Origin of the sequence: Mucilaginibacter sp. L196 (assembly GCF_009765905.1) — a bacterium.
Taxonomy (GTDB): domain Bacteria; phylum Bacteroidota; class Bacteroidia; order Sphingobacteriales; family Sphingobacteriaceae; genus Mucilaginibacter.
Genome location: NZ_LMUO01000006.1, coordinates 281,361 through 339,031, shown reverse-complemented (window position 1 = coordinate 339,031; position 57,671 = coordinate 281,361). Strand labels below are relative to the sequence as shown.

Here is a 57,671-nt window from a genome sequence, read left to right as displayed (position 1 = left end):
TGCCCACCTGAAGGAAACACCTATTGAGCGTGTAGTTCCTGAACCGGCTAACACTGCACACGAAGAGCATAAAGCGTAAATAAGAATATTAATCATTACATAAAACTTAAAAATCATGGGATTAGACGGACCAGTGCTGATATTAATAGCCGCGGTAGTATTACTGATGTTTGGGGGTAAAAAAATACCCGAACTGATGAAAGGCTTAGGAAAAGGCGTTAAAGAATTTAAAGACGCTACCAACGGCGAAGGCACTACAACAACCAACAACACTACTACAACTCCAACAAATACCGAAGATAAACCTAAGGTTTAATCTTCCGGTACCTCATACACTTGAAGATCTGGAATTGAATTTGATTTCAGATCTTCAATTAACTGTCTCTTCTCTGAGTAACAGTTATCGCTGGTGCGGTGAAAACACCGACCAGAAGCTAGAATTAACACAAGATATTACTTTCCGGTGTAAACTAATTTGCAGATTCTTCGCTATTGCTCAGAATGACAAGGGGCTTAATTGTCTCAAAAAAAAGTTTGTCATGCTGAGGTACGAAGCATCTGTACACGTAACCACTTTTTAGATTTTCTCTGTTGCTGAAGAGAAACTTACCAGCTGTGGTCGGTTTTCACCGCACCACTTAGCAATAAATTTTCATTGTATATGATCAAAAGTTATCTTTAAGGATTATCTAATACTCCATGCCAAATCTTAAAAACTCTCTTAAATCCCTGTTGTTAATTTTCAACCTGGTCCTTGTTGACTCAATACTAAACGCTCAGGAATTGGTTAAGACCAATAATCCGGCTGAATGGTCTCAAGATTATCAGCCTTTCAGAATTGCCGGCAATTTGTATTATGTAGGCACTTACGATTTGGCATGTTATCTTATCACAACACCAAATGGCAATATATTAATCAACACGGGCGCTCAGGATTCAGGTCCTATGATTCGGGCACATATCGAAGCTTTGGGATTCAAATTTTCTGATATTAAAATACTACTGGCCACGCATGCGCATTTCGACCATGTAGGCGCTATGGCCGATATACAGAAAATGACAGGTGCAAGGATAATGATCAACGAAGAAGATGCGCAGGTATTGGCAGATGGTGGTAATTCTGATTATGTAATGGGCGGCAAGGGCCCAATGTTTAAGCCGGTTAAAGCCGACTGTCTTTTCCACGAAAAGGATACTGTAAATTTTGGTGGAATGCAGATCATCGTGCTTCACCACCCCGGCCATACTAAAGGTGCCAATAGCTTCTTGTTCAATGTTAAAGATGAACATCGTGTGTACCGTGTATTAATAGCAAATATGCCCAGTATCCTTGATGAAACAAAATTATCGGGCATGCCCGGATACCCAAACGTGGGTAAAGATTATGCTTATACCTTGAACGCAATGAAAGATCTGAAATTTGACCTGTGGCTATCTTCTCATGCCAGTCAGTTCGGTCTGCATGAAAAGCATAAACCCGACGACCATTATCGTCCAGAACAATTTATTGATCAAAAAGGTTATGACGCTGAATTAGCTGACCTGCAAAAAGAATATTTAGAAAAGCTAACTGAAAAGTAATACAGCCTGCGGTCGGTGTTTTCACCGTACCACTAACGATATATTCAGCTGATGATAAAAGTTTTCACCACCCCAATTCACCAATCCTCAATTTTTCAAACCAATTACCGGATAAGTTTTTTATTTTAGCCCCATGGCTAAAAAGTATTCCTCTTTAATTGAAATAAAGGGCGGGTTGCAAAGTGGGGAAGTTACTGTTGAAAAACTGGTAAAACATTATTTAGAAAACATTAAGGCTAATGCCCATTTAAATGCTTTTAACGAGGTATTTGGTGAGGAAGCATTAAGTCGTGCAAAAAATATTGATGCCCGCATCCAATCTGGTAATGCAGGCAGACTTGCCGGTATGGTTATCGGTATAAAGGATAACATCTGTTATAAAGATCATAAGGTTTCGGCCTCATCAAAAATATTGGATGGTTTTACATCCATCTACTCATCAACTATAGTCGAACGTTTATTAGCCGAGGATGCCATTATCATCGGCCGTTGTAATTGCGATGAGTTTGCCATGGGCGCCAGTAACGAAAGTTCGTATTTCGGCCCGGTAAAGAACTATGCCGATAATACCAAGGTTTCGGGTGGTTCATCAGGCGGTTCAGCAGTGGCTGTGCAAGCGGATATGTGCCACGCAGCTATTGGTACCGATACGGGCGGTTCTGTGCGCCAGCCGGCTTCTTTTTGTGGTTTGATAGGCTTGAAACCTACCTATGGCCGTATTTCACGGTATGGCGTAATATCCTACGCTTCATCATTTGATCAGGTTGGGCCGATCACTAAATCTGTTGAAGATGCTGCCTTGCTATTAGAAATAATGGCAGGAGTTGATGAATACGATAGCACATTATCAACCAAAGAAGTACCTTCATTTAGTGCAGACTTAAAAGAACCGGGAAAGAAAAAGATCGCTTATTTACAGGAATCACTATCAAGTCCGGGTGTTGATGCGGAAGTGAAAAATGCTTTAACACAAGCCATAGATAAATTACGTGCCGAGGGCCATACCGTTAAACCTATCGCTTTTGAATATTTGGATTATTTGGTTCCGGCTTACTATATTTTAGCCACGGCCGAGGCTTCATCAAATTTGGCAAGATACGATGGCGTACATTATGGTTACCGCAGTCCAAAGGCTACAGATCTGCAATCAACCTACAAACTATCACGTTCTGAAGGTTTTGGTAAAGAGGTTAAGCGCCGTATTATGCTGGGTACATTTGTATTAAGTGCAGGTTATTACGATGCCTATTACGCGAAAGCTCAAAAAGCACGCAGACTCATTCGCGAAAAAACGCAGGATATTTTAAAAGAATACGATTTTATACTAACACCAACAGCTCCCGAACCGGCTTATAATATCGGCAAGGAAGAAACCGACCCTGTTGTAAGTTACCTGGCAGATATTTTTACCGTACAGGCATCATTATCAGGTTTACCGGCAATTTCTTTACCGGTAGGCAATAATAGCAAAGGTTTGCCGTTAGGTTTACAATTATTGGCCGGGCAGTTCGAAGAGCAGGAATTGTTAAATTTTTCTAAATATTTCGTTAAGCTATAAAAAATTGCAACCTTAGTAATGTTTAAGGCGTATCAATACTTTTAGTTAAACCCCTATTGATTGATAAAGATGAAGAGATTATTTATCCCGATTTTATGCTTAATATCTTTGCAGTTCGCAAACGCGTCAAGCATCTTTAAATCAGGTACTTTAAATAAATCTACCCAACTTTTTGGCGATACTACTTTCGCGCATGCTGCGGCTGATAACGCACAGCTTAATGCCGACCAAAGTGTAATTAAACAACGCCTGGATGCTATAAAAAAGGATGTTCCCTTAGATTATAACGAGTTCGTACAGAACTATATCGATATCTACTCGCAAAATCGCGAGGAAATGGGTCACGTTATTGGTCTATCAAAATATTACTTCCCTATTTATGAAAAGATATTTCGCGATGCCGGTATCCCGCCAGAAATTGAATATCTCTCCATAGTGGAATCAAAGCTTGATCCTAATGCTATTTCAAGAGTAGGTGCAACCGGTCCTTGGCAATTTATGGGTACTACCGCCAAAATGTATGGCCTTAATATGGATGGTTACATTGATGAGCGCCGCGACCCGGTACGTGCAAGCTATGCCGCTGCAGCTTATCTAAAAGATGCTTACGAAGAATTTGGCGATTGGTTGTTAGCCATCGCCTCATACAACTGCGGTAAAAGTAATGTTGAAAATGCCATGGCAAAAGCCGGTGGCGCTACCGACTTCTGGTCCATCCGCCAATACCTGCCTGCTGAAACCCGTAATTATGTGCCAGCCTACATCGCGGTAGCATATGTTATGAATTACTATAACAAGCATAATATTACCGCCCAGCCATGCAGTTTCTCATTAAATATTGATACTGTTGTGGTTGACAGGCAAATCTCGCTTAATAACATCTCCAGCATTTTAGGTGTTGATGCAAAGCTGCTTTCGCTGTTAAACCCGGCTTACCGTATGCAGGTTATCAACGCTTCTGCACATAGCACGCGCAGGCTCATCATCCCCCAAACGGATACAAAAAGATACGCCGCATTGTACGATGCCCTGAATAATTCAAGCGGCACTGTTAATAGTGCATCTTCGCAAAAAACTAATGTTCCCTTACATACAAGCTATAATGCTCCCGACGATAAGCCGGCCTACCACAAAGTTAAACGTGGCGAAACCCTGGCCGATATTGCCGATACTTATGGTATTGATGTAAGTGACCTTAAAACCTGGAACCATTTACATCACAATAAAGCTGTAGTAGGGCAAAGGCTTAAAATAAGCCACGGTTAGTTTTTGATATATTTTTAGCTGATTAGCTGAGTTATAAGCCAATAACATCAGCATAGATTATCTGGGTATCAAATTATCATTAACTGACGTATTTCGCCGGATGCAGTGAAAAAGAATCGTAATTTTGTTTCCTTGAATTTTAGAAGATGCATAACAAAACTAATCGTAAACAGGACGCTTTAAATTACCATTCTAAAGGACGGCCGGGAAAAATACAGGTAGTGCCAACCAAACCTACCGATACCCAGCGCGATCTTACTATGGCCTATTCGCCGGGTGTAGCCGAACCATGTTTACGCATTGCCGAAAATGTTGATGATGTTTATAAATACACCGCTAAAGGTAATTTAGTAGGGGTGATAAGTAACGGTACTGCCGTATTAGGCTTAGGTAATATTGGCCCCGAAGCCAGTAAACCGGTAATGGAAGGTAAAGGCCTTTTATTTAAGATTTATGCTGATATTGATGTTTTCGATTTAGAGATAAACGCCACAACGCCAGACGAATTTGTAGCTATCGTTAAGGCTCTAGAACCAACCTTCGGCGGTATCAACCTCGAAGATATATCGGCTCCAACTTGTTTTGAAATTGAACGCCGCCTGAAAGCCGAAATGAAGATCCCCGTAATGCACGATGATCAGCATGGTACGGCAATCATATCCGGCGCAGCCCTAATAAATGCCTGCGAGATACAAGGCAAAAAGCTCGATAAAATAAAAATGGTGGTTAACGGTGCTGGTGCGGCAGCCATATCATGTTCGCGCATGTACCTTTCATTAGGTGTTAAGCAGGAAAATATGGTGATGTACGACATCAATGGCCTCATAACCCCTGATCGCACCGACCTTGACGAAATAAGACTACAATTTGCCACCACCCGCAAGGATATAAAATCCCTTGCCGATGGCATGAAAAACGCCGACGTATTTGTTGGCCTTTCAGCAGGTAACGTGGTAACAGCGGATATGCTTAAAACCATGGCCAAAAACCCAATTGTTTTCGCCATGGCCAACCCTGAGCCGGAGATCGCTTATGATATTGCCCATGCTACCCGTAAGGACATCATTATGGCTACCGGCCGTTCTGATTTTCCTAACCAGGTGAACAATGTACTGGGTTTTCCATACATTTTCCGTGGTGCACTGGATGTTAGGGCGACTGCTATTAATGAAGAAATGAAGATCGCCGCGGTTAACGCAATCGCCAGCATCGCCAAAAAACCGGTGCCCGAGGCTGTTAATCTTGCCTATAATACTAAAAACATCAAGTTCGGCAGGGAATATATCATCCCAAAACCGATGGATCAGCGCCTTATTATCGAGGTTTCATCCGCGGTAGCCAAGGCGGCTATTGACTCAGGGGTAGCCCGTAAAGTTATTACCGATTGGGATGCTTATGTAGAAGAATTACGTGCCCGTGTTGGTGCTGATGACCGTATTATGCGTACGCTTACCAACAAGGCCAAGCAAAACCCGAAACGCATTGTTTTTGCCGAGGCAGATACTTACAAAATATTAAAAGCCGCCCAAATTATTAAAGAAGAGGGCATTGCTACACCAATTTTACTGGGCAACGAAGCTACCATCAAGCGCATTATGCGCGAAAATGACCTATACCTGGATGATGTGCAAATCATCGACACAAAAGACGGTTGCGCACCCAATACACAAAAATACGCCGATCACTTATATACTAAGCGTCAGCGTAAAGGTGTTAGCTTACACGAGTCGAAAAAATTAATGGCCGACCGTAACTATTACGGAGCATCAATGGTGCAGTTTGGCGAAGCTGATGCGTTAATCTCAGGTTTAACAAAGGATTATGTTACCACTATTAAACCCGCCCTGCAAATCATCGGTACCGAAGATGGTATAAACCGTGTAGCAGGTATGTACATGATGCTTACCCCAAAAGGGCCTGTATTTTTTGGCGATACTACAGTAAATGTAAACCCAACCGTACAGGAATTGGTAGATATTACCGTACTGATAGAGCGCTCGGTTAAGCAATTCAACATCACGCCACGGGTAGCTATGCTTTCCTACTCTAACTTTGGGTCGAATGGTGGGGTGATACCTGATAAAGTAAGGGAAACGGTTCAAATGCTGCATGATAAATATCCGGATATGATAGTTGATGGCGATATGCAGGCAAACTTTGCATTAAACCCAGCTCTGTTGAGAGATAATTTCCCGTTCTCAACCCTTACAGGCAAGCCCGCAAATACATTAATATTCCCTAATTTGGAGTCGGGTAACATCGCTTATAAACTTTTGCAGGAAATAGGTGGTGCCGAAGCTGTTGGTCCAATATTGTTAGGCTTGAAAAAGCCCGTACACGTACTGCAATTAGGCAGCTCCGTACGCGAAATTGTAAACATGATTACCATAGCCGTTGTTGATGCGCAGGAAAAAGAAGATGCTCAGAATAACACACTTAAAAAATAACATATAGATAAAACATGTACGCTTATATTGATGGTAAATTAGCTTTTAAAAGCCCTTCGTATGTGGTTATTGATGCCGGCGGAGTAGGTTATCATATCAATATATCGCTGCATACCTATTCGCAATTAGGCACTGCCGAACGTTGCAAGCTGTACACCTGGCTGCACGTAAAAGAGGATGGACATAGCCTTTATGGCTTCGCCGATGAAGGTGAGCGCCGTCTGTTTCTGCATCTGATTTCTATTTCAGGCATTGGCCCAAATACCGGGCGAATGATGCTTTCATCCATTACTCCAATCGAAATACAAAATGCCATTATCAGTGGTAATGTTGCCTTAATTCAACGTATAAAAGGCATCGGCCCAAAATCGGCACAACGTGTAATATTAGAGTTACAAGATAAATTACGCAAAGAAGGCCCGGATACCCTTACCGTTATGCCGGCAAACAAAACCGCTAAGGATGAGGCACTTTCGGCTTTGGTGATGCTGGGATTTGCACGTAATGCCGCTGAAAAGATTTTGGAACAAGAAATAAATAAAAATACTGAAGATTTAACTGTTGAACAGTTGATTAAATATGCGCTGAAAAACTTATAATTACTTTATAATTTGAACGATTTTTGACTAAGAGTCTTACGCTAAAACCTTATACATGTATCTTAATTATTTTCGCGTTATGCGGGGTGGGGCGGAGTTTTGCCCAGCAGCTTCCTGATCCTACAATAGTAACACCCCGTAAAGATTCGGTTAAAGTACAGGAACCTTATAATATTCAGGAATCCAATAACATGCGTTTGCGTCGGGGGGTTTTTGATGCCGATCCGCCAAACCTAGTACGTACCATTGTGTACGATGCCGCCACAAACCAGTATATCTTATATGAAAGCGTGGGCGATATGCTTTATCGCGCCCCACAGTACTTAACATATATGCAGTACCTGGCGATAAAACAACAGGAAACTGAACGGGATTATTTTAAAACCCTTGCCGATAAATATGCCTACCAATCACAACAACCCGGATTCATCCCCCAAATAAAAGTACGCAGCCAAACCTTCGAGCAAATATTCGGTGGCCCCAATATTGATATTAAAGCACAAGGGTCGGCCAATGCGGCATTTGAAGGTCAGCTCAATAAAAACGATAACCCTTTATTTAATTCACAGCAGCGCAACCAGTTTAACTTTAATTTCGATCAGCAGATACAATTAAATGTTACGGGTAATATTGGTACTAACCTTACCGTAGCAACTAATTATAACACCAATGCCCAGTTTCAGTTTGATAACCAGATAAAGCTTGACTACAAAGGCAAGCCGGACGATATTATTCAAGAGATACAGGCCGGTACGGTAAGCATGCCCCTAAATACCACGCTAATAACCGGTGTGCAGGCGTTATTTGGTGTAAAAACCAAGTTGAAATTTGGCAAGCTTAATGTTACCTCAATAATATCGCAACAGCGTTCGCAATCAAAAAGCATCACTATAACCAATGGCTCCGAGCAAGGTAACTTTAAGCTGACTACTGATGCATATGATGCTAATAAACACTACTTCCTGTCGCAATATTTTAGGAATAATTATGATAAGGCGCTGGCAAATAGCCCCATCATCAGTTCAAGTATAAACATTACCAAAATCGAAGTTTGGATCACTAACCGCAACAATTCTACCACTAACTCCAGGGATGTATTGGCTTTTATGGATTTGGGCGAGAACGCTCCATATAACAAGCGTTTAATTCAGGGTGGTGGCGCTTACTCCAGCTTACCTGCCGGTACGGATATCCCGGGCTTTACACAACAGTCAAACAGTTTGCTGAAAAACCTGCCAGTTGGTGCGCGTTTAACAAACTCAAACGACGTTGCCAGTTACTTTAATAATACCGGGGCTACCGATAACTATGCCAAACTAACCTACGCCCGCCAGTTAACCACCAAAGAGTATACACTGCATCCGCAATTGGGCTTTATATCACTTAACTACCCTTTAAATAATGATGAGGTGTTGGCTGTAGCTTATCAATATACTTATAACGGTGTTACTTACCAGGTTGGTGAGTTCTCCAGCGATCGCCCGGTGAATAACAATACGCCTAATGTATTGTATGTAAAGATGCTGAAGAACACCTTGCTGAAAACAAACCTGCCGATTTGGAATTTGATGATGAAAAACATCTATTCGCTGGGTGCATACCAAATTAGTCCTACTAATTTTAAATTATCTATATCGCGGTTAGATAACAGTTCAGGTATCTTAAAACCCATCATGTCCGATGGTAAAAATACCACGGGTAAACTTTGGCTGCAATTAACCGGGTTAGATAATCTCGATCAGCAAAATCAGAAAAAACCTGATGGTTATTTTGATTTTTTATCAGGTATAACCATCGATCCGCAAAATGGCTTGCTTATCTTTCCAGAGGTTGAACCCTTTGGTGCCGACCTCGCCGCCAAATTCGCCCCCGGCGAGCAAAGTCTCATAAGCACCTATGTTTATCAGCCATTGTATGATTCAACGCAAACGGTGGCGCAGCAATTCTATCCGCAATTAAACCGATATGTAATACAGGGTACATATACCTCGCAGGGTGGTTCCGAATATCAGCTTAACGCCACAAATATTCCGCAGGGATCGGTAGTGGTAACTGTTGGCGCGCAAAAGTTGGTTGAGGGTAACGATTATACGGTTGATTATAATGGCGGTACTATCCGTATACTTAATCAGTCTATTCTTTCATCGGGCCAGCCTATAACGGTTAACCTGGAGAATAATGAACTGTTCGGCGTTCAGCAAAAATCCCTTTACGGTTCAAGGTTTGATTACCAGGTGAGCCCAAAACTAGCCTTGGGAGCAACCATTATGCACTTAACCGAGCAGCCCATCTCGCAAAACGAAGCTGTTGGCTCAGAGTCCATCTCAAATACCATATGGGGCTTTGATGCAAACTATAGCTCTCCTTCGCGCATGCTGACCCGTTTGGTTGATGATATCCCTTTGATACATACCAAAGTGCCATCCTCAGTAAATTTTAGTGGTGAGTTTGCCCAGCTTTTACCCGGTACGCCAGCTGCATTAAATTATGCAGGTTCTAAAAACGGTACTGCTTATCTGGATGATTTCGAGAATAGCCAATCAGAGATCGACCTAAAAAGCGCGAATACATGGCAAATATCAAGCACGCCGCAGCTTTTCCCCGAATCGCAACGATTTGATGATCTGAGTTATGGGTTTAACCGTGCCCGTTTAGCATTTTATAATATCGACCCAACATTTTATACTTCAACCACTATCCCCGTTTCACGGGCCGAGTTGTCAAAACCTTATGTGCGCGAAGTATTGCAAACAGAGGTATATCCTGCTATACAATCAGTAACCGGCCAGCCGCAAATATTACCAACGCTTGATTTGGCTTTTTACCCAAATACCCGTGGTCCATATAACTATGCCACTACTGGTATAAATGTTGACGGTACGCTGCAAAACCCGGCCGCCCGCTGGGGGGGGATGATGCGGGCCATATCAACCAATGATTTTGAAGCCTTAAATGTTACCTATATTGAGTTTTGGGTATTAGATCCGTTTATTGGCAAGCCAAACTCAACCGGTGGTGATTTGTATTTTAACTTGGGTAGTATATCTGAAGATATATTAAAAGATGGTAGAAAGAGTATAGAAAATGGCCTGCCTGTAAACGGCGATCTGAGTACTGTTGATACCACCGCATGGGGGCGCGTAGCTAAACTACAGCCGGTAGTAAACGCGTTTGATAATGATCCGAATTCTCGTGCCCTACAGGATGTTGGTTTGGATGGATTGGGAGATGCCGACGAACGCACCAAATTTGCCCCCCAGGTACAGGCAATAAAAACCCAGGTTGATCAGGCTGCCGCTGCTGCTATTACTGCTGATCCATCATCGGATGATTATCAATATTACCAGGGGCCCGCGCTTGATCATGCAGGGGCAGGTATCTTGCAGCGTTACAGCAAATACAATGGTACCGATGGTAACTCCAAGACTGCCGCCCAATCCGAAGCGCAATTAGGCCTGCAAACCTCCGCGTCCACATCTCTGCCCGATGCGGAAGACATTGATCGTGACAATAACATGAGTACGGATGATGAATATTTTGAATACCACGTATCCATTCGTCCTAAAGATCTTGTTGTGGGCACCGGCTTTGTTAATGATAAAGTAACCTCAAGTGTTAAGCTTGCCAATGGTACTACTCAAACTTATACATGGTATCAATTCCGTGTCCCTATTACCAGTTATCAATCTGCGGTTGGTGGTATCCAGGATTTTAAATCCATCCGTTTCATGCGTCTGTATATGACCGGTTTCGCCGATACCTCGATACTACGTTTCGCCGAATTGCAATTGGTACGTGGCGATTGGCGCGCATATAACTCCGATAATAATCCGGCGAATGTACTAGCTGACCCAGCCATCGTAAATCCTGTTACAGATCATTCAACAATGGTTGTTGGTACGGTTAATATCGACGAAAACAGTAACCGCCAGCCTATCCCTTACGTGGTACCGCCGGGTATACAGCAACAAACTAATTACAGTAGCATAAATGCTAATACTAAACTAAATGAGCAGTCATTATCGCTAACAGTAGATAACCTTACTGATGGTTATTCGCAGGCGGCTTTTAAAACGTTTAATAATGATTTGCGCAACTACAAAAACCTGCAAATGTTTGTGCATGCCGAAGCATTGCCCGCTATTACCTTAAACAATGGCGACCTGCATACCTTCATTCGTTTGGGGCTTGATTACACCGAGAATTATTACGAATACGATATCCCTTTAACCGTTACACAGCCGGGTAGCTCGAACCCTAACAGTATATGGCCTGCCGCAAACCAGATCGATCTGGAGCTTGATCTGCTCACCAACGCCAAACTAGCTCGTGATGCCGCTAAATATAAAGGGCAGCCGTGGCCATTAACTGTACCATATACCGTTATGATAGGTGCTGCTAAAATAACCATTATGGGCCAGCCCGATCTAAGCCGTTTAACTACCGTAATGTTGGGTGTACGTAACCCCTTTAAAGGTAACAACCCGGCAGCCGATGATGGCCTCGCAAAATCGGGTATTGTTTGGTTTGATGAGCTGAGGCTTACTGATTTTAACCAGCGTTCCGGCTGGGCCGCTATTGCTAAAGCTGATATAAAACTGGCCGATTTTGCCGATATCAACGTATCCGGAGGCGAGCAAACTGCAGGCTTTGGAACGCTCGACTCAAAAATAGAAGACCGTTCGTTGGATAATAATTCAAATTACAGCGTATCGGCTAATGTGGAACTTGGTAAATTCTTCCCGGATAAAAGCGGGGTGCATATACCAACCTATATAAACGTATCATCGCAGGTAAGTAAACCTTTATATGATCCTGCTTCGCCCGATATTTTGTTGAGTCAAACACTTAAAACGGCCACCAGTACTAAGCAACGCGACTCTATTAAAAATGCTGCTGAAACTGTCACACAGCGTAAAAGCATCAACTTTACAAATGTGCATGTGGCTAAAACAAACCCGACGGCACCAAACAAGGTGTATAGTATTTCAAACTTTAATGCCAGCTATGCTTATACCGATTATGAGTATCATGATTTCAATACTTTGTCTGATTTTGAGAAGACGTACCACCTGGAGCTGGCCTATAACTATTCGAACAAGCCCAAATATTGGACTCCTTTCACTAAAATAGTTAAGAATAATTTATTGCAGGTATTTAAGGATATTAACCTAAGTCTTGCGCCATCACGGTTAAACTTCAGTATTGATTTTGATCGCTTTGATTCCGAAACCACCTTGCGTAATAACGATCCTGATAATATCATTGCCATACCGTCAACATTTAACAACACGTTTACCATTACCAAAGTCTTCGGCATCGGGTGGAACCTAACCAAATCACTCAGCCTTAATTTTGATGCTACCAATCTTGCAACCGTAGATGAGCCGCAGGGCCCCCTAACCGGTTTAAACAGGGATACACTATACAATAACCTTGCGCACCTTGGCCGTACCACTAACTACAACCACACGTTTGGCGCAACGTATGCTATCCCGTTCAACAAAATACCATATATGGACTGGATAAGCGCCAACACCAGTTACAGCGCGCATTTTAACTGGCTTGCTGAACCTGGTTTTTCGGTTGATGATCCGCAGTTTAACGTAGGTAACAGCATCCAAAACTCGCGCACCATATTGGTGACCCCAACCTTTAACTTTACAACGCTGTATAACAAGTTTGCCTTTTTACGTACTGCCAATAAAGACGACGGAGATAGTAAACTTACTAAAATTTTAAAAGGCTTATTAACTAGCTTAAAAACCCTGAATGTTACCTACACCAAAACTCAGGGTATTTTCCTGCCGGGATATCTGCCGCAATCAACCGTATTTGGTGAAGATCCTACTTATAACGCGCCGGGCATCGGGTTTTTATTAGGCAGCCAGGCTGACATCAGGGCACGCGCCGTAGCAAACGGTTGGATATCCAACGATACCCTGCAAAATCAACTATACGTAAAAACCTACAACTCCGATTTGCATTTTAACGGTACTGTTGAACCGATACAAGGCCTGCGTATAATTCTTACCGCATTTAAAACGCAGGATCAAACCTACCAAACCAACTTTAAGTACCTGGATGCAACCAGCAGTTTCGAAAACCTTTCGCCTGTTACTACCGGCGATTACAGCATATCATATATAACAATTGGTACAGCGTTCTCAAAAATCAGCGGTATTAACAATAACTCGCCAACATATAATACATTCATGAATGATAGGGCTATCATTTCTCAGCGTTTAGGCAAACTCAATCCAAATTCAAATCCGGCCGGATCAAGCGGTGGTTTTGCCGATGGTTATGGGCCTAACTCGCAAAACGTATTAGTGCCGGCTTTCCTTGCGGCCTACACCGGTAAAAATCCGTCAACATCCAACCTTAGTCAGTTCCCGAGTATCCCGCTTCCAAACTGGCAAGTAACTTACGGTGGTTTAGTCAAGATTCCTTTTCTTGCCGATATTTTTGATTCGTTTGATCTTAAACATGCTTACAGCTCAACCTATAACGTGGGTGGTTATACAACCTTATTGCAATACACCCAAAACGATGGAAGTTCAAGTGCAAGAGACATCAACAACGATTTTTTACCGATGTACCAGTTTTCGCAGGTAACCATATTTGAGCAGTTCGCGCCATTGCTGGGTATTGATATGCGCTTTAAGAACAATGTAACTACCAGCATATCCTATATGCAAAGCCGTGCCCTTAGTTTGAGCTTGTTAAACAGCCAGCTGGCCCAGCAAAATGAGGATGATGTGGTAATTAGCTTCGGCTACAAAGCCAAAAACTTCAGGTTCCCGTTTGGGTTATGGGAAGATTTTATCCTGAAAAACGACTTAACATTTAATCTTGCTTTCGCGATACGAAACACAAAAACATTAATTTTCCAACCCGATGTGTTGGCTGCCCAGGTATCATCCGGCGCGGATAACATTACCTATCGCCCCGAAATTAACTACGCGCTTAGCGATCGTTTTAATATTAGCTTCTTTTACGATGCTAACATTACTAAGCCATATACATCGCAAAGTTTCAATACATCGTTTAGTACTTTTGGGTTTAATTTGAAGCTGATATTACAGTAAATTGATATTGCAGGTATACATAAAGTCAGTGCCGTGCGATTGTTGGATTAAGGGGACGTAATTTTTCACCCTCTTTCCGGCTTGCCGGAGAGAGGGTCGAACAGCGCAGCGCATTCGGGGTGAGTCAACTGTGCGCCGGGCATTTGCGCTAATGCCAATTGTATAGTTTACTCACCCGGTCTTTGCTTCGCTCGACCACCCTCTATTTTGCAAGTAAAAAAGAGAGTAAAAAAGTATTAAGAAATATTCCCCTTAAATTAATGACATTGACAGGAGGAGGGGGCAATCACCTTTTACTTCCCCGCCTTTTTCAACGCCTTTGCAGCCTTCTTTTCGGCGCGGCGTTTTTGGCGGGCGGCCTTTTTTGTGAGCCTTATTTGCTTATCCGCACTGGCTTCTTCTATTTTGGCTGCGGTAGCCTTTTCAGTTTTTTCATCGAGGCCTGCCGCGGGTTTTATGCCGGTAAGCAAGGTGTTCCATATGGTTTTGAAGAATGGCGATGATTTTGGCCGCACATAATTTACATAAAATGTTCTTGGCGCTTCCCCATCATAATCGGGGTTGTTATGCTTAATGATAAATATATTGGCGTATAACGATTCGATCAGCTTGCTACTAAACCCGTTGAAAGCTGTGTCTGGTGTCAATAATTTAACCTTTAAACCATTATACAAAAGTGTTACCCTGCCTTTAGATATTTTGCTATTGGCGGTAATATCAAAATCAAAGCTTTTAATGTTGCCGTCTGTTATTTTTACCATGGCCAAAGGCATAGTAGCGGTATTCAGGTTTCCCATGTTCATGGGCCCCAGGTCGCCTTTATAGCTATAAGGCAGCTCCGGGTCGGTAAGGTTAATATTGAATAATAAATTAAGCCTTCCCCTGTTCATAAAATGGGTGGTTAATTGTGCCGTGCAGATGTTGTTTTTGCCGAGGGCGATTTTGTTATTGGTGATATTCAAAAACTTGCCCGAAGTATTGTTAAAAGATATAGTGCCAGTTTGATATGATTTAGCATTATACTCGCTATAAGTAACCGTTACGTTATGAATGTAGGCGGTGTCAATTCTTAAATCAGTTTTAATCTCAGCCAAGGCACGCGCAGGGAAGCTGCCGGATTTATCCGCTGTTGGATCGGCTACCTTATTAGGGTTATTAAGCAATGCAAAGGTTCCATTGGAGGCCTCCATCGACGATACGCTTACCGTTCGGAAACGGTGATAAGCCAAATAATCAAAATGGTTTAATACTAATGAATCCAACTGGAAAGAATACCTGTCTTTTGCGGTCCTGTTAAAAAAGGTCTTAGCGTTAACAGGCTCTAAAGTAAGTCCCTTTATGGTTAATCTCGATGTTAAGGTAGATAGCTTCACATGGTCGGCCTTATAGGTGTATAAACCATCAGCTGTTTTACCTTTATAATTGTGCAGCTCGGCTATGATCTCTTTGCAATACAAAAGCCTCGATTTATCTTTTTGGGTAGCCGAATCAATAAGCAGGTCGCTGGCGCTGAAACTCATTTCTTTTAATTCAGAGATAACCAGTTTATTACCAGAGTAATCATCGTACTTAAACTTAATATCATTTAAAAATACATTGCCAATGTGTATAGAACTCAGGCTTTTTGATATTTTTTGCCAGGCCGTTCGGTTATCGTTAATTACCGTGTCCTTCGTTTGGTTGAGTTTATAAGTTACATGCAGGTTGGGGTCATTCAAAACCACCTCGCCTATATCCAATTGATGCCTGAAATAAAGTTTAAACGGATGTATGCTGGTTAATATCAACCTCCGCACGTGTAGTTCAATCAGGTTGTTTGGTGCACGATGCTCACGGCACATGCGGTTGTATACCGCGGTATCGGGCTCAATGGCAATATTATAAAAAATGATATTGCCGTGCAGTATATGCAACTCGGCTTTAGAAAAATCAGCTTTATATAAGCTGTCGCTACCGTTTAAAACGGCATCCCTTATTTTTTGCGCTAAAATAGGCGACCAATATAAATTGATTAAAAATGCTAAAACTAAAAACAGGGTAACAAATACTGCTAAAATCTCCAGTCCTAATTTGTTCCTTTTTAGTTTTAAAAATTTAAACGCCATTATTTATTTTTAGTTGAATCCTTTTGCATTTTGGCCTCCTTTTTGGCCTCGCGTGCTTGCTGGCGTTCTTCTTTTTTTAGCTGGCGATTTGCTTTATATGCTTTAAACTTATCAACCAGGCTGCTAACCTTTACTATGGCTTTATTAACCTTACCCTCTGTTTTTTTATCAAACCCTACACTGGGCTTTAACCCGTCTAATAATGCTTTGTACAGGAAACTAAAGAAGGACACTCTCGGGTCGCGTTTTATATCAATCGGCCCTGGCCTAAATATACCCTTCTTATCCGGATTTTCATCTTCAATAATTAAGGTATTTGCCAATTTCGATATAAAACCTTGTGTTTGCAACCCAGCTTTGCCTTCAACCTTTTTTAGTAACTGTACATTCAGGTTTTTATAATAAAACTCCAGCTGGCCTTTGCCACTATAATTACTGGCATCTACATTAAAATGAAGTTTTTGAATATCAGCTGATTGTACATGAACCAATGCCAGCGGCCTTACCAGCTTATCCATTATACGGCCATCAAATTTGCCTAAAGTACCCGAGTAGTTAAACGCGCCTATTTTTGAATTTAAGTCGAATTTAAAATTCACATTTAAATTAGCCGCGTTCATAAAGCGGGTATTAATGTGGGCGATCATATAAGGGTTCACCTTTTTAATATCGTCATCATTAGTAACGTTATATATGACGCCATTGGTATGGTTAAACGTAATAACCCCGGTATAACCCGATGTCGCATCCGATTCAGCATAGCTAATCAAAGTGTTTTTTATATTGATGCGCTTCAATTGCATATCCAACGCCACATTCTGCAACGATTGCTCCGGGTCTTTGCCTATTTTGATAGATTTTACGCCTTTGTAAGCGTTATTACTGTATATCTGTACACTGGCGTTAGCAATATCAAGTGTGCCTGCATATAAAATTTGGTCACGTAAAAACTCCTGCAGGTTAATATCATTAATCGCTATCCTGTTAAATTTTAGTGTATAAATATCGCCCGCGGCTTCATGCGTTTTAAGGTAGAAGTCAGTCTTGTTATATCTTGGTAAAAACGAAACCCCGTCTAAATAAATCACCCTTTTCGAAGTCGAAAAATAAATCTGGTCGATAGCGGCTTTATATAAACTATCAGGCGTAGCTATTTTATAGTCCTTAATCGTAATATCAACTCCTTTGGTATAATAAAAACGACTGGTGTCTTTATCCGAAAGCGAATCGATTACCACATCAGAGATATTAATGTTGAGGTGTTTTAAAGCTGTATGCTTTTCAATCGGGTTGCTTTTATTAATATAATTCAAGCTAATGTCTTTTAGCGAGATCGAGTCGATATGTAATTGCTTAAAGGTGTTTTTTATCAGTTCATAAGGACTTTTTGGTTTGCCCACTTTTACGGTATCATTAAATTTAAAGCGTTTATTCACTACGGTAAGGCTTGGGTTTTCAATAGTGATACTGGTGATGTTCAATATCTTTTCCTTATAAGCTTTAACCGCTCCTAAATTATTAATACTTAGTTTTTTTACGCTCAGGGTGAATAAATTATCAGGTGCTTTTTTTAAGGCTACTAGTTTGTTGTAAACGGCCGTATCGGGTATCAACTTAAAATCGGTTAACGTCGCGTCACCCGAGGTGATATTCAAATCAAAGTCCGAATACTCAATGTGGTAAAGGCTATCGGTCGATTTTAAAACCAGTTCTTTTAACTCTGCTTGCAACAGGGGTTTCCAATGGTTTGCGGCTATATATTTTTGATAAGCATAGTAACCACCGGCTACAAATAGCACTATAATAAGTGTTATTACTAAAGGCCATCGGGCAAATCCTTTTTTGTGGGTGGTTTCGTCTTTTTTCATTCTATTACTTTTTCGATATACGGAGTAACAATAAAGTAAGGTTTTTGTTAATTTGCTGACAAGATGTCACGCTATATATGAATTTTATGTATTTTTGCAGACTAAATTCTAAAAAGACACGATGGATTTGTTAGTTCCGGATAAGACGCACGACGAAAGCAGGCAAGGGGAGGCATTGGTATTAGAGCCAATTCCAGGGAAAAATAGTGGTCGCAAGTTGTATATTGAAAGCTATGGCTGCGCGATGAATTTTTCTGACAGTGAGATAGTTGCATCTATTTTAACAGAAAGCGGTTTTGAAACCACCGGCGATTTTACATCTGCCGATGTGATATTCATCAACACCTGCTCAATTCGTGAGAATGCAGAAGTACGCGTGCGTAACCGCCTGAAAGAATTTGCAGGCGCAAAAGCTAAAAACCCCGGAATGGTGGTTGGTGTGCTGGGCTGCATGGCCGAAAGGTTAAAATCGAAATTTTTAGAAGAAGAAAAATTAGTGGACGTAGTAGTAGGCCCCGATGCCTACCGCGATCTGCCTAATTTAATTGATAAGGTTGATGATGGCCAGCGTGCAGTAAACGTATTGTTGTCCCGAGAGGAAACGTATGCGGATATTAGCCCGGTACGTTTAAATAGTAATGGCATCAATGCTTTCGTATCCATTATGCGTGGCTGCGATAATATGTGTTCATTCTGCGTAGTGCCGTTTACCCGTGGCCGCGAGCGCAGCCGTGAGCCGCAATCTATTGTTAATGAGTGCCGTGAATTGTTTGATAAAGGTTATCGCGAGGTAACATTGCTTGGCCAAAATGTAGATAGCTACAAATGGGCGCCCGAAACTGAAAAGGTTATTGCTGAAATCGAAAAACCGGTATTAGGAATGGATCTTTTGGATAAGGTACTTGCATCTGGCGAGGATATAAGTGGAATAAATCCGGTTGACCATAGCAAAGCCGGTGTTTCATTTGCTGAGTTGCTCGGAATGGTAGCCCTCATCAGCCCTGAATTACGCGTTCGCTTTTCTACATCGCACCCAAAAGATATTACCGATGATGTGTTATACACCATTGCCAAATACGATAATATTTGCAACTATATTCATCTTCCTATACAATCGGGTAACAGCAGGGTGCTTAAACTAATGAACCGGACTTATGACCGTGAGTGGTATATAAATCGTGTTGATGCCATTAACCGCATTATACCCGGATGTGCCATATCAACGGATATGATCACCGGTTTTTGCACCGAAACAGAAGAAGAGCATCAGGAAACACTGAGCATGATGGACTATGTGCAATTTTACTTTGCCTACATGTTCATGTACTCCGAAAGGCCGGGTACTTTAGCCGCGAAACGTTATGCTGATGATATTCCGGAAGATGTAAAATTGCGCCGTTTGCAGGAAATAGTAGCCAAACAACAACAGCATTCGCACGTTCGTTTGTTAGCATTATTGGGTACTACACAAAAAGTGCTGATCGAAGGTTTCTCAAAAAAATCAAAAAATGATTATGCGGGCCGTAGTGATCAAAATATGATGGTTATTTTCCCGGTAGGAGAAGGTTATAAACCCGGAGAGTATGTGAATGTGCTTGTTGAGCGTTGCACAACAGCAACGTTAATGGGTAGCGTAATAGAATAAATTTTAAGTTGGACTGAGTTGTAGGTCGATATAAGACGATTATAGAAAAACTAATCAACTGAATCAACCCAATCAACCACTCACCAAACAAAATGGAGATACAAGAAATTAAACAACGCTTCGGTATCATTGGCAATTCGCCTTTGTTAAACCGGGCTATAAATATTGCCAACCAGGTGGCGCCTACTGATATTTCGGTATTAATTACAGGCGAGAGTGGTAGTGGCAAGGAAGTGTTTTCGCATATCATTCACCAAATGAGCCCGCGTAAGCATGGCCCGTTCATTGCGGTAAACTGCGGCGCGATACCTGAAGGAACAATTGATTCTGAATTATTCGGTCACGAAAAAGGTGCCTACACAGGTGCTGTTGGCGAACGTAAAGGTTATTTTGAAACCGTAAGCGGTGGTACCATCTTTTTAGATGAAATTGCCGAAATGCCTTTAGGTACACAAGCCCGTTTACTGCGTGTATTGGAGTCTGGTCAATTCATCAAGGTAGGATCATCCAAAGTAGAGAAAACCAATGTGAGGGTCATAGCAGCCACTAATGTTGATGTTTACGAAGCTGTAAAAAGCGGAAAATTCCGTGAGGATCTTTACTATCGTTTAAATACTGTTCCATTACGCATACCGCCATTGCGAGATAGGAAGGAAGATATTTATCTGCTATTCCGCAAGTTTACATCTGATTTTACCGCTAAATACCGCACCCCGCCAATCCAACTGGACGAAGAGGCACAGCAGGTACTCATCAATTATTCATGGCCGGGTAATGTTCGCCAGCTAAAAAATATGGCCGAGCAATTGGCTGTTCTGGAAACAAATCATGTAATAACAGGCCCAATATTGCTTACCTACATCCCCCACGAAGTAAGCGGCAGAAACCTGCCTATGCGTGTTGAACATCCGGGTAAAGAGGATTTCTCGGAGCGCGACATACTATACAAGGTTTTGTTTGATATGAAGCGTGATATGGTGGAGCTTAAAAAATTAGTTGCCGATATTGTTGAACATGGTGGCGTAGCCCCAGCGTTTGCCAATAATCAGCAGGCCATTAACCAGCTTTACCGCGATATTGAAATGCCGGGCAATAGCCACGAGTCACAATTTACTATTCAGCAACCCGTTATTAATAACAATAACAAGCCGGATGCTTTCAATATAACCCATGATGCTGAAGAAGTTGAAGAATCACTATCATTAATTGAAAAGGAATCTGACCTGATACGAAAAGCCTTAAAAAAGCACAAAGGAAAGCGCAAGCTTGCCGCGAATGAGCTTGGTATATCAGAAAGAACACTGTACCGTAAAATAAAAGAATTAGATTTATAATTGATGAAGAGTGTATTTGGGGTTTTAGCTGCCGTTATTATGGTTTTCTCGGCGCAATCATGCAGTATTAAATTAAATGGTGCATCAACACAAGGGTTAAAAACAATTAATATTGGTTATTTTGAAAATACCGCGCCATACGTTTTACCTACCCTGAGCCAGGACTTTACCGAAGCGCTAAAGGCCCGTATCCGCTCAACAACCAGCCTTGCTATTGTACGTACAGAACAATCCGACGCGATTATGACGGGTAGCATCACCGGATATAGCATCGCCCCTGCATCTATACAGGCAACAGCCAACAACGCCCCGCCAATTGCAGGTGCATCAGCTTTAACCATTACAGTTGAGGTTAAATACACCAATAACGTTAATAAAAAGGACAGCTACGAGCAGTCGTTCAGTGAGTCAAAAAACTTTACCGGCGATATTGCTTCGCAGCAAAATACCCTGGTTCCGGCGCTGATTACACAGATAACCGAAGATATTTTTAACAAAGCCTTTGCAAATTGGTAAGCAATTCGTAGTTTCAACCCAAGTGGATCAGCAAGTAAACAATACCAGGACCCAACTTTTATGGGACTTATTAGCCAATCCGGCTGGTAAGCACGGAGAACATGCGTACAATTTACAGCAATTAATTGCCGAAAACCCGCAGAGCGGCATTTTGCATGCATTACTGGTGCATGCCACCGATGGCGAAAATTTAAACCAGGCTGTAGTTTATGCTAACCCCAGGGTTTTGTATAAATTAACGCATGATGCTGATAGCTTATCAATAGTATCTGCGGAGCAAATAATTAAATCAAATAATTCAACTGCCAATACTGTTGAAGCCGAAATTGAAGGCGGCAACGATGACTTGCTCTTAGCGCCATGGGTAGGAGAAGAGGATTTCCCGGTAACAGAGGAAATTGCTGAATCGCCAATAATTCATACCGAAGCTCATCCAAACCCTGTTGAAATACATGAGGAAGAAGCATCGGAAATTTATGAAGAAATAACGCCGGTAGAAGGTGTATTCCATAATAAGGAAATACAGGCTGAAGGCCAGCATGAAGAGTTGCCTGCTAATGGAGTAGAGGATCTTCCGCCGCTTACCGAACAAAAAGATTCGGTATTGGAGCAGATTCCTTATAATGAGATAGAAATTGATGAGGATGAAGAACCAGAAGTCAATACTGAAATCCCTGTACAGATCAATGAGCCGCCTGTCCCTGTTTTGGATGGACTGATAGAAAAAGAAGATAATATTGTTGAGCAGCAAATTTCGCTTGAAGATTTAGATTCGTATTTTGTCCAACCGATTAATGATGATGTTTACGACGAAATTGTAAGCATTGATGATATAAACCTGGCTAACGAAGATATCTTCGCTAAACAGCAGGAAGAACAAGCGGCAACGGAGCACTATGTTCCGCCATTCGCGGATGCATTGGCCGAAGATCAGCCTGCCGCCGCCAGGCAAGAGCCTGCGGCAAATACCGACCGCAAGGTTGATATGAATGATGAAGCTGAAAAGCTGATCATGAACAACATTGTTTCTACTGACTTTTTTGTGTTTGATAAAGCTTTTCGCGAGCATAAAGAGCCTGCCGAAAAAAATGTTGAAGAAACGCAAACAAGAGATTCTTTTGAACCAGCCGTAGCTTCTGTACTTGAAAATAATACATCTGCTAAAAAAGAAGAACCTTACATTACTGTTTCAAAATATCACGACGAAAAAATGCCGTACAGCTTTATGTGGTGGTTGGATAAAACACGTAAGGAGCACTCAGGCATATACCAGCCTTATGTGGAGTTTAAGCTGGATACCACTCAAAGCATTAAGCAAAACCCAGCTGATGAATTGCAGCAACAGTATGTAGAAAATATTTTTCACCTTACTTCGGTTGAAGATCTGGAACAACATACCTCCGATCAGCCTATAGCTTTTAACCCTAAAGTAAAAGAGGATAAAATAATTGAACGCTTTATACAGGAAGTACCGCAAATAAAGCCTCAAACCGGCGAAAAATTGGATAACGAAAACAAAGCCAAAAAAAGTTCAGAGGATCATGCCAACCTGGTAACCGAAACACTGGCTCAAATTTATATCGACCAAATGCTATATCCTAAGGCTATAGCCACTTATAAAAAATTGATGTTGAAATTCCCGGAAAAAAGCCGTTACTTTGCGAGCCAAATTGAAGAATTAGAAAAGAAAACAAATTAATATAAAAAGAAATGTATTTATTATTATTGATCATAGCCATCATCGTTTGTGTGTGTTTAGGCCTTATTGTATTAATCCAAAACCCTAAGGGTGGTGGTTTATCATCTAATTTTTCAAGCTCATCTCAACTAATGGGTGTGCAAAAAACCGGCGACTTTTTAGAAAAAGGTACCTGGGTTTTAGCCATAGGCTTAATGGTATTATCATTAGCTATTAACGTTGCTGTTAAAGGCGGCGCAAATAAAGTTGATACTAAAGATCAATTAGAAAAAACTAAAGAACTATCAAAACCTACCAATAGCGGCGCTGCAACTCCATTTGCTGCACCGGGTACAGCACAGCCTCAACAACAGGCACCTGCTACTACACCGGCACCTGCTAAATAGTTTTTAATAAAGGATTTTAAAAAGCCATCCGTTAACTAACGGATGGCTTTTTTGCTTATAAGTTACTGCCACCTTGACATCGGAATATTTAATTAATGTTAAGCAGGCATAAGCCATTTAACCTTAGCTGACAATAAAACAGAATTAAAAGAATTATATGCCAATGTGAGAGATTACACAGGCTTGGCACAGTTGATGTACAATTGCAACCATAAACACAAACTTTTATAAATTTAAAATAGTTATATCATTATGTCATTAAACGTGAAACCTCTTGGAGACAGAATAATAATTGAAGCTGCTCCGGCTGAGACAAAAACTGCTTCAGGTATTTACATTCCTGAAACCGCACAAGAAAAACCTCAATACGGAACAGTAGTGGCAGTAGGCCCTGGCCGTTATGCTGACACAACCGGTACATTAATCCCAATGACAGTTAAAGCGGGCGATAAAGTTATCTACGGTAAATTTGCCGGTCAGGAATTCCCTATCGAAGGCAAAGATTATTTAGTTATGAGAGAGTCTGATGTCTACGTGATTGTTTAATCACCTGGTATCATCAATTATAATACTTATTAAAAACATCCATCAAATAAAAAATTAAAATGTCAAAACAAGTTAAATACAATGTTGAAGCACGCGACGCTCTAAAACGCGGTGTTGATATTTTAGCTAATGCAGTTAAAGTAACATTAGGCCCAAAAGGTCGTCACGTAATTATCGATAAAAAATTCGGTTCACCAGTTATCACTAAAGATGGTGTATCTGTAGCTAAAGAAATTGAACTAAAAGACGCCATTGAAAACATGGGCGCTCAAATGGTTAAAGAAGTTGCTTCAAAAACTGCCGATATAGCAGGTGATGGAACTACTACTGCAACTGTATTAGCACAGGCAATTGTTACTGCTGGTGTTAAAAACGTAGCTGCTGGTGCAAACCCAATGGATTTGAAACGCGGTATTGATAAAGCGGTTAAAGTTGTTGTTGAAAACCTAAGATCACAAAAACAAGACGTTGGCGATGATTTCAGCAAGATCAAACAAGTAGCATCAATCTCAGCAAATAACGATGAAGTTATTGGCGAAATGATTGCTGACGCGATGAAAAAAGTTGGTACTTCAGGCGTTATCACTGTTGAAGAAGCTAAAGGAACTGAAACTGAAGTTAAAACTGTTGAAGGTATGCAGTTTGACCGTGGTTACTTATCTCCTTACTTTGTAACCAACTCTGATAAAATGGAAGTAGAATTGGATAACCCTTATATCCTTATCTACGACAAAAAAATCTCTTCCATGAAAGAACTTCTTCCAATTTTGGAAAAACAAGTTCAAACTGGTAAACCACTATTAATTATTGCTGAAGATTTAGACGGCGAAGCATTAGCTACATTAGTAGTTAATAAAATTCGCGGCTCACTAAAAGTCGCTGCTGTTAAAGCACCAGGTTTTGGCGATCGTCGTAAAGCAATGTTAGAGGATATCGCTATCCTTACTGGTGGTACTGTAATATCTGAAGAAAGAGGCTTTAAATTAGAAAGCGCTGAACTAAGCATGTTAGGCCAAGCTGAAAAAATCACTATCGATAAAGATAACACTACCCTAATTAATGGTAACGGCGAAGCTGAAGCCATTAAAGGTCGTGTTGGCGAAATTCGCTCACAAATTGAAACTACAACTTCTGACTACGATAAAGAAAAATTACAGGAACGTTTAGCCAAATTATCTGGCGGTGTTGCGGTATTATATATCGGTGCAGCTTCTGAAGTTGAAATGAAAGAAAAGAAAGATCGTGTTGACGATGCATTACACGCAACCCGTGCCGCTGTTGAAGAAGGCATTGTTGCTGGTGGTGGTGTTGCTTTCATCCGTGCGGTTGCAGCTTTAGCTGACCTTAAAGGTGAGAACGAAGATGAGAACACTGGTATCCAGATCATCCGTCGCGCTATCGAAGAGCCTTTACGTCAGATCTGCGAAAATGCAGGTATCGAAGGTTCAATCGTAGTACAAAAAGTTAAAGAAGGTACAGGTGACTTTGGTTACAACGCACGTACTGATAAATACGAAAACCTAATTGCAGCCGGTGTTATCGACCCAACTAAAGTTGGCCGTGTAGCATTAGAGAATGCAGCTTCAATCGCATCAATGTTGTTAACTACCGAGTGTGTGTTAGCTGATGATCCTGAAGATGAAAAAGGTGGTGGTATGCCTCCAATGGGCGGCGGCGGTATGGGCGGCATGATGTAATCGTAAAGCTTCGCTTCCAGTCTCTGATCACTAAAACAAAACCCTTGTCTGTTATAACAGACAAGGGTTTTTTGCTTTAGGGCGATGGAAAAGTCATATCGAAGTAAATCGAGTGTCATTTATTAATCAAATGATTGATTAATAAATCTAAATCACACTTTTCGTCGTAAATTTGAATAACATATCTGATACAATTGATTTCAGGCATGGCATTTGAATAACCGACAACATGAAACAGTTAACACAAAAAACCAGACACATCCAATCTCACATAGTTGAGTGGTTGTTTTTTAAAGGCCCTGAGCTTTTTATATCTATTTACGGTAAATAATTAATTTACTAACTTCGTGCCTTCACTATGAAGCTAACGAAGTTCTACGATAAAGCCTATGATTGGGCGCTCGACATTGGCCCCCTAATCATAATAGGATTAATAATATTATTTATAGGCCTTTGGCTTATAAAAGTTGTAGCCGGGCGCCTTCGCGCTCAAATGTCTAAACGGAAGGTTCACTCTTCACTACAACCATTCTTTCTAAGTCTTACTATAACATCGCTCTACATATTGCTCATCATTTTGGTGATGTCAGTAATTGGCTTCCAGCTAACTATATTTAGTACTATTATTGGCGCATTTGGTGTTGCAGCGGGTTTGGCCCTATCAGGCACTTTACAAAACTTTGCCGGTGGTGTGTTAATATTAATGTTAAAACCGTTTCAGATTGACGATAACATTGTTGCCCAGGGCCAGGATGGTGTAGTAACCACCATACAAATATTTTACACCGTATTAATTACAGCTGATAATAAAACGGTTATCATCCCCAACGGTAAATTATTTAACGAAGTAATAGTAAACGTTACCCGCGAAGGTAAACGCCGGTTGGATTTTGAGATAAAATTAGGTTACGCAGCCAATGTTGAGCAGGTTAAAACAATTATTTTGGATGCGATAAAAGTTACCCCCAATATTTTACCCGACCCGCGTAACAAGGTAGGCATATCTGCATTAGAAGTTGACGGTGTAAAGTTTGTTGTAAATGTTTGGGTAAATCCATCAGATTTTGGAACCACGCGACTTGCGCTGCACGAAAAAATAATAAATGATTTAGTATCCGGCGGTATTAAGTTACCGGGAATGTAACTAGATTTGACCATTGTCATCTCGAATGCAGAGAGAGATGAGACCATAGGTGTTCTAAAGATCAAGAAGAGTGTCATTCTGAGCATAACGAAGAATCTGTAAAGTAGTTTGCACCCTACAGATTCTTCGCTATGCTCAGAATGACAAATCATTTTTATAAAAGATTCATTAGAAAAGAAGCAAATCTAATCTTCCGAACAGCTGTGGAGATGAGACCAATTTAACATAACTGACCCAATGCAAAGAGAGCAAATTTCCGTTTTCGATATGTTTAAGATCGGGATAGGCCCGTCCAGCTCTCATACGCTTGGCCCATGGCGGGCGGCACAGCAATTTGTTCAAATGCTGGAGCAGGAACAAGCTTTAGAATTGGTTGAGGGGATAAAGATCTTACTCTACGGCTCACTTGCAAAAACAGGCAAAGGGCACGGTACCGATATAGCCATCCTGTTAGGCCTCAGCGGCGATGACCCGGTAACGTTTGATGTTAACGCTATAGACTCCAAGATCAACTCCATAAAAACCTCACATAAATTAATGCTGGCAGGCAACACGCAAATTGATTTCAGATTTGATGATGACCTGCTTTTCCTGTTTAACGAAAGCTTGCCGTTCCATCCTAATGCGGTAACCTTTCAGGCATTGTTAATGGGGGATAAAGCTTTATCTGCAACATTTTATTCTATAGGCGGAGGTTTTGTGGTTAAAGAGGGCGCGCGAAACCAAAATAAAAATGAGGTCGACCTGCCGTTCCCGATTGATACTGCAGGCGATTTGCTGCACTGGTGCATGAAAACAGGCCTGAAAATCTCCGAAGTGGTGATGGAAAATGAACTGGCCTGGCGCAGTGAGCAGGAAACCAAATCAGGTGTGCTGAATATCTTCCGGGTGATGAAGGAATGCATGTATCGCGGTAGCCACACCAAAGGCAATTTACCCGGTGGGTTAAATGTATCACGCCGTGCCGCAAATCTTAACAAAAAACTCATCGGCAGTAATACCTACAATAATTTTGATGAATGGGTAAGCGCCATACGCCAAACCGGCGAAGGTTTTAAAAATATATTAGATTGGGTGAGCTGTTTTGCCCTGGCCATTAACGAGGAGAACGCTTCCTTCGGTAGAGTAGTAACCGCGCCAACTAACGGGGCGGCCGGGGTTATACCAGCTGTGCTGATGTACTATGTATGTTTTTGCAATGGTTTTACTGATGATAAGATCATCCAATTTATATTCACCGCGTCAGAGGTTGGCAGTATCTTTAAAAAGGGCGCAACTATATCGGCCGCGATGGGCGGCTGCCAGGCAGAAATCGGTGTATCATCAGCTATGGCAGCAGCTGCTTTAACCGAGTGTTTGGGCGGCACACAGCGACAAGTATTAATGGCGGCAGAGATTGCCATGGAACATCACCTGGGTTTAACCTGCGACCCTATAGGCGGCCTGGTGCAGGTGCCTTGTATCGAACGTAATACCATGGGCGCTATAAAAGCCATTACAGCCTCACAACTGGCCCTGCAAAGTAACCCGGAGAACGCCAAAGTAAGCTTAGATGCCGTAGTGAAAACCATGTGGCAAACCGCGCAGGACATGAACTCCAAATACAAAGAAACATCTGATGGTGGCCTGGCCATAAACATCCCGCTGAGTTTGCCGGAGTGTTAATGATAGGTGTTTGGAAGATTAGAAAAGGAATGTCATTCTGAGCATAGCGAAGAATCTGTAAAGTAGTTTACACCCGTACAGATGCTTCATCCTTCAGCATGACAAATTACTTTTTTATCAAAAAATTATTAGCAAAGAAGCAAATCTCATCTTCTGAACACATATGGAATGTTATTATAAAACCTTAGTTGGCTTTATTGATCCTTGCAATAACCATGGGAAATAACTTGGCTACCCACTGCGCGTACATCAAAGCTGAAGGATGCAAGCCATCCGGTGCTATCAAAGCGCTGTTTGTTGCCGCTTCGCGGGATATGCCGGTAATATCCAGGTAATTTACACCGGCGTTATAACTTTCCTGCAAGTTGATCGCATTAAACGCATCTATCTGTGGGCCTATAGTTGCATCCTCGCCGCCGGCAAAAGGGGTTACCCCATAATCTGGTATCGACAAAACAAAAACCCGGGTTTTATCCCCTTTAGCATAGGCTATTGCGGTGTGCAATAACTGTATAAAATTGCTGCGATAGGCGGTTTGGCTACCGCCCTGGTATTGGTCGTTTACACCTATTAATAAGGTGACAAAGTCGTAGTTGTTTTGTAAAGGAGCGTGTGCAGAAATTGCACTGATCAAATCCAGTGAGGTCCAGCCTGTGGTGGCGATAATTAACGGGTTTTGCGCTTTGAACCCTAAGTTTTTCAAGGTATCAGTAAGCTGATATGGGAAGGATTCAGCAAGCGGCTCAGCTTCACCTATGGTATAGGAATCGCCTAGAGCCAGGTATCTGATGGTGTCGGTATTAACTATTTTCAAAGTAGTAGTATCTTTAGTGTAATTGTTACCGGCCGTCATATCAGGTTTTTTAGTACACCCCGCAAACGCGATTATCGAAAATATTATTAATTGTAATGTCCTCATCCTTTAATCTCCATATTGAATAATACGGAAATATGGTGTTTAAGGATTTTTTTAACTTCATTAATATCAACTTCTTTACCTAATTCTACTTTTAGCGATGTTACCGCCTTGTCATCAATACCGCAGGGTATCATGTTATTAAAGTAACTCAAGTCAGTATTTACATTTAATGCGAAACCATGCATGGTTACCCACCTGCTGCAACGCACGCCCATGGCGCAAATTTTACGGGCGCGTTCATTATCGGCATCAAACCAAACACCGGTGTAGCCGGGGTATCTGCCAGCCTGCAAACCATAATCTGCCAGTGTTAGTATTACCGCTTCTTCAAGGGTACGCAGATACAGGTGTATATCGGTGAAAAAATTATCAAGATCCAGTATCGGGTAGCCCACAATTTGGCCCGGCCCATGATAAGTAATATCGCCGCCACGGTTTACCGGGTAATAAACGGCATCCTTATCCTTTAAGCCTTGTTCATCCAATAACAAATGTTCAAACTTGCCGCTTTTGCCTAAAGTATAAACATGCGGATGCTCGCAAAATATCAGATAATTGGGTGTTAACGTAGTTTCTTCATCAGGCAATTCACCAGCAGCTATAATAGCATTTTGATGGTTACGTATATCCGTTTTTAACTTAACCGTGCTGTTGAATATTTCTTCCTGTTTTTCCCAGGCTTCTTTATAATCAATCAGGCCCCAATCATCAAATAATACCTGTTTATTCTTCATCCGGTTCTCCCTTCACATAGCCTATCATATAATCCCCGTACTGTAGGTATTCAACTTTATAGTTTTTATCAACAATACCTTTATGCAGGCGGGCATTCAGCGTACCTGCTTCAGAAAAACTAAATTGCGTTAAATGTATATTATCCACAAATGATACTTCCTTTTGGCCGTAACACTTATAAATAGCCTCTTTGGCGCACCAGCAAATATACAGGTGTTGTATGCGATGCTCATCCTTATCAATAAAAGCCAGTTCATCGGCCTGCAAAAACTTGTTGGCAATGCGCTCAACCTTTTCCTTTATCAATTCAATGTCTATGCCCACCGTTCCATTTTTACTGATCATCACTGCGGCATAATCAAACGAGTGACTAAAAGATATATGATAAGGCAAATTAACCAGGTAGGGCTTGCCATGCGCATCAACTTTACAGTCGATGTATTCATCGGTACGCAGCATGGTACGTAAAAGCACACGGGTGCCCAGCCAGTGCAGGTGGCGTTTACTGGCGCTAATCTTGTCGAAATAAGCCTTTTCCTGCTCATCCAACTGTAATTGTTTGTACAGATCGGCAGCTTTTTCCTCGATCTTCCAAAGCGCGAATTCTGTATCATCATCAACCCGATGCCGGTATACTACTGCCATAAAAGTAAAATTGCAAAAAGGATGGCAAACTTAAGTCAAATAATTATAATTTAGCCATATAACTACTATATTATGATATTGTCGGACAAACGCATACTCGAAGAAATAGATAAAGGCACCATTATTATTGAACCTTTTGAGCGCGCGTGTTTAGGCACTAACTCATACGATGTGCATTTAGGCAAGCATTTGGCAACTTACCGCGATAGGGTACTGGATGCCAAACTGCATAACGAGATTGATTATTTTGATATACCCAAAGAAGGATTTGTTTTACAAACCAATACCCTATACCTGGGTGTTACTTTGGAGTATACCGAAACACACGCGCATGTCCCGTTTTTAGAAGGCAAGTCAAGCACCGGCCGTTTGGGTATTGATATACATGCCACCGCCGGCAAAGGCGATGTTGGCTTTTGCAATACCTGGACATTGGAAATATCATGCGCGCAACCCGTACGTATTTACGCAGGTATGCCCATAGGCCAATTAATTTATTTTGCTGTTGAGGGCGAAATAGAAACTATGTACAATACAAAAAGCAATGCGAAATATAGTAACCCCACCACACGCCCGGTTGAAAGCATGATGTGGAAGAACAAATTTTAACTGTGCTTGTAACAGTATTGTTATAAACTAAAACCTAACCTTTTTTTTCTGAAATTGCTGTACCATTATGAATCACAGGAAGTTAATTATCAGGTTGCTGTTAGCAGTAAGTGTTTTTACGTTGGCAGGCTTTATTGTTGCCGATAATTATCCCATTCAAAAAATAGCGCTTCAGCTTAATAAATGGGTGCTTAAAAACCCGGTTGAAAAAGTTTACCTGCAATTGGATAAACCTTATTATGCCGTTGGCGATGATATTTGGTTTAAAGCTTATGTAACCCTTGGCAGCCAGCATCAGCTAACCACCCTGAGTGGCGTTTTAAACGTGGAATTGATTGATGATAAAGATTCGGTTAAACAGCATATAAAACTACCTTTAATAGACGGTTTAACCTGGGGCGATTTTGCTTTACCGGATACTTTGACCGAAGGTAATTACCGTATACGCGCTTACACCAACTGGATGCGTAATGCTGGCCCCGAATATTTTTTCGATCAGCATATAAGTATTGTAAATACTATTGATAATAAAGTTAATGCGAGAGTAGCCTATACTTTTGCCAACCAAAACGGACAGCAAAAGGTAAACGCCACAATTAATTATACCGACCCTGAAGGGGTAGCCTACGCCAATAAAGAAGTTAAATACAATATAGACCTGGGGCCAAAGCAAGTTGCAAAGGGTAAAGGCATTACTGACGATAAAGGCAACATTTCCCTTAGTTTTACCAATACACTAAAAGAACCTGTCAGCTCGGGCAGGATCATTACCAACATCCAAATTGATAAAAACAGTCTGGTAACCAAAATGCTTCCGGTTAAAGCTACATCCGGCAATGTTGATGTACAGTTTTTTCCAGAAGGTGGCAGTTTAGTTACCGGTGTAACATCAAAAATAGCGTTTAAAGCCGTGGGCGCCGATGGTTTAGGTACTGATATAAAAGGTACGATTACTGATGATGCGGGAAATGCAGTAGCCACTTTTAGCAGTCAACACTTAGGAATGGGGGAGTTCACCCTCAATCCGCAGGCTAATAAAATCTATAAAGCTCATATTTTTTATGCTGATGGTTCAGATAACACGATCGCTCTGCCACAGGCTATTGATAAAGGTTATGTTTTAGCTATTGATAACAAGGATAGTAGCAAGATCAGCATAAAGATAACTTCAAATAGGCAAACTTACGATAGTGACCCCAATGATACCTTGAGCCTTATAGCGCAATGCGATGGCGACGTTTATTATGCCGCGAAAAGTAATCCGGGGGTATCAAGTTTTGTGGCTACGCTGGATAAAAGCCGTTTTCCATCAGGTATTGTACAATTTACCCTGTTTTCATCAAAAGGTGAGCCGCTGGATGAACGGCTGGTATTTATCCAGAATAACGACCAGCTTAAGCTGGATGTGAAAGCCGAAAAGACTTATGCGCCGGGCCAAAAAGTAAAAATACAGCTAAGCGCGCTGACCTCAGATGCCAAACCCGCTATTGGTAGCTTCTCGGTAGCGGTTACCGATGAAACTAAAGTGCCGCAGGATGAGAATTTCGCGTCAACCATATTAACAAACCTATTGCTAACATCTGATTTGCGGGGTTACGTAGAGCAACCCAATTATTATTTTAATAATGTAAGCGAAAAAACACAAGCTGATATGGATGTGCTGATGCTTACACAGGGCTATCATAGGTTTGAGTGGAAAAAGGTATTAAATGATGATTTGCCCGAGGCTGTATATCAACCCGAAAAAACACTGCGGATAAGTGGGCATATAACCACATTAAGTGGTAAGCCGGTGGCTAATGGTAAGGTAACGCTGTTTTCAACCGGTCATGGAACCTTTTTTACCGACACACTTACCGATGCGAACGGACGATTTGCTTTTAACAACCTGACATTCCCCGATAGTATAAAGTTTGTAATACAAGCCCGAACAGGTAAAGACCGCAGGAATGTAAATATAGTGCTTGATGATGTAATACCACAAGATGCAACTCATGATAAAAACGCGGCCGATGTACAGGTTAATATTTATGATGGACTATCTAATTATGTGCAAAGCAGTAAGGACCTGTTTAACCAACAGCTTAAATATGGTCTTGCTAAACATACCATCGTATTACAAGAAGTAGTAATTACAGATAAAAGAATCAGACTTAAAAATTCGTCAAACTTAAATGGCCCCGGCAATGCCGACCAGGTATTAGTTGGTGATCAGATCCCTCTTGGATGTTTTTCATTAGATCAATGCTTACAGGGAGTGCTTTTCGGCGTGGTTTTTCGTAACGGGGTGCCATATTCAACGCGGGGAGGTATGATGACAGTAAACCTGGATGGTGTTTTTATATCAAGCGATGAATTTAATATCGTAAACATGAATGACATTGGCAGTATAGAAGTTTTGCGGACAGGAGTCTATATGAGTATATATGGATCACAGGCGGGCCCGGGTGGTGTTATTGTATTGACATCAAAAACAGGTGATGAGTTGAATAAAGCACGCTACAATGAGCCTATACCCGGTATAGTTGCCTATACGCCAATAGGCTATAGCAAAATACGGATGTTTTATTCTCCGCAATATGATGATCCAAAAACTAATCAAGCCGTTGCCGATCAGCGCTCAACCATATACTGGAACTCTAATATTGCGACGGATAAAAGCGGTAATGCATCCTTTGAATATTTTAACGCGGGTAGCAAAGGTAATTACCGGGTAATTATTGAAGGTATTGATGCTTATGGCAACCTTGCCCGGCAGGTTTACCGTTACAAAGTGCAGTAACAAATTCAACAAAAAAGGCATCTGGAATTTAAATCCGGATGCCTTTTTACTTAGTAGCCATCTAAATTCAATAGTTTTTAGATAGCTTCTTATATATTGTAGCTCAAATTAGTTTTAACCCAATTTATTGAGCTAAATAAAATTTCCCCCAAAAGTCTACACTCTTAGCCATTTCGCCACCGGCTTCATTGCTGGTTGGTCCGCCGCCACGTTTGCCGCCGCCGCCATGTCGGCCGCCGCCACCACCCATGCCGCCTCCGCCTCCCATACCGCCTCCGCCGCCACTTCTTCCACCACCACTACCGCTTTCACCATTGCTGTCATCGGTAGGTTTGGGGCGCTGTATGCCATTTATCCTGATATTAAATGCCCACTCGGCCTTATTATCAGCATGAAAAAACTTTAAAGGGATGGCTTCTTCATAAATTAAATTTCCGGCTTCATCATAATTAACCGCGGTTTGTATGCCGTATGAATTTGATGTGGTGATCATATCATCTTCAATATCTTTAAAGCCAACAACTTTTATTCCGCGTAGCCGTGTTAGCTTTTCCTGTAATAACTCGTTGCGTTCTTCCTGGCTAACTTCTTCGTTTTCGCCCGGGTTGCGGTTAAAAGGGATACTGCTGCCGCCTTGTACATTTAAAGGGTAGGTTAAACTATAAGTTTCTTTCTTTTTTCCTTTTGGGTCGATGATAAAAGTTAGCCCCGCATTTAAAACCCGCATTATTTCTGACCGGTCATAAATCTTTACGGCCAAATAAAGCGTGTCTTTACTATTTGTAATGGCGTAATTTAATCGTTCTTCGGGGCTGTAGTAGCTTAGGCTGTCTCCCCATTCTTTTATACTGCCATCAACAACTATATTTACCGGCGCTGCCTTTAAATGATATTGTGGCGAAGGTGCCTGGGCTTTACAAGCTGTTGTTATAATAAATTGTAAGGCTAAACCGGCAATAAAAACTACAGAAGATTTTTTCATATATCAGGGGATTTTTAAAGGGTAATATTGATAAGTTTTATATCGCGTATAAGTTTTAGCTTAGGTTTATCGCGCCTAATCAGTAATCACCATTTTCCAACACAATTTTAAACGTTTTATTATACTTTTTAAGTAATTTTGCAGTTACATATGCCAACCGAAGTACAGGAAGATACATTTACACTCGAAGAGCTACTTGCGAGTTTAAAAGAACTACACCGCCTTATTTTATGGAACGATGACGTTAACAGTTTCGATCATGTTATCTATTGCATGATGAAATACCTGGATTATTCGGAATCTCAAGCCGAGAAGATCGCATGGAAGGTACATAACGAAGGCAAATGCGCCATACTCGAAGGCTCATTTAATGAAATGGAGATATACCGCAAAATTCTACAGCAGGAAGGTTTAACCGTTTCGGTTGAATAATTTAATCCCTTTATCTTTTATAATCTTATTTCTAAGCTAATCACGCTCGTGATTAAATACTGCTTGTTTGAAACTGCCGTATCAATTCCTGCAATTATTACAATGCGGAATTATAAAAAAGATCATCAAGTAAACAGTCTCCGTGAAATTTTTTCGGCGTATAGGTGCTAGCTTTTTTTGCTCGTCTGCCTATTCCAATATCTCCTTAATGTTAAATAATCTTAGTTTAATATTAATAAATCATCCCGCCATAACCTCCATTGTTAACTCCAAGAAATCATTGTGTTAACAAATGATTACTGTAGTAAAAGCTCAGTTTTTAAACAGAATTTCGGTGTGTATTTGCATGAAAATGCTATCAAAAAGGAATACAAAGCACTCATAAAACCCCTATTAAATGGCCATATCTATACAATTTAAACGTTCTTTTTTATTACTTTTTTTCTTTACAGCTTTTTGCTTTTCTGCATCTGCGCAAACTATAAAAGGAAATGTTTCTGATGCTAAAACTTCAGAAACGCTAATCGGTGCCACCGTACACATTGCAAACGGTAGCACTGTATTTAATACCACAGTTAAACTTGATGGTAGTTATGATTTTAAAAATATCCCTGCCGGTACCTACATTTTAAAAGTAAGCTTTGTTGGTTACAAAACAACTAAGGAATATGCGGTTGATGCCATAAAAGGTCATATAGCTATATTAAACGTTGTTATGTTAGATAACTCTACCGCGCTTAATGAAGTAGCCGTAATTGAATATGCCAGTAAGGAAAGCGACAGATCGGCACGTGGAGATGAGAAAAACTCCAACAATACCATTAACGTAGTTTCTGCACAATCAATAGCCATTTCGCCCGATGTATTGGTTTCAAATGTGCTTCAACGGGTATCGGGCATATCAATTGACCGAAGTAGTTCCGGCGATGCGCAACACGTTATTATCCGGGGGATGGATAAACAATACAATACTACGCTAATAAACGGCATTAAAATACCAAGCCCGGATACTAAAAATAGGTACATACCACTGGATATTTTCCCTGCCAGTTTGGTTGATCGGATTGAAGTTTATAAAACATTAACGCCCGATATGGAAGGTGATGCTTCGGGCGGTGTAGTTAACCTGGTTATGAAAACCGCGCCAGACAGGCTTAAAGTTGAGGGTGATTTTGGCACTGGTTACAGCCAAATATTTTTTGACAGGCCATTTGCTAGTTTTGACAGAAGTACTGTACGCAGCAAAGCCCCCGGAGAATCATTACCCCCCTTTGCTAATGCGCCTATAAGTGCTTTCCCGTATCAAAATCTGATAACCAAAAATGCAAATGCTCCACTTAATAGTAATGCAAGCTTAACTATTGGTAACAGGTATTTAAATGATAAGCTTGGGGTGCTCTTTTCAGGAAGTTACCAAAATTCTTACCAGGGAGAGAACAGCTTTGTGGCTGAACAATCTAATACTGTTGGAACATCTCCAAATGCTCAAACGCCAAATCAGGAAACTGCTTTTCAAAGCTCAAATAATCGTGAGTATTCAACTCAGCTTAAACGCTTAGGTACTATCGCGTCAATTGATTATAAGTTTGATGATAATAACTCCATAAACTTGTTTGCAACCTATTTGCAATTGGACCAATACCGGGTTCGCCAAACCGAAACTTCCACTTATGGTGGTTATTCTTACCAGGGTTATGACGCCACTAATGGTGTTGACAATTTAACGGAAACCCGTAGCGACCTGCAAAATATTTACAACATAACGTTAAAAGGAAAACATAAAATAACAAGAAAGTTTTCACTCGACTGGACAATAGCTAATTCTGAAGCTAAACATAGCCTTCCTGATATAGCAGAGTTTAAAACATCTTACCAAACAAGCCCGGATTTAGTCAATGGTAAAAACGAGCCTAATCCAAATTCTCCGGGTAGTTCGGTATTTGTTACTCCTGATATAATTGATGGCCCGGTAACGGTAGGAAATGAATCCAGGGAGTGGACACGTAATACAGATAAGGATATTTCTCCGTACTTAAACCTGCACTATAACACCACTATTTTTGGCCGTAAAGCGCTATTCTCAGCCGGTGGTATGTACAGGCATAAAACAAGAACTAACTTTAATGATACTTATAGTTTGCCCAATACCTATATCCCTGGTACTGACAATGCGGAACTGTATACAACAATTCCTGCCGCTGTCTTCACTTTCGCAAATAATCCGGGAAATGCTGAGGGTTCGGCACAAGCTGACGCGGGCGTATACAACTTTACCGAAAATATATATGCCGGGTATGGCATGCTTGATTATTCCGCAAGCGATAAATTGAACGTTATATTTGGTTTAAGAGCAGAACATACCTATGAATACTACTTCTCAGATCTACCTGCAACATTCGCTGGTAAAACAGCAACCATTACTTATGTAGATTATTTGCCCAGCATAAATGCTAAGTATACAATAACCGATAATCAGGCATTAAGGGCTTCCTATTTTAAATCAATATTAAGGCCCGCCTTTAATGATTTCGTGCCTTACCCCGATGGCACAATTGACGAAAATTATTTGTCGTTAGGTAACCCTTATTTACAACATACCAAAATAGATAATTATGACTTAAGGTATGAGTTTTTTCCCGGTGTATTTGATGAATTTATGGTAGGCAGTTATTATAAATATCTGATAGATCCGATAGAAAGAGTGCTTGGAGAGACACCTTATGGCTTTGGGTACACACCTGAGAATTTGGGTAACGCGCATAATTACGGTGCAGAATTTGTGGCCAAAAAGTTTTTTGGAAACGTTGGTGTGTCTGTTAATTATACCTACACCAACTCGGAGATTACTACTTTAAAGAAAATACAGATAGGAGACCAGGACCTTGCCAGTATTAATCAAACCAGGCCACTTCAAGGCCAGGCCGCCAACATTGGTAACTTCTCGTTATTATATAAAGATCAAAAAAATGGTATAGATGCCCAGGTATCATTAGCCTATACCGGTGAAAGAATTTCTTCAGTATCAGAATACTATGACCTTGATACCTGGGAAAAGGCATCCACCTATCTTGATCTTTCGGCCCAGAAGAAGATCGGCAAACACTTTATACTATATGTAAAAGCTAATAACCTTTTAAACACTCCTTACGAGCTGTTTTTAAAGCAGAACAACGCGACTGATTACAGCGGATTGTTAAAATATGCACATCAGGAAAGCCCTAATTATACCACTGTTGAATATGACCAGTTTTACGCGAGATATAGCTTAGGTGCCAAGTATAAATTTTAATTCTCAAGTCCATAAACCCCAAAATAATAAAACAAAAATTCAATCATCATTATGAAAAATTTACAAATTCTTTCTTTATGTGTGGCGCTTTTCGCACTAGCCTCTTGCGGTAAAGGCTCAGATAAAGCTGTCGTATCTGCACCATTGGTGCAAATCGGTAAACCAATTAGCAACACAGGTAGTTTGCCTGCAGGTAATTATAAAGGTACTATGCTTGCTAACCAAACCTACACTGTTACCGGCGATATTACCATAAATGCAGGTGATACCCTTTTGATACAACAAGGTGTAAAGCTTAACATGACAAATGGTGCTAATATCATCAACAATGGTATATTTATCAGTTTAGGCTCTAAATCCGATCCTATAACTATAACAGACCCACGCAGGGTTAAAACTACAGGTCCATCCAGTGTAGGTACCGATTCAGCTTACAATGGTGGCTGGGGTGGTATATACAGCAGTGCATCAGCTAAGTTGGTTGTTGTTAAATACACCCACCTTGATTTTGGCGGCGCGGCTTTAAAAACACTTCCTTTCCTAACTACTTCGGGCTTAAAAGCCGGTTCGCAATTCATCCTGTATTTTGAAAATCCAAATGGATTATTCATTTTGGAAGATTCATGGATTTATGGTACTCCTGATGATATTACCCGTTTTTACGGTGGTACATATAACATCATGAGAAACACAGTTGAGAAATCTGGTAACACTGGTGGCGATGGTTTCAACGCTAAAGGTAGCTCAGTTGGTAACATGGCTTATAACCTTATTATCGGTGGTGCAACCAACGGTACAAAAACCGCTAGTGATGGTACAACTGCAGGCCCATGCCAGTTTACTATGTACAACAATACCTATGTGAACGATGGTTTCAGAAACACAGGTGTTTACGGTGCAAGAAGTGGTTCTGTTGAGATAGAAAACAACTCAAGAGCATTAGTTTACAATAATCTTATTGTTGATTGTAACTTTGGTGTACGTATTGCAGGTGGCCCGGGTGGTGCTAAAGTTTATTTAGCCGATACTACTACCAGTACTTCATTATTATTCCCTAAAACAGCTTATGGCTATAATTTCAATTATGCTGATAACGCTGCTATGGCTGGTCAGTTTGTGCCTACAAGCGTTGCTCAGCCGGTAGTTACACATCCTGAAGCTACTGATATTCCAAACATGGTTGCTTTCCTTCAAACTGTTTTACCCGGTGCATATACATTTGGCGAAGTTTATAACGGTGCTTCATTAGTAGGTGAAAACAACCCAATGTTTGTTGATTATCCACTTCCGGCTCCTGCTAACTTCTGGGTTACTCAGGCATCAGTTGATAGCTATAACTTCCGCCTTCAATCAAGTTCACCGGCTATCGGAAAAGGAACAACATCATTTAACCCTATTACAGCAGGTATTATAATTGATCCAACTTTTGGTTCAAGCGGTATTACTGCTCCGGGTAAAGATATGGGTTGCTACCAGTCAAATGGTTCAGGTAACCAACACTAATCAGTAATTTTTATAACAAAGGCAGCTACATACCGTAGCTGCCTTTGTTTATTTAAGCGTATAATACCCCATATTAAACAACAGGATGAAAGCAAAAGCAACAGTAGTTTTTTTAATTTCAACAATATTTTTTTGGGCAGCTTGCTCAAAATCTCCTAAAACTTCCCCTAAAACAATTACTACAACACCAACTACTCCTGTAGTAGTTACACCCGGGCCACCACTTCCAAATACGGTTGATAAAACCGATACATTGAAAGTTATGGCTTACAACGTATTAAGTTACGGCGACCTTTGCCAGGGAAGCACCACTACGCTGAACGGTTATTTTAAAATAATTATTCAATATGCGCAGCCGGATTTATTAAGCTGTGAAAAAATGAATGCCTTCCCTTTATCATCAACCCTGCCGGATAATTTGGCCGATAATATAAGAGATAGCGTACTTAATGCCGATTTTCCGGGGCGATTTGCAATTGCAACACCCACTAATACTGCCGATGGTAGTAACATGTCTGTATTGTTTTATAACAAGCAGAAGTTAACCTATGTAAAAACAGAAGTACTGTACCCTTACATCACTGATTTCGACCTCTACAAACTCTATTATAACGATCCTAATTTGGCTATCACGCATGATACTACTTACTTATACGTGGTGGTAAATCATACACAATCAGGCACGCCAAGTACAACACGCGATATGCAGGTATCAACCTATATGGCAACGCTTAGGGCCAAATTTGCTTACTTCCCCAACCTGATTAACATGGGCGATTTTAATACCGCCAATAGTTATGAGGCCGGTTATCAAAGTGTGATCACATCAACCGACACAACCAAACAGATGAGCGACCCTCCATTTTATCCTGATAAAACGGTAAAATACCCTGCCGAGTGGGAAGATAATTCAAGCGCCTACGCCGCAGAGTTAACAACAACAACAAGGGCTTTAGCAACCGTGCCAAATTCGTGTGGTACAAGTGGTGGCGCGAAATCATGGTACGATCATATTTTTATATCGCCGTGGTTAGTAAAAGGCTCAAATTATATGTCATATATCCCAAATTCATACACTACTATTGGTAACGATGGAAAGCGAATAGGAGTGGATATAAACAGCACTACCCCGCAAGTAAATACTTCAGCTCCGGCTGCTGTTATTAATGCATTGTGGCAATTTTCTAATAAATATCCGGTATCTATTAAATTGCTGATCAAAGCAAACCGGAACGCTTATAGTATTGCTGATCCAACCGAAAAAAATTAATCAAATTCAAACCATGAAAAATAAATTTAAAAGCATAATCATAGCCTTTCTTTTTATAGCGATATGCCCTAAAGTAGTTTTAAGCCAAACTATCCAAATGGTTTTTACTTCGGATGCGCATTATGGCATAACACGCGATAAATTCAGGGGTGATACCGGTGTTACAGGCCATGTAGTTAATGCTGCCCTGGTAAAGCAAATAAGCACGCTGCCTTATCTTACATTACCTAACGATGGCGGTATTAACGCGGGGAACAAAGTTGGTGGGATAAATTATGTAATTGAAGGCGGCGACATTGCTAATCGTATGGATATACCTGTACAAACAGCCGCTGTATCATGGTCGCAATTTGAATCGGATTATATGCATCACCTAACTATTAAAGATGCTGAAGGAAATCCGGCTACTTTACTAATGGTGCCGGGTAATCATGATATTAGCAATGCAATCGGTTTTCCAAAACCTATGTCCCCGGTAACCGATCCAAGCTCGATGGTTGGCATATATAATCTGATGCTGAAACCTGCCCAGCCATTAACGAACGATAATTATGATTATGCGGTAGATAAGATCAATTATTCCCGCAACATTAAAGGCATCCATTTTGAATTTATTACCCTTTGGCCCGATTCTGCCGAACGTATATGGATGCAACATGATCTGGATACAGTGGCTGCAACCACACCGGTAATTATTTTCACGCATGACCAGCCGGAGTGCGAGGCGAAGCATTTTACCAACCCGCTTCCACCCTACAATATGACGGAGAAAAACAAGTTTCAGAATTTAGTTTCGGAGCACTATAAAGAGGGGGATAAAGCACAGAAGGATGATGGCGCTACAGATATTGAACAGCGTGGTTTTGTGAAATTTTTAAAAGCGCATCGTAATATTGTAGCCTATTTCCACGGCAACAGCAACTGGAATGAGTTTTATACCTATCACGGCCCTGATAATGATGTATCGCTAAATGTTTTCAGGGTTGATTCGCCTATGAAAGGCAAATATTCATCGAAAGATGAAACCAAGGTTTCTTTTCAATTGATTTCGCTCGATCCCCAAACCCTGCAACTTACAGTTCGTGAATGTTTGTGGAATACTAAGCCTTTAAGTGCCGATAATAATATTGTTTTTGGCAAAAGTGCTACCGTATCATTAAAGGTTAATTAAAACAGATTTTATATAAACACAAAAACAAAGCGTTATTGCTGCGAAGAGTCGCAATCTCCTAGTTAAAGAGTGCCTGGATTATCTGCAATTAAAATTGTCATTCTGAGGAACGAAGAATCTGTATAGTTTAAACTCCTTTAAAGATTCTTCGTTCCTCAGAATGACAAAAGTTTAAAAACAGCGTTTAAAGAAAATGCCCCTTATTAAATTAATAAGGGGCATTTTCTTTATGCCAAATTTTAATTTAATAAGGTTTAGGCACTGCTAAATTATCACAAAAACGCATCTTAAACTACACGTATAAATACCTGATTTTATAATAACGTAAAAACTATCTAAAGCAAAAAGCCATCCGTTAGCTAATAACGGATGGCTTTTTGCTTACAGAGTTATTGTAATTAAACATTAAAATTCCAGCCATGCGTATCAGCTGTATCTCCGTATTTAATAGCATTCATTTCTTTTAGTATCCTTTGTGAAAACTCACGTGTTTTCGGATCATTTAAAAAGTATTCCTCACCATTAAGGCTGATAGAACCAACCGGTGCGATGGTTGCGGCAGTGCCCGCGCCAAAAGCATCATCAAGCTTGCCATTTTTGGCTGCTTCAATAACTTCAGCTACCGATACACGGCGTTCTTCTACCGGGTAACCCCACTCACGTGCAAGGGTTAAAACGGTATCGCGGGTTACACCATCCAAAATAGTATCACGGGTTGATGGGGTTACCACCTTGCCATCTAATACAAATATTACGTTGGCCGCGCCCATTTCTTCCACAAACTCGTGGTTCTTGGCATCGGTCCAAATTAATTGGTCAAAACCTTCTTCAGTTGCTTTTTTAGCCGGTAACATGCTACCACCATAGTTGCCTGATGATTTAGCATAACCCATGCCACCTTCGGCCGAGCGGGTGTAATGATTTTCAATCTTCACCCTTAAGGTTTTTGAAAAATATGGTCCAACCGGGCAAAGTAACACCATGTATTTATAGGTGGTTGATGGCGCTACGCCCAAAAACGGATCAGTAGCGAACATAAACGGCCTGATGTACAAAGCGTGATCAGGTTGTGTAGGGATCCAGTCGCGGTCAATATCAACAACAGCGGCTAAACTTTGTAAAAATATATCTTCGGGCAGGGTAGGCATACAAAGCCTTTCTGCCGACTTGTTAAAACGTTGCGCGTTTTTATCCGGACGGAAGATAGATACTGTTCCATCAGCATGTTTGTAAGCCTTTATGCCTTCAAAAAATGATTGTCCGTAATGTAATGATGAAATCGCGGGGCTTAAACTGACATCGCCGTAAGGGACTATTTGAAAATTCTTCCATTCGCCATCGGCATAATCAGCCACAAACATGTGGTCGGAAAATGTTTTTCCAAATGGCAGGTTGTTAAAATCCGTTTCTGCTAAGCGAGAATGCGGTGTCTTGGTGATCTTGATGTCCAGTGTCTCAGTCATGGCCTTATGATATTAATTTCGAAAATGGCAAGGTAGGAATTTTTGTTTGAAAATGCGTGGTTAAAATAGTTATTAAACATGTACCGCGATTGAAACATTAAAGCAATTATCACCAGTAGAATAGTTACGCAACTGTTTCAAACGAGTGAAAAATGAGTGCAAGAACCTTTAATTTTCATGCAAAAATGAGTTAAAAATAGGTAAAAAATGCGTTTTTTTAGTTGATTTTGAAGCAAAAAAGGTCGTTTTTACTCAAAAAATGGCCTCAAAAGCAATGTAAAAACCGCATTTTTAGTGCTTTTTAAGGTGTTTTTAGGGTCAAAAGTGTGCCAAATGTACCAGGTGTGTCAATCGTAAATTGTGGTACACTTACAAAAGATAGCCTAAAATCTATGAACCACTAACCTCTTTCAGTACTTTATCAACCCAATGCTTTCCCCAATTTTCTACCTGTTCCTCATTCCATAAACTTGGATAAAAAATGCGTTTCTGAAAACGCGGAGGCAAGTACTTCTGCCAGTTGGTGCCACCGGTTGCCTTAATCTCTTCAGGCTCGCGGTTAAGGTAACGCACGGCAGATTTATAGTGCGATAGCGGCCAGTTAACATTTACATTAATATCCAATTGGCGTAGCTCATCTTCCAGTTGAGTTGTAGTTTGCCCGCTTTGTTTAAACTGCTGTAATAAAGCATTAAAATTAGTGCCAACTGTTGCTCTGCCTAACTCAATAAAGGTTTTGGCGTATTTCTGTTCAAACTGCTTTAACGTAAGTGTTTTTTTGCCGGTGGCGAGTTCCGTAGCGCCTGATTTCCAGTATAAATGCTCAAACTGGTCCTCAATGGTGGCATTGCGCAATTCCTCGCGCTTATCTTTGGCTACCAGGTTGATGAAATCCGAAGCATATATCTCAATCATCCGGTATTGGCCCGATTGGAATCCGCTTGCCGGTAATAACGACATCCGGAACTTTAGGAATTGCTCTTTTTCCATCCCGTCAACCATAATCTCGAAGGAGTGGGTCAACGCCTCAAAATAACGGTTGATACGTTTCAAACGTGCCGTGAAAAAGTCGATGGTTAAGGGTTGCGCAGTTACAATTTGCTTACACTCGTGCAATGCAAGCTTAAAATAAAGCTCGGTTATCTGGTGATAGATGATGAATATCTCCTCATCAGGGAAAGATGTTTTAGGGCTTTGCAGGCTGAGTAAGGTATCCAGATGGATATAATCCCAATAGGTTAAAAAATCAGCATAAAGCAGGCCGTCTAAATAGGAAGGCATATCCTGCCCCATGGCTTCATATTTTTCTTGTAGGCGGGTCAGGCGCTCTTCAATTTCGGGAGAGAAATTCATAGTCAAATGTAGGAAGTTTTGTTTGTTTATGGAGATGGTAAAACTTCAATTATAAATGATGATTAAGTAAAGTGACTACAACAAAACAGGGTTTGGTGTGTTGACATATTGTATAAAGAGCACAGCCATGATAAAGAAAATATTAATAGGTGTTGATGACAGCAAATATGCCGAAGCCGCCGCCAAATATGGATTTGATCTTGCCGAATCACTTAATGCTCATGTTGGCCTGGTAAATATTATTGAACCTGTGGCTATATCAATGCCTATCAACGGTGCGAATGAAATATTAGGAACACCCTTATATGGTTTAAACGGAGCGGAGGATAACAACATCATAAATGCACAAACCCAGGTGTCGGAAAATATAATAGAAAATATAACTCAAAAATATGCTGGCAAATTACAGGTAAGCCATTATAATGAGTATGGTTCTACAGGCGAGGGCATCCTCAGTTGTAGCCGTGAGTTTAAAGCTGACATTATTGTAATTGGAACGCATAACCGTTCTGGGCTTGACCGATTATTCTCCAGTAATATTGCTGAGTATGTTGTTAAACATTCGGTGATACCGGTGCTGGTGGTGCCAACGAGGGAGTGATCAGCGCAATGCCTGCCTCGTCAATATGTACATGGCATTGCTCTACAGAAATATGATGTTTAAATTTTCGGATAGGCTCAATCCAATCTCTCGATGTAAAAACCGGGGCCTGAATATTTACAGATTCTACTAAAACTTCTTCGCCGTCAAGAATCAATCGCCAACACTGTTCAACGCCGTCACTATCAGTGTTATAACGTATCCGGGCAAGGGTTACATTTCTATTCATTGGTTATAATAAAAGGTCAATTCAGTACAAATGTACTGTTGTTTTTATCATATAACCCAATCAATCAGTAACATGCTTAATACAATAGCCTAAATTTTATGGTTTGTTCAATAGCTTTCAACTCATTTAAAACCTGGGTATCATAACCCGATTCCACATCGGTAATTACATAACCAATCTGAGGATTGGTTACCAGGAACTCACCCACTATATTAATGTTATGGCGGGCAAATACATCATTTATTTTGGCTAGTATACCCGGTACGTTTTTGTGGATATGTATCAGCCTGTGCGCGTTGTTAATACGCGGAGGTTGAAGATCGGGGAAATTGCAGCTGGTATGTGTTTTACCCTCGTTCATAAATGCCATTACCCGTTTAGGGATAAAATCATCATTGCGGGGGTTATGCTTAGGATCATCAAAAATAATAATACCGTTTTCGCAGGCCGCTTCAGCCAATTTGCGACTGCTTATTTTTCCGAAAATACCAATCACTTTTAGCCTGCCTGCATTTTGCAGTTGCTCGGGTGTTGGCTGGTTTTCTTCATCACAAAACAAAATACCGGCTTCTTCCAGGTATTTTTCCTCAATGCTTTCACGCTGACGGATGTTGTAACCCTCTTTACGCATTTGCGCTAAGGCATCTTCCTCTATATCGCCCACAACCAAACATTTTATGCGGTTTTTGGGGTACGATATGGCACGCGGCAATTTGTTGATGTATAGAAACTCATCAAAGCTCGGCGTAATGTGATCCGCTTTTTCGGCAACTGATTTACGCTCGATATTCTCGGTAAAAGCAAAGAACTTTTTAATCATGCCCGATTCCTTTAACTGGAAATCGGAATAACCATCGCCAATACCAAAGATCTCACCCGGCAGGTTAAGCTCTTTTAATAGTTTTACCTTGCCACCTTCTTGCGACAGTGGGTTTTCACGATCATAACCTATAATGTTGCCATCATCATCAAACATAAAGGTGTTGGCGTAAATATTTTCCTTTTTGATATGATACTCGGTAACTACCGGGGTAATAAATTCCTTAAACCCGCCGGACACGATCAAAACCTTATCCTGGTGATTTTTAAAGAAGATAGTATTGCGTGAGAAAGAAGTAGATACCTTCTTTTTTAGATGTGTGATCAACTGTTTTAGATGCTCACGATTGGCCTGCAGTAATTTAACACGAGCTTCCAGACTTTGAGTGAATGATAAACGGCCCTCCATAGAGGCGTTCGTCAGGTCATCAATTTGCTGGTATATTTTTTCCCTGTCGGGATGATTTTTTAAAGATATGCGGGCTAATTCGTCCAAAGCTTCAACCTGCGTAAATGTGCTGTCGAAGTCGATAATAAAATATTGATCCATTGAGTAGTGTGCAGCTTGTACTTTGATGTGCAAAAATGCGGATGTGCAAATGTGCGAAAAATGAGCGAGAGGGCAGTTAAGATTTTCTAACAAAAGCCGTTGCTGACTTAATTTGTTGCAATATTAATACTATTTTTTCAAAGCCGCACACACCTCTTTCACCGTCTCACTAATCGGCTTAAACTCAATCCCGATAGCAGCTTTAATTTTAGAGTTATCATAGTTGTTAGTCAATGATGCTGTTTGGGCGGCAACTTTATCCATCTTTGAATCGCGGCCGGTAATAGTAGCCAGCACTGTCGCGCTGCGCCATACTAAGCCCATAACCCATGGTTTTGCCAGCATAGATGGCCGTGCCAATCCAAAGCCATCCGCTATTTGGGAGGTAATATTTTTATAACTGATGTTTTCCGCGCTTATAATATAACGCTCGCTAGTGATTTGGCTGTTCATCAGGGCTATCATGCATTTGGCAACATCTTCCACATCAACAAAACCACCTGTGCCTTGCGTGTAAAATTTTAACCCTTTGCGAACTGTGATAAATAATTGGCCTGTTCCCGCAGTGCCTGAGTTTGGGCCGATGATTAACGATGGATTTACAATAACCGCATCCAAGCCCTCGGCAATGCCGCGCCACACTTCCATTTCGCTGTGCAGTTTTGATATGGCATAACCATCATCCTCACTGGTTTCATCCAAATGGGTATTCTCGTTAATCAGCTTACCCGGCAATGCCTGGCCTATGGCGGCTATCGAACTTACGTGCAGCAATCGTATGCCACGCTCGGTACACAAGTTCACAATGTTTGCTGTGCCGGTAACATTGGTACGGATCATCGCTTGCTTGTCCTTTTGCATTAATGATACCCATGCCGCGCAATGATACACTTGCGTTACGCCTTCTAAAGCATCTTCCAAAGCAAAGATGTCCAGCATGTCGGCATTAACCCATTCAATTTTATCGTGGTAGGGGATAAGCATTTGCGGTATAACCGAACTACTGCGCTTTGTACAGCGAATAGCATTACCCGCATTTACCAGTTGCATGGCGAGCTCCGAACCTAAAAAACCTGTAGCGCCTGTAACCAGTATCATATTTTATTAATGTGCGTATGTGCAAATGTGCAGAATTTTTTGGATGTGCAGATATGTAAATGTGCGGATGTGCAGATAGTCAAAATGAAATTAATTTATTAATCTATGAAATATTCATTTATCAAAACAATCTGCATATTTGCATATCCTCACATCTGCACATCAATATGTCGTTATCTGATTTCTTTACACCTATTGATCTGGAAAAGATCAGCCCCAAAAAAGGATATTACACCAGCCACTTGGGTGATAAAATAAATCAGTATACCGATACTTTTCCTGAGCTTGACGACAAATCTTTTGACATCGCTATTGTTGGTGTGCAGGACGATAGGAATGCGGTAAACAATTCAGGTTGTGGTTTAGCGCCCGACTATGTACGCGAAAGATTATATTTATTAAACGAAGGTGGTTACAATACAAAAATCGTCGACCTTGGTAATATAAAAGCAGGGGCCACAGTTACAGATACCTACTTCGCGCTAAAAACTGTGGTTGCTGAGCTGATTAAATTAGATATTCTGCCAATAATAATAGGCGGCGGGCAGGATCTTACCTATGCCCAATACATGGGTTACGAAATCCTGGAGCAAAAAGTTGATCTGGTAATCATCGACTCGCATTTTGACCTGGAGGATGATACTACGCCTGAAAGCATCGAAACTACATCAACCTCGTACCTCAATAAAATATTTTTGCACGAACCTAATTACCTGTTCAACTTTAGTAACCTGGGTTATCAAACCTATTTTACCAGTCAGGCAGGGTTACGGGTTATGGAAAAATTATACTTTGATGTACATCGCCTCGGTAATTTAAGCGGGCAAATTGCCTATGCCGAACCGATTATCCGCAATGCCAATATGGTGAGTTTCGATATGAGCGCCATCCGCTCATCAGATGCAATGGGTAATACCAACGCTACTCCAAATGGTTTTTATGCCGAGGAGGCTTGTCAGATATGCCGCTATGCAGGTTTTAATGATAAACTTACTTCTATCGGTTTTTATGAGTTCAACCCCGCCTATGATAATAATGGGCAAACTGCCATGTTGCTGGCGCAGATGGTATGGTATTTTATTGATGGCGTGTATAACCGCAAAAGGGATTTTCCGCTAAATCCCAAATCACAATATCTGATCTATAAAACCAGCCTTAAACATGATGACCACGAGGTGGTATTTGTAAAAAGCAAAAAAACAGACAGGTGGTGGATGCAGGTGCCTTACCCAAGCGGCGGCTCAAAAAACGAGCGGTCGCATTTAGTGCCTTGCAGCTACGATGATTATAAAATTGCCATTTCGGGCGAAATGCCTGATCTTTGGTGGCGTACTTACCAAAAACTAACGTAAGTACAATTCTATTCGTTTTTCACCGTTACACTGTTTAACAGTTTTTGTTTTTCATGAAAAAAATATTCTTTTCCATATTGGCTTTATTGCCAGTGCTAGCTTTTGCACAAACGCCAGCGACGCATTCAGTAGCTACACCAGTGGCCGAAACGCCGCAATCTTTCTTATTGCAAATCAAAGTGGGTGATGTAAATGCACCTGCCAAAGCTTTTTTAATATACCGTTTAGGCGCGAATAATGTTATCGACTCTACCGCTATTGTGAATGGTAATTTTGATTTTACCGGCTCAATCATCAATCCAACTAATGCTATTTTATTAATAGATCATAAAGGGGTAGGTTTTTCAAACCTGGATAAAGGAACCGATGCGTTAAGTTTTTACATCGAAAAAGGTAATATATCAGTTGCTACCAGTACCGATTCTATTTCAAAAGCGGTAATTACCGGCTCGCCAATTAATGATGATAATAAAAAACTGATGGCCCAACTAAGGCCAATCCAACTGGCTGCCCAGAAATTATATACTGAAGCAAATTCGGCAACGCAGGATCAGCAAAACTCTCCTGATTTTCAAAGCAGCATGGAAACTAAGCGCAAGGATTTGGAGCTGCAACAGACCGCATCGCTTGAAAAATTCATCAGGGAAAACCCTAAAAGCTATTTAAGTTTACTTGCGCTAAGCGCATTGGGCCCTAAAATGGACCCATCTGAATTGGAGCCTCTATACAATGGCCTTTCACAAAATTTAAAGGATATGGAGGGCGGAAAAATGATTAAAAAATCAATTGACGCCTTAAAACCTACAGAGTTAGGTGCCGTTGCTCCTGAATTTACACAAAATGATGTGAATGGTAATCCCGTTTCTCTTTCATCATTCAGGGGGAAATATGTACTGATTGATTTTTGGGCATCGTGGTGCGGCCCTTGCCGCCAGGAAAACCCAAACGTGGTAAAAGCGTATAACAAGTTCAAGTCAAAAAACTTTACCGTTCTGGGTGTTTCGCTTGATAAAGCTGACGCTAAGGATAATTGGATAGCTGCTATAAAAACCGATAGCTTAACCTGGACACAGGTATCAGACCTTAACTTTTGGAATAATAAGGTGGCTATACTATATGCTGTACAATCAATCCCCCATAACTTCCTGATTGACCCCAATGGCAAGATAATAGCCAAAGATTTGCGTGGTAGCGACCTTGACGCCAAGCTGACGGAGATATTTGACAAAAAGTAAGCATCACATCAATTATTTATTATTTTTACAAGCAGTACCCCACTGACTGTAATTATTATTGATTAAATGAAGAAACTAATTCTATTGGCGTTGGTAGCAGCGCCATCTTTGCTATTTGCCCAGGAAAATTTTGTGATAAAAGGTAAAGTTGGGTCAATAGATGCGCCTGCTAAAATATTTTTAACTTATCGCGAAGGCACCAACACCATTACAGATTCATCTGCTGTAAAAAATGGTGCTTTTGATTTTAAAGGCCAGGTTAAAGATATTACCTACGCAAGTATTGTTGTAGATTACAAAGGTGTTGGCATCCAAAATTTAGATAGAAAGGTACAGCAAGACGTGCTGGTTGTTTATTTAGTAAATGGAACAACCGATATTAAAAGTGCCGATTCTTTATCAAAAGCTAAAGTAACCGGTACTAAGGTTAACGAGGATAATCAGAAATTTAAAGTTTATACAAGGTCAATTGCTGATGCGAATAAAGCATTAGATGCCGAATACGAAGCAACGCCAAGTGAGAAACGCACCAAAGAATTTAATGATTATATTGATAAAAAGGAAGATTCCATCTCTGTAAAGGAAAGGGCATTGGATTCATTGTATATCCAGGCTAATCCTGATTCATACATGAGCTTACAAGCATTAAGAGGTATGGGCGGCCCATATCCTAATTACACACAGTTAGCCCCTGAGTTTGAAAAACTTTCTCCGGCTTTGCGCGCCAGCAATGCAGGTGTGAAATACAAAAAATATTTAGATGTAATTAAGAGCGTATCGGTAGGGGAAATGGCTCCTGATTTTGCTCAGCCTGATACCAATGGTACAATGGTTAGCTTATCATCATTTAAAGGCAAATATGTATTGCTTGATTTTTGGGCATCATGGTGCGGCCCTTGCCGTGCAGAGAACCCGAATGTGGTAAAAGCATTCAATACTTATAAAGGGAAAAACTTCACTATACTAAGCGTTTCTTTGGATCGCCCGGGCAAAAAAGACAATTGGTTGAAAGCTATCCACAAAGATGGTTTAGCATGGAACCATGTATCCGATTTGAAATTTTGGGATAATGATGCTGCCAAACTATATGGTATACAAGCCATCCCACAAAATCTGTTGATCGATCCGAGCGGTAAAATTATTGCCAAAGATCTTTTTGGTGATGCATTGGAAAAGAAGTTAGGCGAGATATTCGGGACGATGTAATCATTAAATCCGAATTCCGATAAGGCAGAAAAGTCCGAAAGTGTTTAGCTTTCGGACTTTTGTTTTTTAATCTATATTTACATCACTTATCACCTTCGTTACATGAAAAAAATATTAGTTATCCTTTGTTTATGTCTGCCGACTATAGTTTTTGCTCAAAAAGGAACGTATACTATTAAGGGAAAAATTGCTGATTTAAATAATCCGGCAACCGTATTTTTAATATACAATGGAGCGATAAATGGTAAAGCAATTTTAAATAATGGTCAGTTTGAATTTAATGGACAAATAGACCAGCCTGCCGAAGCCTATTTAACCATCAACACAAAAGGCACATCATATGCTTATAGTAATGGTGTTAAATTTTATGTAGAGGAGGGTAATATATCAATCACTTGCCGGGATTCATCACTTGATAAGGCAGTTATTACGGGTACTAAAACTAATAATACCGAAGATCATTATAAAACATTGCTACAACCCATAGAAACCCGTGACGAGCAATTGGAAACGATGGATACAAGTGCGACAGAAGCGCAAAAGAAATCGCCGGTATTTTTAAAAGATCTGGAACTCAAAAATAAAAAGCTTGAAGCAGAAAGGGAAGAAGTAAATAAAAAATTTATCATTGATAATCCGTCATCTGTAGTAAGTCTTGATGCTTTGTATTCGTATGCAATGTATTCAGATTATGATGGCATTAAAGCGCTTTACGATCTGTTAACTCCGGAAGTGAAAAATAGCGCTGCGGGTGTAGCCTATGCACAGGAATTGGAAAAAATGAATACTGTTGCCATTGGTAAAATTGCACCTGATTTTGAATTGTCGGATACCAGTTACCAAAAGGTGGCTCTTTCATCACTCAGAGGGAAATATGTGTTGCTTGATTTTTGGGCTTCATGGTGCCCCGTTTGTCGTGAATCTAACCCTGGCGTAGTTAAGGCGTACAATCAGTATAAAAACAAAAGCTTCACAGTGCTTAGTGTATCATTAGATAAGCAAAACGATAGAAAAACATGGCTTAATGCAATCCATCATGATGGCCTAACCTGGACACAGGTGTCTGATTTAAAGTTTTGGAATAGTAAAGTTGTAGGCTTATATCATCTTACCGCGTTGCCACAGAATTTTCTGATCGATCCTGATGGGAAAATTATAGCCCGGGATCTTGATGGCGAGCAACTATCTGCAAAACTGGCTGAATTATTTGCAAAGTAAATTAATAAACTAATCACTATCTACAACAAATCAAACCCAATATCTTTCCTAAAGTACATACCGTCATAATAAATACGGGCGGCATCAGCAGTTGCTTGTTGTAGGGCGGTAAACATATCATTTTGTAATGATGTAATAGCTATTACCCTACCGCCTGATGTTTTGATAACATCGCCATCAACATAACTCCCTGCGTGAAAAATATAAGAATCGCGGATGTTTTCCATACCGGTCATTGCTTTATCTTTCAGGTATTCGCCGGGATAGCCGCCAGCAACCATCATTACGGTAGCTGCTACTTTGTTGGATATGATCAATTCTTTTTCGTTCAAATTGCCCTCGGCTACGCCCAATAGTAAATCCACAAAATCCGATTCTATCCTCGGCATAACGCTTTCCGTTTCCGGGTCGCCCATGCGGCAGTTGTATTCAATCATATATGGATCGCCACCGCAATTCATCAGGCCAATAAAAATAAAGCCTTTGTATGATATGCCATCACTTTTTAAACCCTCAATAGTAGGGATCACCATTCTGTCTTCAATCTTCTTCAAAAACTCAGCATCCGCAAACGGAACAGGTGATACTGATCCCATGCCGCCGGTATTTAACCCGGTGTCACCTTCGCCAATACGTTTGTAATCTTTGGCTGATGGTAGCATTTTATAATTAGTGCCATCGGTCAACACAAAAACAGATAATTCAATACCTTGTAAAAATTGTTCAACTACTACTTTCGAACTTGCATCACCAAATTTAGCGTTGGTAAGCATTTCTATTAATTCTTGTTGGGCTTCTTCTAAGCTTAAGCATATTAGCACACCTTTGCCTGCTGCTAAACCATCCGCTTTTAAAACAATGGGTAAGCCAATGGTAGGCAGGTAATCAAAACCTTCCTGCAAAGTTTCGCGGGTAAAAGTTTTTGATGCAGCGGCCGGGATGTTATGGCGCTCCATAAATTGTTTGGAGAAATCCTTGCTGCCTTCCAGTTGCGCGCCTTCGGCTTGCGGGCCAATAACCGGGATGTGTTTTATTTGCTCATCATTCAAAAAGAAATCATGGATGCCTTTTACCAGCGGCTCTTCGGGGCCAACTAATACCAGGTTTATCGCGTTAGCTAAAGCAAATTGCTTAATACCTTCAAAATCGGTAACCTTAATATTAACGTTGGTGCCGTATTGACCGGTACCGGCATTGCCAGGCGCAATAAAAAGGTTTTTACATTTTTCGCTTTGCGATAATTTCCAGGCGAAGGCGCTTTCCCTTCCACCCGAACCAAGGACAAGGATGTTCATGGCGGCAAAGATAGCTTTTTGTGAGTACCAAGTAGCAAGTATTTAGTATCAAGATTTGAATCGCAAACTGGCAGTTTTGCATGTTATTACGGCTAATTACTTGATACTTGATACTAAATACTTGATACCAATTCCTTACCTTTGCCTGCCATTATGACTTTTCGGATTGCTGTGGCGCAATTGTTGAGTTCATACGATTTATATATCAGATTATAACATGTTAGATTTTATCAGTAAGCTTTTTGGAAGCAAATCAGAACGGGATGTAAAAAGCATTCAGCCTATAGTTGAGAAAATTAAGGCAGAATTTGCCAAACTCGGCGATATAAGCAATGACGAGCTCCGGGCTAAAACCATAACCTTTAAAGAAACTATAAGCACAGGGCTTTCTGGGATTGATGCTGAAATACAAGCAATTAAAGACCGGATAGAAAATGAGCCTGATTTAGATGTACATATCAAAGTTGAGCTTTATACCCAACTTGATAAGCTTGAAAAAGACCGTAACAAAGAGTTGGAAGATATATTGATGAATATATTGCCTGAAGCTTTTGCGGTAGTTAAAGAAACTGCCCGCCGTTTTGCCGGTAATAAAACTATTGAAGTTACTGCAACTGCTTTTGACCGTGAGCTTGCTGCCCACAAACCAAACGTTGTAATAAAAGGCGATAAGGCTATTCACCATAATACCTGGTTAGCTGCCGGTAACGAAGTTACCTGGGATATGGTTCACTATGATGTACAGCTGATTGGCGGTACTGTATTGCACCAGGGTAAAATTGCCGAAATGGCTACAGGTGAAGGTAAAACCTTGGTTGCTACCTTACCTGCTTACTTAAATGCACTAGCCGGCCAAGGTGTACACATTGTAACCGTGAATGATTACCTGGCACGCCGTGACTCGGAGTGGATGGGCCCATTGTACGAATTCCATGGTTTGGCTGTGGATTGTATTGATAAACATGAGCCAAATTCAGAAGAACGTCGCAAGGCTTATTTAGCTGATATTACTTTTGGTACCAATAACGAGTTCGGTTTTGATTACCTGCGTGACAACATGACACGTAGTCCTGAAGAACTGGTCCAGCGCAAGCAACATTTTGCCATGGTGGATGAGGTTGACTCCGTGTTAATTGATGATGCACGTACTCCGTTAATTATATCTGGTCCGATTCCTCGCGGTGATGAGCATGAGTTTTATGAATTAAAACCACGCATAGAGCGTTTGATTAATGCGCAAAAAGCATATGTAAATGGTATATTGAATGAAGCTAAAGCTTTAATCAACGAAGGTAAAACCGGAACGGATGAAGGTGGCTTATCTTTATTACGCGCCTACAGAGGTCTACCCAAAAGTAAAGCATTAATCAAATTCCTGAGCGAAGGTGGCAACAGACAGCTATTGCAAAAAACTGAAAACTACTACATGCAGGATTCCAGTAAGGAAATGCATAAGGTAGATGCCGAATTGTTTTTTGTTATCGACGAAAAAAATAACCAGGTTGAACTGGCTGAAAAAGGTATTGAGTTGATCACTTCATCAGGTGAAGATCCTCATTTCTTCGTGATGCCTGATGTAGGTTCAGAAATTGCCCACATTGAAAAATCAGATATTCCGGCAGACGAGAAAATTGCCCGCAAGGATGAATTGATGCGCGATTTCTCGATCAAGTCAGAGCGTATACACTCCGTAAGCCAGTTATTAAAAGCATATACTTTATTTGAAAAGGATACCGAATACATCCTTGATGATGGAAAAGTGAAAATT

At 40.8% G+C, this 57,671-nt stretch carries 42 protein-coding genes (2 of these 42 cut by a window edge); 30 read left to right on the top strand and 12 right to left on the bottom strand.

Annotated features, from left to right (window positions below; all coding sequences use genetic code 11):
* The 8 genes from GSQ74_RS22725 to sprA all read left to right on the top strand — a co-directional run.
* Positions 1-79, top strand: partial view of a twin-arginine translocase TatA/TatE family subunit gene (locus GSQ74_RS22725; protein WP_254060792.1) — the 3' end only. The gene continues 374 nt to the left of window position 1, outside the view; the window shows 79 of its 453 coding nt (coding positions 375-453); the start codon falls outside the window, past its left edge; its stop codon occupies positions 77-79.
* 36 nt (positions 80-115) lie between these two features.
* On the top strand, positions 116-316 hold the full coding sequence (locus tag GSQ74_RS02510) for a twin-arginine translocase TatA/TatE family subunit (RefSeq protein WP_158989707.1): 201 nt from the start codon (positions 116-118) through the stop codon (positions 314-316).
* A gap of 383 nt (positions 317-699) precedes the next feature.
* Positions 700-1,581 carry a subclass B3 metallo-beta-lactamase gene (gene bla / locus GSQ74_RS02505; protein WP_158989705.1) on the top strand — a complete coding sequence of 294 codons (882 nt, stop codon included), beginning with the start codon at positions 700-702 and terminating at the stop codon, positions 1,579-1,581.
* Positions 1,582-1,714: 133 nt separating this feature from the next.
* Positions 1,715-3,139, top strand: coding sequence for an Asp-tRNA(Asn)/Glu-tRNA(Gln) amidotransferase subunit GatA (gatA, locus tag GSQ74_RS02500; RefSeq protein ID WP_158989703.1), 1,425 nt, complete (start codon positions 1,715-1,717; stop codon positions 3,137-3,139).
* Between the two features lie 69 nt (positions 3,140-3,208).
* On the top strand, positions 3,209-4,405 hold the full coding sequence (locus tag GSQ74_RS02495) for a lytic transglycosylase domain-containing protein (RefSeq protein WP_158989701.1): 1,197 nt from the start codon (positions 3,209-3,211) through the stop codon (positions 4,403-4,405).
* A 146-nt stretch (positions 4,406-4,551) separates the two neighbouring features.
* Entirely contained in the window at positions 4,552-6,852 is a 2,301-nt protein-coding gene (locus tag GSQ74_RS02490; protein ID WP_158989699.1) for an NADP-dependent malic enzyme, read from the top strand.
* A gap of 14 nt (positions 6,853-6,866) precedes the next feature.
* The gene (gene ruvA, locus GSQ74_RS02485; protein ID WP_158989697.1) at positions 6,867-7,451 is read left to right on the top strand and encodes a Holliday junction branch migration protein RuvA; all 585 of its coding nucleotides are present in this window, start codon (positions 6,867-6,869) and stop codon (positions 7,449-7,451) included.
* Between the two features lie 23 nt (positions 7,452-7,474).
* Positions 7,475-14,542: a cell surface protein SprA gene (gene sprA, locus GSQ74_RS02480; protein ID WP_254060791.1), complete on the top strand. Its 7,068-nt coding sequence runs from the start codon at positions 7,475-7,477 to the stop codon at positions 14,540-14,542.
* A gap of 293 nt (positions 14,543-14,835) precedes the next feature.
* Here sprA and GSQ74_RS02475 read toward each other — a convergent pair whose 3' ends face one another.
* Positions 14,836-16,647 carry a hypothetical protein gene (locus tag GSQ74_RS02475; protein WP_158989695.1) on the bottom strand — a complete coding sequence of 604 codons (1,812 nt, stop codon included), beginning with the start codon at positions 16,645-16,647 and terminating at the stop codon, positions 14,836-14,838.
* Entirely contained in the window at positions 16,647-18,515 is a 1,869-nt protein-coding gene (locus tag GSQ74_RS02470; RefSeq protein WP_158989693.1) for a hypothetical protein, read from the bottom strand. The genes GSQ74_RS02475 and GSQ74_RS02470 overlap by 1 nt, the downstream gene beginning before the upstream one ends.
* Positions 18,516-18,636: 121 nt before the next feature.
* On the opposite strand from GSQ74_RS02470, the gene GSQ74_RS02465 reads away from it, so the two are divergent.
* From GSQ74_RS02465 to GSQ74_RS02425, 9 genes are all read left to right on the top strand, one after another.
* A complete protein-coding gene (locus GSQ74_RS02465; protein ID WP_158989691.1) occupies positions 18,637-20,160 on the top strand; it encodes a MiaB/RimO family radical SAM methylthiotransferase in 1,524 nt (507 codons plus the stop codon).
* A gap of 92 nt (positions 20,161-20,252) precedes the next feature.
* Entirely contained in the window at positions 20,253-21,494 is a 1,242-nt protein-coding gene (locus tag GSQ74_RS02460; protein WP_158989689.1) for a sigma-54-dependent Fis family transcriptional regulator, read from the top strand.
* 3 nt (positions 21,495-21,497) lie between these two features.
* On the top strand, positions 21,498-22,010 hold the full coding sequence (locus tag GSQ74_RS02455; protein WP_158989687.1) for an LptE family protein: 513 nt from the start codon (positions 21,498-21,500) through the stop codon (positions 22,008-22,010).
* A gap of 22 nt (positions 22,011-22,032) precedes the next feature.
* Positions 22,033-23,709, top strand: a complete 1,677-nt coding sequence (locus GSQ74_RS02450) for a hypothetical protein (protein ID WP_158989685.1) — start codon at positions 22,033-22,035, stop codon at positions 23,707-23,709.
* A gap of 11 nt (positions 23,710-23,720) precedes the next feature.
* Entirely contained in the window at positions 23,721-24,095 is a 375-nt protein-coding gene (gene secG, locus GSQ74_RS02445; protein WP_158989683.1) for a preprotein translocase subunit SecG, read from the top strand.
* 252 nt (positions 24,096-24,347) lie between these two features.
* Positions 24,348-24,641: a co-chaperone GroES gene (gene groES / locus GSQ74_RS02440; protein ID WP_158989681.1), complete on the top strand. Its 294-nt coding sequence runs from the start codon at positions 24,348-24,350 to the stop codon at positions 24,639-24,641.
* A 59-nt stretch (positions 24,642-24,700) separates the two neighbouring features.
* The gene (gene groL / locus GSQ74_RS02435; protein WP_158989679.1) at positions 24,701-26,338 is read left to right on the top strand and encodes a chaperonin GroEL; all 1,638 of its coding nucleotides are present in this window, start codon (positions 24,701-24,703) and stop codon (positions 26,336-26,338) included.
* A gap of 358 nt (positions 26,339-26,696) precedes the next feature.
* Positions 26,697-27,482, top strand: a complete 786-nt coding sequence (locus GSQ74_RS02430; RefSeq protein WP_158989677.1) for a mechanosensitive ion channel family protein — start codon at positions 26,697-26,699, stop codon at positions 27,480-27,482.
* A gap of 237 nt (positions 27,483-27,719) precedes the next feature.
* The gene (locus tag GSQ74_RS02425; protein WP_158989675.1) at positions 27,720-29,147 is read left to right on the top strand and encodes an L-serine ammonia-lyase; all 1,428 of its coding nucleotides are present in this window, start codon (positions 27,720-27,722) and stop codon (positions 29,145-29,147) included.
* A gap of 184 nt (positions 29,148-29,331) precedes the next feature.
* Here the strand turns inward: GSQ74_RS02425 and GSQ74_RS02420 are convergent, their stop codons facing one another.
* The 3 genes from GSQ74_RS02420 to GSQ74_RS02410 are packed head-to-tail and all read right to left on the bottom strand — an operon-like array spanning position 29,332 to position 31,446.
* The gene (locus tag GSQ74_RS02420; RefSeq protein WP_158989673.1) at positions 29,332-30,066 is read right to left on the bottom strand and encodes an SGNH/GDSL hydrolase family protein; all 735 of its coding nucleotides are present in this window, start codon (positions 30,064-30,066) and stop codon (positions 29,332-29,334) included.
* The gene (lipB, locus tag GSQ74_RS02415; protein WP_158989671.1) at positions 30,063-30,800 is read right to left on the bottom strand and encodes a lipoyl(octanoyl) transferase LipB; all 738 of its coding nucleotides are present in this window, start codon (positions 30,798-30,800) and stop codon (positions 30,063-30,065) included. The genes GSQ74_RS02420 and lipB overlap by 4 nt, the downstream gene beginning before the upstream one ends.
* Entirely contained in the window at positions 30,790-31,446 is a 657-nt protein-coding gene (locus GSQ74_RS02410; RefSeq protein WP_158989669.1) for a 4'-phosphopantetheinyl transferase superfamily protein, read from the bottom strand. Before GSQ74_RS02410 ends, lipB begins: the two co-directional genes overlap by 11 nt.
* Positions 31,447-31,518: 72 nt before the next feature.
* Between GSQ74_RS02410 and dcd the strand changes: the two genes are divergently transcribed.
* Entirely contained in the window at positions 31,519-32,055 is a 537-nt protein-coding gene (gene dcd, locus GSQ74_RS02405; protein WP_158989667.1) for a dCTP deaminase, read from the top strand.
* A 67-nt stretch (positions 32,056-32,122) separates the two neighbouring features.
* The gene (locus tag GSQ74_RS02400) at positions 32,123-34,837 is read left to right on the top strand and encodes a carboxypeptidase regulatory-like domain-containing protein (protein WP_158989665.1); all 2,715 of its coding nucleotides are present in this window, start codon (positions 32,123-32,125) and stop codon (positions 34,835-34,837) included.
* 124 nt (positions 34,838-34,961) lie between these two features.
* Here GSQ74_RS02400 and GSQ74_RS02395 read toward each other — a convergent pair whose 3' ends face one another.
* Positions 34,962-35,819, bottom strand: coding sequence for a hypothetical protein (locus GSQ74_RS02395; RefSeq protein ID WP_158989663.1), 858 nt, complete (start codon positions 35,817-35,819; stop codon positions 34,962-34,964).
* A 150-nt stretch (positions 35,820-35,969) separates the two neighbouring features.
* Between GSQ74_RS02395 and GSQ74_RS02390 the strand changes: the two genes are divergently transcribed.
* From GSQ74_RS02390 to GSQ74_RS02370, 5 genes are all read left to right on the top strand, one after another.
* The gene (locus GSQ74_RS02390; RefSeq protein WP_158989661.1) at positions 35,970-36,251 is read left to right on the top strand and encodes an ATP-dependent Clp protease adaptor ClpS; all 282 of its coding nucleotides are present in this window, start codon (positions 35,970-35,972) and stop codon (positions 36,249-36,251) included.
* Positions 36,252-36,648: 397 nt separating this feature from the next.
* Positions 36,649-39,540 carry a TonB-dependent receptor gene (locus tag GSQ74_RS02385; RefSeq protein WP_158989659.1) on the top strand — a complete coding sequence of 964 codons (2,892 nt, stop codon included), beginning with the start codon at positions 36,649-36,651 and terminating at the stop codon, positions 39,538-39,540.
* A gap of 51 nt (positions 39,541-39,591) precedes the next feature.
* Positions 39,592-41,043: a hypothetical protein gene (locus GSQ74_RS02380; RefSeq protein WP_158989657.1), complete on the top strand. Its 1,452-nt coding sequence runs from the start codon at positions 39,592-39,594 to the stop codon at positions 41,041-41,043.
* Positions 41,044-41,128: 85 nt separating this feature from the next.
* Positions 41,129-42,313, top strand: a complete 1,185-nt coding sequence (locus GSQ74_RS02375) for a hypothetical protein (protein ID WP_158989655.1) — start codon at positions 41,129-41,131, stop codon at positions 42,311-42,313.
* 13 nt (positions 42,314-42,326) lie between these two features.
* Complete coding sequence (locus tag GSQ74_RS02370) at positions 42,327-43,484, top strand: metallophosphoesterase (RefSeq protein ID WP_158989653.1); 1,158 nt, start codon at positions 42,327-42,329, stop codon at positions 43,482-43,484.
* 398 nt (positions 43,485-43,882) lie between these two features.
* On the opposite strand, the gene GSQ74_RS02365 is transcribed toward GSQ74_RS02370, so the two are convergent.
* Together GSQ74_RS02365 and GSQ74_RS02360 are read right to left on the bottom strand one after the other, a co-directional pair.
* Positions 43,883-44,947, bottom strand: coding sequence for a branched-chain amino acid aminotransferase (locus tag GSQ74_RS02365; protein WP_158989651.1), 1,065 nt, complete (start codon positions 44,945-44,947; stop codon positions 43,883-43,885).
* Positions 44,948-45,337: 390 nt separating this feature from the next.
* Complete coding sequence (locus GSQ74_RS02360; RefSeq protein WP_158989649.1) at positions 45,338-46,300, bottom strand: tryptophan 2,3-dioxygenase family protein; 963 nt, start codon at positions 46,298-46,300, stop codon at positions 45,338-45,340.
* Positions 46,301-46,427: 127 nt separating this feature from the next.
* On the opposite strand from GSQ74_RS02360, the gene GSQ74_RS02355 reads away from it, so the two are divergent.
* Positions 46,428-46,901: a universal stress protein gene (locus GSQ74_RS02355; protein ID WP_158989647.1), complete on the top strand. Its 474-nt coding sequence runs from the start codon at positions 46,428-46,430 to the stop codon at positions 46,899-46,901.
* Here GSQ74_RS02355 and GSQ74_RS02350 read toward each other — a convergent pair.
* The 3 genes from GSQ74_RS02350 to GSQ74_RS02340 all read right to left on the bottom strand — a co-directional run bounded on the left by GSQ74_RS02350 (position 46,855) and on the right by GSQ74_RS02340 (position 49,597).
* On the bottom strand, positions 46,855-47,130 hold the full coding sequence (locus tag GSQ74_RS02350; protein ID WP_158989645.1) for a hypothetical protein: 276 nt from the start codon (positions 47,128-47,130) through the stop codon (positions 46,855-46,857). The two genes, GSQ74_RS02355 and GSQ74_RS02350, sit on opposite strands and share 47 nt — an antisense overlap.
* Positions 47,131-47,206: 76 nt before the next feature.
* Positions 47,207-48,499: an HAD-IB family phosphatase gene (locus GSQ74_RS02345; protein WP_158989643.1), complete on the bottom strand. Its 1,293-nt coding sequence runs from the start codon at positions 48,497-48,499 to the stop codon at positions 47,207-47,209.
* Between the two features lie 129 nt (positions 48,500-48,628).
* Positions 48,629-49,597 (bottom strand): NAD-dependent epimerase/dehydratase family protein, encoded by a 969-nt coding sequence (locus tag GSQ74_RS02340; protein WP_158989641.1) that lies wholly within the window; start codon positions 49,595-49,597, stop codon positions 48,629-48,631.
* 167 nt (positions 49,598-49,764) lie between these two features.
* On the opposite strand from GSQ74_RS02340, the gene GSQ74_RS02335 reads away from it, so the two are divergent.
* The 4 genes from GSQ74_RS02335 (at position 49,765) to GSQ74_RS02320 (ending at position 54,608) form a co-directional block, all read left to right on the top strand.
* On the top strand, positions 49,765-50,949 hold the full coding sequence (locus GSQ74_RS02335; protein WP_158989639.1) for a formimidoylglutamase: 1,185 nt from the start codon (positions 49,765-49,767) through the stop codon (positions 50,947-50,949).
* Between the two features lie 53 nt (positions 50,950-51,002).
* Positions 51,003-52,184: a TlpA disulfide reductase family protein gene (locus GSQ74_RS02330; protein WP_158989637.1), complete on the top strand. Its 1,182-nt coding sequence runs from the start codon at positions 51,003-51,005 to the stop codon at positions 52,182-52,184.
* Positions 52,185-52,250: 66 nt separating this feature from the next.
* On the top strand, positions 52,251-53,390 hold the full coding sequence (locus GSQ74_RS02325; protein ID WP_158989635.1) for a TlpA disulfide reductase family protein: 1,140 nt from the start codon (positions 52,251-52,253) through the stop codon (positions 53,388-53,390).
* 102 nt (positions 53,391-53,492) lie between these two features.
* Positions 53,493-54,608 carry a TlpA disulfide reductase family protein gene (locus GSQ74_RS02320; RefSeq protein WP_158989633.1) on the top strand — a complete coding sequence of 372 codons (1,116 nt, stop codon included), beginning with the start codon at positions 53,493-53,495 and terminating at the stop codon, positions 54,606-54,608.
* Between the two features lie 20 nt (positions 54,609-54,628).
* Here the strand turns inward: GSQ74_RS02320 and purD are convergent, their stop codons facing one another.
* Complete coding sequence (gene purD / locus GSQ74_RS02315) at positions 54,629-55,903, bottom strand: phosphoribosylamine--glycine ligase (RefSeq protein ID WP_158989631.1); 1,275 nt, start codon at positions 55,901-55,903, stop codon at positions 54,629-54,631.
* A gap of 217 nt (positions 55,904-56,120) precedes the next feature.
* Between purD and secA the strand changes: the two genes are divergently transcribed.
* Positions 56,121-57,671, top strand: the start of a protein-coding gene (gene secA / locus GSQ74_RS02310; RefSeq protein WP_158989629.1) for a preprotein translocase subunit SecA. It continues 1,761 nt past the right edge of the window; 1,551 of the gene's 3,312 nt are visible here — the first part of the coding sequence; its start codon is at positions 56,121-56,123; its stop codon lies beyond the right edge, outside the window.

Bases quoted from the DNA above. Each gene is read 5' to 3' on its own strand.
- GSQ74_RS02365 (WP_158989651.1), bottom strand. From the start codon at position 44,947: ATGACTGAGACACTGGACATCAAGATCACCAAGACACCGCATTCTCGC.
- GSQ74_RS02475 (WP_158989695.1), bottom strand. From the start codon at position 16,647: ATGGCGTTTAAATTTTTAAAACTAAAAAGGAACAAATTAGGACTGGAG.
- GSQ74_RS02370 (WP_158989653.1), top strand. From the start codon at position 42,327: ATGAAAAATAAATTTAAAAGCATAATCATAGCCTTTCTTTTTATAGCG.
- ruvA (WP_158989697.1), top strand. From the start codon at position 6,867: ATGTACGCTTATATTGATGGTAAATTAGCTTTTAAAAGCCCTTCGTAT.
- GSQ74_RS02335 (WP_158989639.1), top strand. From the start codon at position 49,765: ATGTCGTTATCTGATTTCTTTACACCTATTGATCTGGAAAAGATCAGC.
- lipB (WP_158989671.1), bottom strand. From the start codon at position 30,800: ATGAAGAATAAACAGGTATTATTTGATGATTGGGGCCTGATTGATTAT.
- GSQ74_RS02465 (WP_158989691.1), top strand. From the start codon at position 18,637: ATGGATTTGTTAGTTCCGGATAAGACGCACGACGAAAGCAGGCAAGGG.
- GSQ74_RS02400 (WP_158989665.1), top strand. From the start codon at position 32,123: ATGAATCACAGGAAGTTAATTATCAGGTTGCTGTTAGCAGTAAGTGTT.
- GSQ74_RS02385 (WP_158989659.1), top strand. From the start codon at position 36,649: ATGGCCATATCTATACAATTTAAACGTTCTTTTTTATTACTTTTTTTC.
- GSQ74_RS02470 (WP_158989693.1), bottom strand. From the start codon at position 18,515: ATGAAAAAAGACGAAACCACCCACAAAAAAGGATTTGCCCGATGGCCT.
- GSQ74_RS02510 (WP_158989707.1), top strand. From the start codon at position 116: ATGGGATTAGACGGACCAGTGCTGATATTAATAGCCGCGGTAGTATTA.
- GSQ74_RS02420 (WP_158989673.1), bottom strand. From the start codon at position 30,066: ATGAGGACATTACAATTAATAATATTTTCGATAATCGCGTTTGCGGGG.
- secG (WP_158989683.1), top strand. From the start codon at position 23,721: ATGTATTTATTATTATTGATCATAGCCATCATCGTTTGTGTGTGTTTA.
- GSQ74_RS02410 (WP_158989669.1), bottom strand. From the start codon at position 31,446: ATGGCAGTAGTATACCGGCATCGGGTTGATGATGATACAGAATTCGCG.
- GSQ74_RS02345 (WP_158989643.1), bottom strand. From the start codon at position 48,499: ATGGATCAATATTTTATTATCGACTTCGACAGCACATTTACGCAGGTT.
- GSQ74_RS02360 (WP_158989649.1), bottom strand. From the start codon at position 46,300: ATGAATTTCTCTCCCGAAATTGAAGAGCGCCTGACCCGCCTACAAGAA.
- GSQ74_RS02330 (WP_158989637.1), top strand. From the start codon at position 51,003: ATGAAAAAAATATTCTTTTCCATATTGGCTTTATTGCCAGTGCTAGCT.
- groES (WP_158989681.1), top strand. From the start codon at position 24,348: ATGTCATTAAACGTGAAACCTCTTGGAGACAGAATAATAATTGAAGCT.
- GSQ74_RS02390 (WP_158989661.1), top strand. From the start codon at position 35,970: ATGCCAACCGAAGTACAGGAAGATACATTTACACTCGAAGAGCTACTT.
- dcd (WP_158989667.1), top strand. From the start codon at position 31,519: ATGATATTGTCGGACAAACGCATACTCGAAGAAATAGATAAAGGCACC.
- GSQ74_RS02395 (WP_158989663.1), bottom strand. From the start codon at position 35,819: ATGAAAAAATCTTCTGTAGTTTTTATTGCCGGTTTAGCCTTACAATTT.
- groL (WP_158989679.1), top strand. From the start codon at position 24,701: ATGTCAAAACAAGTTAAATACAATGTTGAAGCACGCGACGCTCTAAAA.
- GSQ74_RS02380 (WP_158989657.1), top strand. From the start codon at position 39,592: ATGAAAAATTTACAAATTCTTTCTTTATGTGTGGCGCTTTTCGCACTA.
- GSQ74_RS02375 (WP_158989655.1), top strand. From the start codon at position 41,129: ATGAAAGCAAAAGCAACAGTAGTTTTTTTAATTTCAACAATATTTTTT.
- GSQ74_RS02340 (WP_158989641.1), bottom strand. From the start codon at position 49,597: ATGATACTGGTTACAGGCGCTACAGGTTTTTTAGGTTCGGAGCTCGCC.
- GSQ74_RS02455 (WP_158989687.1), top strand. From the start codon at position 21,498: ATGAAGAGTGTATTTGGGGTTTTAGCTGCCGTTATTATGGTTTTCTCG.
- gatA (WP_158989703.1), top strand. From the start codon at position 1,715: ATGGCTAAAAAGTATTCCTCTTTAATTGAAATAAAGGGCGGGTTGCAA.
- GSQ74_RS02490 (WP_158989699.1), top strand. From the start codon at position 4,552: ATGCATAACAAAACTAATCGTAAACAGGACGCTTTAAATTACCATTCT.
- GSQ74_RS02460 (WP_158989689.1), top strand. From the start codon at position 20,253: ATGGAGATACAAGAAATTAAACAACGCTTCGGTATCATTGGCAATTCG.
- bla (WP_158989705.1), top strand. From the start codon at position 700: ATGCCAAATCTTAAAAACTCTCTTAAATCCCTGTTGTTAATTTTCAAC.
- GSQ74_RS02320 (WP_158989633.1), top strand. From the start codon at position 53,493: ATGAAAAAAATATTAGTTATCCTTTGTTTATGTCTGCCGACTATAGTT.
- GSQ74_RS02350 (WP_158989645.1), bottom strand. From the start codon at position 47,130: ATGAATAGAAATGTAACCCTTGCCCGGATACGTTATAACACTGATAGT.
- GSQ74_RS02430 (WP_158989677.1), top strand. From the start codon at position 26,697: ATGAAGCTAACGAAGTTCTACGATAAAGCCTATGATTGGGCGCTCGAC.
- purD (WP_158989631.1), bottom strand. From the start codon at position 55,903: ATGAACATCCTTGTCCTTGGTTCGGGTGGAAGGGAAAGCGCCTTCGCC.
- GSQ74_RS02495 (WP_158989701.1), top strand. From the start codon at position 3,209: ATGAAGAGATTATTTATCCCGATTTTATGCTTAATATCTTTGCAGTTC.
- GSQ74_RS02325 (WP_158989635.1), top strand. From the start codon at position 52,251: ATGAAGAAACTAATTCTATTGGCGTTGGTAGCAGCGCCATCTTTGCTA.
- GSQ74_RS02425 (WP_158989675.1), top strand. From the start codon at position 27,720: ATGCAAAGAGAGCAAATTTCCGTTTTCGATATGTTTAAGATCGGGATA.
- GSQ74_RS02355 (WP_158989647.1), top strand. From the start codon at position 46,428: ATGATAAAGAAAATATTAATAGGTGTTGATGACAGCAAATATGCCGAA.